Here is a 50,031-nt window from a genome sequence, read left to right as displayed (position 1 = left end):
AGGCAAAAAATTCGCTATTTAGTTGTTCTAAATGAGAATTTTTTAACGCAGATAGCGACACGTTTAACCCCGCAAAATGATTAAGTATTATTGCGGATTTGTATTAATCTTGCTTGTGTAAATGTACATCCATTTGTGGAAATGGGATTGTAATGTCTGCATCATCTAATGCAATTTTAATGTTCTCTAATAATGCCCAGTACGTTGGCCAGTAATCACCAGAGTTTACCCAAGGACGCACAATAAAGTTTACGCTTGAGTCTGCAAGTTCAGAAACTGCAACAGTGTATGCTGGATCTTTAAGTAAACGAGTCTCTGCGTCAAGTACTGACTGTAATACTTCTTTTGTTTTACGTAAGTCAGCATCGTAACCTACACCAATTACTAAATCGATACGGCGAGTAGACTCACGCGAGAAGTTAGTAATTGCACCAGACATAATTTGTGAATTTGGTACGATAATTACTTTGTTATCTGGAGTGCGAAGCTCTGTAGAGAATATTTCGATTTTTTTAACTGTGCCCATTTTACCGCCAGCTTCAACAAACTCACCAGATTTAAATGGACGAAGTAATATAATAAGTACGCCAGATGCAAAGTTAGACAGCGAACCTTGCAGCGCTAAACCAACAGCTAGGCCAGCCGCACCTAAAATAGCAATAAACGAGGTTGTTTCTATACCGATTTGCGAAAGTGCCATTAAAATAGTGGCAGCAAATACGATAGCATAAACTATACTCGATACAAATGAGCCTACAGCTTTATCAACTTTCTTTTTATCGAATGTTTTTTCTGTTAAACCTGCACAAAACTTGGCAATACGGCTACCAAGTAAAAAGATAACAAGCGCAATAACTGCTTGAATACCGTAGTGTAAAATTAGGCCTGAATTTTCGTTTAGCCAAGTAAGTATTGAATCCATAGTAACTCCAAATAGTTTTTATTAAGCAATTTCCCGCAAGTGAGTATACATTAATTTACATTTTATTCTCATTAAATAGTAAATTATCACTACAAAATAGTTTTTATTGTCAGCGCTATTACGCTACACACTCTTTATGAACCTTTACTGATAGTAGGCAATTTTATGAAATATTTATTTTTTTTGATTTTTTTTAATTTTAGGCTTCACAACATTTATAATATTATGTATTATGCGCGCCACACCAAACGAGGTGTGTAGTGGCGGTTGTAGCTCAGTTGGTAGAGCCCCGGATTGTGATTCCGGTTGTCGCGGGTTCAAGCCCCGTCAATCGCCCCATTCTTTTCTTTTTGTTCCTGTTTTATCCCCCGTTCGTTTTTAAATTTAAATTTGCTCATCTATCCTACTTTACCTAATACCTTACTTGTTCAGATATTAACATTAGTTTGCTGTTTACAATCGCACAATAATGCACCAATATACTTTACATATAAACAGAAAGTGCTAACTTATTAACGTTTAATAGCATTTAGTATTAGCAAACCACCACTTCTTCTTGGGATATTCTAACGAGCATGATCAAACACGCTATTTTTATTTTATTACTTGGTTACCTTTCTTTTGCTAGTTTGAATGCAAAAGCTCAAAATAATATTTCCTATGTAAAGCTACTTGGTGAACTGCAATATTTAATTTCGCAAAAGCAATTTGATGAAGCATACAAAAGCAGTCAAAAACACTATAAATATTTGGGCGAACCTGATTTTGACTACTTGCTTGGGGTTTCAGCACTAAATTCTGGTCTTTCTGCTCCGGCGGTATTTGCTTTTGAGCGAGTAATAGAAGCAAAACCACAGTGGTATGAGGCACGTTTATATTTAGTAAAATCTTATATTGCTGCCAATAATTTACCTGCAGCTAACGCTCAAGCGACTTTATTAATTAATACTGATACTTCACCAGAGGGTGTAAAAAAAGCGGCTCGTTCTTTATTAGCAACATCACAGCACAAGCAGCGCTTAACAGAGCGTACATATGATCAGAGCATTGAGCTTGCATATGGTGTAGATGGTAACGTTAATGCAGGCACCTCTGAGGATACAATTTTAATCCCTAATTTGGGTGAGTTTTTACTATCACCAGAAAGTAAAAGCACTGACGATAATTATATAAAGCTAAATTATAAAGGGCGGTACTTTCACCCCATTGATCAGCGAAGCTCTTTTGCTTTAGGTGTAAATACCGATTGGTATAAATTTAATGAGCTATCTGAATACGACCGTATTAATACCAATATATCAGGTCGATACCAACAAAAGTTAAATGATAACACCCTCTGGTATTTGCAAGCTGGTATTACGCCTTTACTGTTAGATGGCGAGCTATACAGAACCGAGACATCATTAACAAGTGGAGCTAGTTACCAGTTTGATAAACAGTTAAGTGTATTTGGAGCGCTATCAATTGGCCTTATGAATAATACATTTGACGAGAAACTAGATAACTCCTTTTACACTCTTAATATAGGTGCAAGTTATCTATCTCAAAAATGGTACCAAAGCGTTAGCGCAAACTTTAAAAATGAAAGCGCTAACATTGACGAAGGTGAGTTTAATGCAAGAAGCATTAGCGGAATTTATTACCAAATAAATGCATTACTTAGCCAACAATGGCAAGTCTCTGCACAAATAGGGTATCAATGGATTGAATATCAGGATGAGCACCCGCTATTTCTTCAAGAGCGAAGCGATAACCTATTGATACTTTCTAGCTCGTTACGCTACTTAGTTAATAAAAGTTTAGCGTTGCAATTAGCATTGAACTACCAAGACAAAACCAGTGATATTTCTTTGTTCGAATACGATCGCTTTGATACCAATATAAGCGCAAGTTACTCATTCTAATTAAGGTACTTATGAAACATTTAATTCCGGTATTAACCACCTTACTTTGTGTGAGTTTTTATTCTCAAGCGAGCACAACTGTTGCAGGAAAAACTATTTTAGCTCGGGGCGCTGTACTTGCTACAGATGCCGAATCCGCTCAACAACGAACACTTAAGCGACGCGACACGGTGTATGGCGTTGATAAAATAACGACTGGCGAAAAAAGCAGAGCGCAATTTTCAATGTCTGATGGCGGCTTAATAGCATTAAAAGAAAACTCTGAGCTAAATATTGCTAACTATGAGTTTAATACAACGACTCAGCAAGGCTCTGCCTCTATTGAGCTAATAAAAGGCGGGCTGCGCTCTATTTCGGGTGTTATTAAAAAAAATGGTGGCGCGTACAGTGTTAAAACACCGGTTGGATCAATTGGTATTCGCGGTACCCATTTTGAACTACAGCTTATAGATGGTGATATGTATGTAGCTGTTTGGGATGGCGCAATAGATTTAACACTAGAAGATCAAAGCGTTGTATCCCTTGGTAGTAATGAGCCTTTTTCTTTTGCGCAGGTTACTTCATTAGGGCGCGTGATTAAAACAACTCAGGCACCTGCTGTTTTTACCCAAACCATAGCGACTATTAGTGATGACACAAGTGCTGAGCAACCAACAGAGCAGCAATCAATAGTACAAAACAATACTTCAGAAAAAACGACAGAGGCCGATATATCAATAACTGATGTTTATGCTCAGCAGCAATTTCAGGCGGTAAATGATGCAACCTTAATTGACCAAATCGCGCAGCGCCAAGGTGTTTTTAATTACCAAGCAACCAGCTTTGATGTGTCGTCGAGCCTAGGAGAAGTCAGTGATTTTTCTATGTCTATGTCGGTAGATTTTGATAACGGCACAGTTCCCGATGGTGAAATTAGCTTTAATGATGCTGGCGGCAACTGGTACGCAGCTTACAGCGGCTTAATTGATTTAACCAAACTAGATTTAGCCGTTACATTTGCTTCTCATAACAACAATAAAGCAACTGGCCAAATTGATGCTGTGTTTTTAAATGACATAGATACCATCACGGGTGATTTTAGCCTTAGTGAAATTAATAACCCTGCTGTAAATGCCGGTGGCGACTTTAGATTAGAACCTTAAGTAACCTGCACTGTGGGTAATAATTTTCTTAACTAGTATTCAGGTTAAGTAACTTGAATATAAAGCTTTTTATTGGAGTATGTAGAATGACAGCAAAGAACCTTTTTTTGCTCGGTTCAATGGTTTTTTTGCTTAGTGCGTGTGGAGGCTCCGATGAGACAGCTCAACAAGACTCAGAACAGCTACCTGTAGAACAAGTTACACCCACCCCTTCTGATACACCGATAAACCTTACAGGTATAACGGGTGACTCTGTTGTTACTAAAACACAGGTGTCGGGTGCTGTGGCCTCTAGCAGAGGGGTTATAGGCACAACGGTTGCAAACTCTCAGGCTACAATAACTCTTTCGCAAACTAATGAAGTGATACAAGGCAATATCACTTTTTTACTTAGCGTGTCTGATCCCGATGGCATTAGCGCAGTAAATTTAGTACTGCCGAGTGTAAATAAAAGCCTAGCACTTTGCACACAAGCATGTGGAACAGATTTTGAGCAGTCGGTTATAGGGTTGAGCCCTTACTTTTATGGCGTTGATCCTGGTGATCTACGCTTAGAGATATGGATCACCGATAGCCTTAACAACCAGGTACTTGCAGACGCAGTGACGGCTAATTGGCAACCCTACCAAATAGAAGGCACAACAGCACAGCGAGACGGACAAACGATTAATTTAGCGTGGCAAGAAAACGAAAACTTAAACCGCTACAATATTTACTTAGCAACCGAAGCAGGCATTACCACCAGCAATATAAATACGCTAGAAAATGGCCAGCAGTTTTTAAGTGTATCTGGCTCTAGCTTTAGTGTAGACAACCTATTAGCTGATAAAAGCTATCAAGTTTTAATAACTGGTGTAGATGGCAGTGGTGAAAGTGGCTTTGCTGAGTTAATTAACGTAGCACCGCAAGGAGGAGAGCTAAACTTTGCGCCAAAAGCGGTAAACGATCAATTTTTAGTTAATGAAGATCAAGCCTTGCAAGGCAACGTTTTAACTAACGACACTGATGAGTACCAAGGGGAGCTATATATAAACACAACCCCTTTAGTTACCCCTCAGCATGGCAGTATTTCACTCAGCGAAAGCGGTGATTTTACTTATACCCCGCGAGCTAACTTTAACGGCATTGATGCATTTAGTTACCAAGTAATTAATGAGCTTGGGATGACAGATACCGGCATTGTAGAAATTACGATTAATGCTGTAAACGATGCCCCCATAGCCCTTAGTAACACATACAACATAAGTGCTGACGGAACGTTATTAGTTGGCGCCCCCGGCTTATTAAATAACGACAGCGATATAGACCAAGATCTGCTCACTCTAGATACAACGCCTGTTAGCCTACCGATTAAAGGTACTCTCACACTTGTTGCTGATGGCAGCTTTGAATATGTAGGTAGTGCAAATATGCAAGGCACTGATAGTTTTCAGTACCGTATTTTTGATACTCAAGGTGCTGAGGCTATTGCAAGTGTTACAATTAATGCACTGGATCAAAATAGCCCGCCTACTGCTGCAAACGATAGCTATAGTGTAGATGAAGATACCACACTTGTAGTTGATGCTAGCCAGGGTTTACTTGCTAACGACACAGACCCTAATAATGATACTTTCATCATTGATGATACTTATATTGTTTCACCTGCCCATGGGCAATTGCAATTAGCTACCGATGGTAGTTTTTCATATATTCCTGATGCTAACTACTACGGTATCGATGAATTTCAATACCAAGTAATCGACACTTTTGGTGCCACGGCCACTGCAACGGCAACACTCACAATAAATAGCATGCCTGATACCCCTAATGCTCAAAATGATGAATACCAATTTCAATATAATCAAACACTGGTTATTTCAGCTGAAAATGGCTTACTTAAAAACGATGTAAACATAGAGCCAGGTAATCTCACCGTTAACACCACTCCCGTAGTTAACGTACAAAGCGGTACTTTGGCACTTAACGTTGATGGGTCATTTTCCTATCAACCCGATTCAGATGCATTAGATGTTGATAGTTTTACTTATTCAGTTTCAAATGAACAAGGGCTAACATCCACAGCACAAGTTGTATTAAGTAAAACAGGGTCTAACTCCCCTGCTGAAGCTAATGACGATGAATATACGTTATTAGAAGACAGCCCTGCTACTTTGTTAAACGTATTAGAAAACGATACCGATGCCAACGGCGATACACTTACCCTTACTAATGTTACAAATACAATCGGCAGCGCACGCATTGTAAACAATAGAATTGAGTATACACCTGAGCCCAATTACTTTGGTGAAGTAACCCTAAACTATACGATTTCTGATGGCATTGCAGATGGCACGCCAGCTCAAAGTAGCGCAATAGCCACCCTCATTATTATACCGGTTAACGATGCCCCCATTGCGGTGGCTGATAGCGCCGCAATGCAAGAAGATGGATCGCCAATTTTAGTTGATGTGCTTGCCAACGATACAGATATAGACAGTGATAATTTAACTATAACAGGTGTTGGCACCGAATTTGGCTCAGCCAGTATTGTTGATAATAAAATTCAGTATAGCCCCCCCCCTCACAGTAATGGAGTTGCCATTGTCTCTTATACAGTATCAGATGGTAATGGAGCGAGTGCCAGCGCCAATTTACAAATAACTATATCTCCGACTAACAATGCACCCGTGGCAAATTCCGATAATATTACAATTGCTGAGGATGCACAGGCAACTTTAATAAATGTACTAAGTAATGATACTGATTTAGATGGCGATAACTTAACAATTAGTTCAGTAGTAAGTGATGTTGGTAATGTCTCTATTGCTAATAATCAAATTCAATATACACCTGAAGCAAACGATAATGGCACTGCCCGCGTTACCTACACTATTAGTGACGGTACGCAAAGTGCTACAGGTACGCTTACAGTAACAATTACACCTGTGAACGATGTCCCTGTAGCAAACCCTGATACTGCCACTATTTTAGAAGATGCCGCAGCAACAAATATAAATGTGCTGAGCAACGATACTGATATAGAAAACGATACTCTTTCTATTACTTCTGTAAATGCTGATGTTGGCGCTATTTCTAGCTCTGGTGCTAACGTTGTTTACACGCCAGAAGCCGACTTTAATGGCCAAGTAATCGTAAATTATATCCTAAGCGATGGTACAGACACTGCTGCGGGAACACTAACCATTAATGTAACCCCGGTAAATGATGCGCCTGTAGCGCAACCTGATACAGCAACAATCGATGAAGATGCTCCCGAAACAACCATTGACGTTATAAGCAACGACACCGATGCAGATGCAACCGATACCCTAGCTATAACAGCTGTTACAGCGGATATTGGTACAGCGAGCCTTGAAAATAATGAGATTAAATATACCCCCGCCTTAAACAACGAAAGCACAGCAACAATCACCTACACATTAAGTGATGGTACTGATGAGGTGCAAGGTAATTTAACCATTACAATTGTACCAATTAACGATGCTCCAACGGCAGTAAACCAAACCTTTGCTATTGGTGAAAATGCCACAGATGGAGAAACAATTGGTACTGTAACAGCGTCTGATATTGAAAATAACATCCTCACTTTTAGCCTAAGCGGCGGCGAAACAACGCTATTTAGTATCGATAGCATTAGCGGGCAATTAAGCGCAAATGGTACAAGCCCTTTCAATTATGAAACGGCTACGCAACATACTATAGATATTAATATTACTGATGATGGTTCTCCAAATGAAACCACGACAATAACCGTTACTGTAAACATTATTCGCGAAGACGACCCGCTAATTCCAGTGGAAGATGATACATTTGGGCGGCCAATTAGTGGGCAAATAGACCTTACGCGTGTTTTTTCTGACGGTGAATTTAACGACAGTATTGAGCTTAACACTAACCTTTATTTTGTTGGATACAATAACAACTCAGACGCAGATATTATTGTTGCTTCATATACAAATGCCGGCAATGTAAACACAGCATTTAATGGCAATGGCTTTATAACAATTGACCTAGGTGAAGATGAAAAAGGCACTGCTATCATCTCTGGTAATGGTGAGCTGTTTATAGGTTATTCAAGCTTTAATGGCTCAGAAACTGAAGCATGTTTATTAAAAATGAGTGCTACAGGCATTATAAGTACTAACTCTGGTGACGCTAACAGCGGTACTAAATGTACAACACTGGCTAGTGAATCTGTAATAAACGACCTTGAGTTCACCGATAATAAAATACAAGGCGTTGGCTACTCGGTAAGTGGCTCAGACAAAGACAGTTTATTTCTTAAATTTGATGTATCGTCCCTCGCTTATGAATCAGGCAGCCCAGGTATAGTGGATGTAAGTGGCCAGAACCTGGATGATGAATCACACGCTATTAAAAACTTTGGTAACTCTGATTTACTTGTAGTGGGCAGCGCCATAGGTGAAGAAGGTGATTTAGATGCAACTATCAGATACCTTATTCCGGATGGCAACAATCGAGGAAGTTTTAACTCTGGCGAAGCGCTTATATTAGATTTATCGGATGAAGAAGGGGACGATGAGCTATTTGCTATTGGTGGCATAGACGCGATTAATTTTACTGCTTATTTAGGAGGTTATATTACTCGTCCATCAGGTGAAAAAGAAGCCGTTTTGATTTCAGTCGACCACTTAGGCGATATTGACGATGATGATATTGAAGAAGAAATTACAATTTATAATATTGATGGAAACTCTGGTTCTGCTAATGGCGGCGCACAAATAACGGGGGTGCAATACGCCCCTATGAGTAATCAACTAATTCTCTCAGGTACTACTGGTGTGGAAGCCTCTGGTGATACCCAAAACGAGCAACTATTTTCGGCGCGAGTATCTATATCTGATGGCGCGCTTGACACTAGCTACGGCAATGCAGGCATAAACATCGTCTCTAACGTTATCAGTCATCAATCTGCTAATGCATCAACTATTGATGTAAATGACACTCTGTGGTTATCAGGCAAATTTAACGATTCATCTAATGAGCCTTTTGTAACGTCAATAACGAGTGATGTAAATTTAAACACCGACTTTGCAATAAATGGCTATACAAGTATAAATGACTTAAGTGTTAGCTCAGACGACTTATCGATGAATGTATTGCAGCTACAAAACGGCGTGCAAGCCAATAAGTTTTTAAGTGCCTCTATTGCACAACTTAATACTAATAATAAGCTAGTGCTCACTCGCTATACCAGTGCAGGCATTATTGATACCAGCTTTAGCCTTGATGGTAGTAAAGCCTTAAATATTGATGTTGCGTTTAAAACCATTACTTTAAAAGAGCTTAGCGATGGCAGCATCATTATTGCGGGTACACTCATAAACGGTTTAAACGAAGAAGGCTTTATAGCAAAAGTAGACCAAGACGGTTACCTAGATGAAAGCTTTGCCAGCGAAGGTATTTATACCACTGTAGATATATTAAATATCAATATTAACTTTGCAGATGTTGCAGTAGATAGCAGCGGCTATATTGTTGCTGTAGGATCTTCGACTAATGCTTTAAGCGTAAAAAGGTCGTTTGCAACGATGTTAAAAAGCGATGGTAATTTAGAAAATAGCTTTGGTACAAGCGGTGCTTATTACGGCAGCGCAAATGAGTTTTTTGAAACACTCTATATAGATGCAAATAAAGATATATATATTGCAGGCAAGCAAGTATCTGGCAGTGACTCGCAATTAATAATGTTGAAAATAGACGATGATGCTAACGCGCTATTTAGCTATACAGATAGCCGCTCTTCGACAGATATTAGTAATAGAGCAGCAAAAATACTCGCCGATAGCGCGGCAAATCTCTATTTAGTTGCTAATGAAGGCACTACGCCAAACCAAGCGGTGATCATCAAGTTACAACCAGATGGTAGCGAAGATACAAGCTTTGCCACTAGTGGTGTGGGGCAATATCAATTAGCACCAAGTTCTGATACTAAAGTTACCGATGCGGCGATTGATACTACAGGTAGTATAATTTTATCAGGCATGAGTGATTCTAAAGGGGTGATTGGCCGTATATTAGCTAATGGCACTATCGACACCTTATTTGGAGAAAATACGCTTGGTTATTATCAGGCTAATCAATGCGATGGCACACATCAGTTTACATCAATGCTTTTACAAACAGATACCCAAGTGGTACTTAGCAGTACATGCTTTGATAATGCCTCTAATAATGTCAGTCTATCTAAGTTTAACTTTTACCCTGATGGAGTTAAGCCCTAAATTATGAAAGTTAAATTTTATGGCGTAAGAGGCTCAATGCCATCTCCGGGTGAGCATACGCACCTATTTGGTGGTAACACCTCATGTGTGTATGTTGAGCAAACAAATGGCAAAAGCCTGATTCTCGACTCAGGAACGGGCATTGCACAGTTAGGTGACAAGCTCATAGAGCACACGACCCCCATTGCAATTTTATTAACGCATAATCATTGGGATCATATTCAAGGCTTTCCTTTTTTTAAGCCTATTTACCAAGCCGATCGTGATATAACCATTGTTGTAGGTGATGTTGAAGACGAGCAAACTAAAAATGCGATTTTAATGCAAATGTCTGGCTCTTTTTTTCCGGTTAGCTACCAACACTTACCTGCAAACATTACATTAAACACTCAGCTTGCTACTCAAAAAAACTTTACTCTAAATAGTTTTAACGTATTTACCGCGCCGTTAAATCACCCAGGCGGTGGTACAGCGTATTGTGTGCATGCTGAAGGCAAAAAAATTGCTTATATAACAGATAACGAATTGGCCCCACCCGGTGTTGTTAAAACCACAGTTACCCAGTGGGCTGATTTTATTAAAGATGCTGACTTATTAATTCATGATGCACAATTTACTACCGAAGAGCTCACGCTTAAGCACGGTTGGGGGCATAGTACATTTAAGCAAGTAGCTGAATTAGCAATGCAATCGTGTATTAAAAATTTAGCGATTATAAGCCACGACCCAACAAGAGCCGATGACGAGCTACTCGCAATAGAAACACATTTACAGGCAAATTATGGCGAGCATATTAATATTGAATGTGCCAGAGAAGGCCGAACGTTTGAGTTTACGCCAAGTAAGGATTAATAGTTATTTCTCGCGTTTATATTCCTAAAATTTATCGCCACATATTTGTAGGCTTAGCCATTACGCTGCTTATAGCTGCTGTAGAATTATTCTCTAGTGGCGCATTAGCCAAGCTGCTCAATAGGGTCGAAGGTATTATTTACGACTCTAGGCTATTGCTAACTTTACCCGATACTCCCCGTCAGCTCGACGAAACCGTTGTTATTATCGACATAGATGAAAAAACGATGCAACAGCAAGGGCGTTTCCCGTGGAGCCGGGCAAAAATGGCTGACCTGGTAAATAAACTCACAGAGGCCGGTGTTGTAGTTATTGCATTTGATATATTTTTTTCTGAACCGGAAACAAACCCTGTTAACCAAATTCAATCTAGAGCCCCTGATTTATTAAGTGCATACAAAGTAGCGTTAAATGATATTAAACATCAGGTAGATGCTGATACCACCTTTGCTAAAGCACTCAATAGTAACGATACCGTATTGGGTTTTTTATTAAACAACGATACCTACAAACAGCGTAACCCGTTGCCAGAAACAAGCGTACTATGGCCTAAGAGCGAGCAAAGTAACTCCCAAGTAACCCAGTTTTTAGGCGCTACTGTTAATATACCTATGCTGCAAAATAGTGCTACGGGCAACGGATTTATCAATGCTCACAGCGAAAACGACGGATTTATCCGTAAAGCGGCACTGGTTAATAGAGTCGGTGATAAGCTCTACCCTTCTTTAGCACTTGAGGCAGCACGTTTATATACCTTAGCGAACAGTATTGAAACACGCGCGAGTGCCCAAGGCGACCTGACTTTTTTTGAAGGGGTTAAATTTCATGAGCATTGGATTCAAACAGATGAGTACGGCCAAATTTATATCCCGTATAAAGGCCGTGCTAAAAGTTTTCAATATTACTCTGCCACAGATGTATTGACCAAAAAAGTTGCCGAGCAGCAATTAGAAGGCAGCGTAGCATTTATTGGTACATCCGCAATTGGTTTAGCTGATTTAAGAGCAACACCAGTGGGTTTACAATACCCAGGGGTAGAAGTGCATGCCAATATTTTTGAAGGGCTACTCCATCCAGAAATTTTACCTTCTCAACCCACATGGGCTTTAGGGGCAACATTATTAATAATTACCTTTGTGGGCTGTTGCTTATCGTTTTTAAGTTTTCGTAAAAGCGCCCGCTTTATTGTCACGCTTTCAGTGAGTATGGCCGGGCTGGTTATATTGCTTAATTTTTATTTATGGTCAGTACAAAAAATTAGTCTGCCGCTATTTATGCCGCTGTTACTTATTTCCCTATTAGCAGCCTACTTTGTTTTTATTGGCTCTATAGCAGAAATGAAGCACAGCCGAAAAATTAAATCGATGTTTAATCAGTATGTACCGCCTGATCATATTGAGCAGTTAATTCGCCAACGTAAACAGCTTACTCAGCAAAGTATAAAACGAAATATGACCGTATTATTTGCTGATATAAGAAGTTTTACTGCGCTGTCGGAAGGAATGAGCGCAAATCAATTAAGTGATTATTTAAATCAGTACTTATCGGCGACTACAAAAGTTATTTTTGATCACAGCGGCACAATAGACAAATACGTAGGCGATATGATTATGGCCTTTTGGAATGCCCCACTTGAAGATAGCGACCACGCAAAACACGGTGTTGAAGCAGCAATGGCCATGGTAGCAGGCCTTACAAGCCTTAATAAAGCATTTGCTGAGCAACAGCTTCCTCCCATTAGCATTGGTGTGGGTATAAGCACTGGCGAAATGAATGTTGGCGATATGGGCTCGGTGTACAGAAAAGCCTATACAGTACTTGGAGATGCAGTTAATTTAGGCTCAAGAGTAGAAAGCTTGACCAAATTTTACGGGGTAGCTATTCTGGTTACAGAAGAGACAATGCTTGCTTGTCCACATATTGCATTTCGCTTAATTGATAAAGTACAGGTAGTGGGTAAAGTAAATGCAACTGAGCTATATGAGCCTGTCAACTTTATAGCTGATATAAGCGAAAGCCAGCTATTTGAAATTAAAAAGTCGTTCACTGCTATGCAGCATTACAATAATAAAAATTGGCAACTGGCTCTATCGTTATTTGAAGAGCTAAGTGAAACTGCCTTATTGAGTGATCACGTTTACCACATTTTTATTAACCGAATTAAAAATACCGATTTGCAAACTTTAGCACAGGATTGGAATGGCGCCTTTATTCACAAAACAAAGTAGTAATAATATGTCTGAGTACATTAAAGATAGAACAAATCTTCATCACTTTATTGATATTAGTATTAGGCTAACAACAGAAAAGGATGCGAGTAAACTTCTTGAAGAAATTCTACAAGTTGTTATGTCTATTTCTAACTCTGACGCAGGGACTATTTACTCTATTACAGATGACAAGCAGCTAAAGTTTGAAACGGTTATTAATAAATCTTTAGACCTCTATTTAGGGGGAGCTTCAGGGAAGCCCGTTGACTTTCCTAATATAGATTTGTTTATAGATGGAAAAGAAAACGAAACAGCTATTGTCGCTCATGCGGTTAACTCTGGTGAGATTATTAATATTCCGGATGTCTACGCGGCCCTGCCCTTTGATATGAGCGCTGCGCGTAATATGGATGCGCGTACGGGATATCGTACTAAATCTATGTTAACGATTCCGCTAAAAGATCATACCGATGATATTATTGGTGTGATCCAACTGATCAACGTAAAAGATCAACACGACAATATCATCACTTATAGTGACGAACTTGTCACATTGATACGATCATTTGCATCGTTAGGCGCTATATCACTGACAAACTCTACCCTTATTAAGGGAATGGAAGAGCTATTTTCTAAATTTGTAGAAACCATTGCTATGGCCATCGACGAAAAGTCCCCTCATACCGGCGGACACTGTAAGCGAGTTCCTGCGCTTACTTTAATGCTTGCTGATGCTGTGCATAAAATTGACCGTGGTCCCTTGGCTAACTTTTTAATGAGTGATGCAGACCGCCATGAGCTAGATATAGCAGGCTGGCTTCATGATTGCGGCAAAATAGCGACCCCCGATCACATCATGGAAAAGTCGACCAAGTTAGAAACTATTTTTGATCGTATTGAACACATTGAAGCTAAATTTGAAGTTATTAAACGTGATTTAGAAATAAGCTATCAAAAACAAATTATCTCTGCAATGAAGCTCAATAGGCCAATTGAGGTTTTACAATTTGAGCGCTTACTCGATACCGAATTAAAACAACTTTCTTTAGATCGCGCGTTTTTGCAAAGAGTTAATGTGGGTGGCGAGTTTTTATCAGATGAAGATGTTGCGAATATTGACCGCATAGCATCTCACTATCATTTAACTATAAACGGCAAAGATACCCCGTTACTAAACGCAGATGAAGTAGAGAATTTACAAATACGCAGGGGCACACTAACGCTCGGCGAGCGCGACGTTATGAAGCGCCATATGGATGTGACTAAAAATATTTTAGACACACTGCCATTCCCTAAACATTTAAGTAATGTGTCTGAATATGCATTGGGCCACCACGAAAAACTAGATGGTACAGGCTACCCGCAAGGATTAACTAAAGAGCAAATGTCGATTCCGGCAAGGCTAATGGCCATTGCAGACATTTTTGAAGCCTTATCAGCAGTAGATAGGCCTTATAAAAAAGCAAAGCCTGTCAGTGAGTGTTTAGCTATTTTAGGAAAAATGGTAGAGAACAACCATTTAGACGCCGATATATTCGCGGTATTTGTAGAGAGTGAAGTGTATAAGCACTACATAAATGAGTACGCAATTGCAGAGCAATTAGACTTTGTTGATTTAACCACCCTACCGGGCTATTCACCTATAAAATAAGCCAGCTTAACTTACTCAAGCTATAAAAAATGCCACCTTGCGGTGGCATTTACACACGGGTTATTTCTACAAGTAGAAATTCTTTTTATTTTTGATTATTTTTAAACAAAAATTATGCCGTAAATGTAGCACTAAGGCCTATATCTAGCAATAAAAAGGTAACCTGTAGTTATAAACCTATACCAATTCGCAATAATATTTAATCATTTTTTTGGGCTAAACGTGCCGCTACCAGCGTTAAAAAATGCTCATTTACGACTGCATGGATGCACAAGGTAGAGCAGTGCAGGCGCAATTGCCGAGAACAACTAAATAGCGAATTTTTTGCCTAGCTATCAACACGTTTTTCCATCCCCAAATTGATCATTTAATTAAGCAAATTGGTATTAGTAACCTAAACCGTGCTGGGTAACCAATTTTTCATGGTTTATGGTGTCATCGTTTTTAAACTTTGATACACACGTACTTTTCTTCGAGGTATTCATCAAGCCCTTGATGGCCGCCTTCTCGGCCTAATCCAGATTGCTTAACTCCACCAAACGGTGCCACAGGGTTAGATATAACCCCTTCGTTAACACCAACCATGCCAAACTCAAGCCCTTCGCTAATACGATAGATCTGCTTGATATTTTGACTATAAAAATAAGCCGCTAAGCCATATGGAACATCGTTAGCAAGGGCTAGTACTTCGCTTTCCTCATCAAAAGGAATAACCGTTAATACTGGGCCAAATACTTCTTCGTGGTATATATCCATTTCGGTCGTTACGTTAGTAACAATAAGCGGATTTTGAAAGCTGCCACCTAAGTCGCCGCTATCCCCTATTAGGTCTGCGCCTTTATCAAGTGCATCTTGCACAAGCTGCTGCACTTTTTCTTTCGCTTTTGGGTAAATAAGGGGGCCAATGTCTACGTCCTCTTCAAACCCGTTGGCTACTTTTAATGCGGCTACTTTAGGCGTAATTTTACTCAGCACTTCATCTAAAATACTGCGCTGAATAAAAATGCGGTTTGCGGCTACACATGCTTGGCCACTGTTTCTAAACTTAGCCGCCATAAGGCCGTCGATTGCTTCGTCTATATCGGCGTTATCAAAAATAATAAAGGGGGCGTTTCCGCCAAGTTCCATGGAGGTACGTTTAATCGTACCCGCACACTGAGAAAGTAACTGCTTGCCTACGCCTGTTGAACCTGTAAAAGTAAATTTGCGCACCACTTCTGAGTCAGTAAGTATTTGTCCGACTGTTTTTGCGTCTTGCGAAATCAGTACGTTAAAAGCCCCTTTTACAAACCCCGCTTGATCGGCAAGGTATGCCAATGCCAAAGCACATAAAGGTGTATATTCAGAAGGTTTTAGCACAAAGCTACAGCCTGCAGCGTATGCTGGCGCCACTTTACGTGTCACCATAGCAACCGGAAAGTTCCAAGGAGTAATGCCAGCCACAACGCCTACAGGTTGTTTAAAGCTCGTTAATCTATGTGTATCGTCGGTTGGGGGGATCACATCGCCGTAACTGCGTTTAGCTTCTTCTGCAAACCATTTTATAAACCCAGCGCCATAGTCTATTTCACCTAACGACTCTTTAAGCGGTTTACCTTGCTCTTTTGTCATTAGCTCAGCAAGCGTTTGCTTGTGTTTTATTACCAGCTCATACCAACGCATTAGCGTATCACTTCGCTCAGTAGCATTGGTTGATTTTAACTTAACAAACGCACCTTGCGCTGCCTTTATTGCGCTATTAACGCCTTGCTCGTCTATATCACTTACTTCAACAATACTTTTTTCGGTCGCGGGGTCGTCAACGCTAAAACGTTTATTGGTTTTATAAAATTCACCATTAATAAACGAGTCACAAAAAATTAGATTACTCAAAATAGACCTCCGAAATAGTTTTATGGGTTAGGTAAAACGCGTAGCAGCGGGTTTAGCCAAAAGCGATAATTCCTTGACTGTAATTGACCTGTAAAACGTGATCACTTTAGATCTAGGCCTATTTTAAAAACGCGACATAAAGTCGCTGCTACGGTGTAAGATGTAGCAGCGGGTTTACCCCGCGATTATGATTACGTGGTCATTCATTTAAAAACACGACGTAAAGTCGCTGCTAAGGTGTAAATGTAGCAGCGGGTTTACCCGGCGATTATGATTACGTGATCATTCATTTAAAAACGCGACATAAAGTCGCTGCTACGTGCTTATACAATCTCTTAAACAAAAAAGCCGCTGTAAAAAACAGCGGCTTTTAAAAAATTCTCGTTAATTAAAAACTAGTGCTCTTCATTAACGATATTGAGATTGTACTTAGGTATTTCAACCACTAAGTCTTCATCTCTAATAACTGCTTGGCATCCTAAGCGAGATTCTGACTCTAAGCCCCATGCTTTATCTAGCATGTCGTCTTCTAGCTCATCGCTTTCATCTAGTGAGTCAAAGCCTTCGCGGATCACTAAATGGCATGTAGTACATGCACACGATTTTTCACATGCGTGTGGAATGCTAATGCCGTTTTTAAGGGCCACATCAAGGACTGTTTCGCCCGCAGGCGCTTCAAGTGCTGCACCGTCAGGACATAATTCCGGATGGGGAAGAAAAATAATTTGTGGCATTCTAACCTCTTTAAACGTTGTCTACTGACTGCCCTGTAAGGGCCTTTTTAATTGATGCATCCATTCTGCGCGAGGCAAAATCGCTGCTAGCGTTATCTACTTTTTCAATTGCGGCTTTAATTTCACCTGGTTGCTGTGCGGTTTCGCGCACTTTAGCAAGCTCGCTTATTTCAGCTTTTAAATTAGCAAGTTGAATATCGTCGAGCAAGTCACCGTCGCTAGCAAGTGACGCCTCTAGTGCTTCTATAACACGTAGCGCTTCTACTTGTTGCTCTTTAAGCATACGTGCTTGCATGTCGTCTTTAGCGTTACTCATTGACTCTTTAAGCATGTTAGCTACTTGGTCATCAGATAAGCCAAATGATGGTTTAACTTGAATTTCAGCTTGCACACCAGTTGATTTTTCCATTGCTGATACACTTAACAAGCCATCGGCATCCACTTTAAAGGTAACACGAATATGTGCAGCACCTGCTGCCATAGCCGGTATGCCTTTTAAGCTAAATTTAGCCAGCGAGCGGCAATCATCAACCAGTTCGCGCTCACCTTGTAGCACATGTAAAGACATTGCCGTTTGGCCGTCTTTAAAAGTAGTAAATTCTTGTGCACGAGCAACAGGAATAGTGGTATTACGAGGAATTATTTTTTCAACTAACCCACCCATCGTTTCAAGGCCAAGTGACAGTGGCAATACATCAAGTAATAGCATGTCAGAATCGGGCTTGTTACCTACTAATACATCAGCTTGTAATGCAGCACCTAGTGCAACAACACGATCCGGGTCGATTGAAGTTAGCGGCTCTTTTTCAAAAAAGCCTTCAACTTGGCTGCGAACCAGTGGCATGCGAGTTGAACCACCTACCATTACAACTTGCAGCACTTCTTCATTTTCGATGCCAGCATCTTTTACTGCACGACGACACGAACGAAGTGTTTTTTTAACAAGTGGCATAGCCAGCTCGTCAAAGGTTTCGCGTGTCACTTCTACTGTGTGTTTTTGCTCGTCAAATTCAAGCACTACATTTACTTTTGCATACTGGCTTAGCGCTTCTTTACAGGCTTTTGCTTTATTAATAAATAAGCGAAGCACAGAAGGCGATAATGCCGAAATACCAGTTTGCTGCTTAAAGTAATCGACTAATAACGAATCGAAATCATCGCCACCTAAGCTTGAATCACCGCCAGTTGCCATTACTTCAAACACACCTTGGTGTAAGCGAAGTATTGAAATATCAAAGGTGCCGCCGCCTAAATCGTAAACAGCAATGATACCTTCTTGGCCCGAGTCTAACCCGTAAGCGACTGCCGCAGCGGTTGGCTCGTTTAATAAACGTAATACGTTAATGCCAGCAAGTTCGGCTGCATCTTTAGTGCTTTGGCGCTGTGCGTCATCAAAGTACGCAGGCACAGTAATTACTGCACCTAAAATCTCTTGATTACCAAAGCTTTGCTCTGCACGCGCTTTTAGAGCCGCTAAAATATGGCTAGAGGCTTTAACAGGGCTGATTTTTCCGGCATCGGTTTGAATGGCAAGCGAGCCGTTATCTTCACAAAACTGGTACGGTAATTGGCCGTAGCTTTGCTCTATTTCAGCTTGGGTTTTACCTAAAAAACGCTTAACTGAAATAAGGGTATTGGCTGGGTCTTGTGTTGCAGCTTGTGCAGCATCGGCGCCTACCGTGATGCCCCCAGCTTGGTAACGCACAACCGATGGCAACATGGCTGCACCAAGGTCATCTGTTAATGTGCGGGCTTCGCCACTTTGTACCGTTGCAACCAATGAATTAGTGGTACCTAGGTCAATACCTATTGCTAATTTGTGTTCATGTGGTGCCGCGCTCTGCCCCGGCTCAGCAATTTGCAATAATGCCATAATGCTCTTTAAACTCGTGTTGCTCGCTTTACAGCAAGTAATTAATCGTCAAATAAACTGTCTTCAATGCGCTCAAGTTCGTCTTCTAATTTATATACAAACTTTAATTTGCGAATGTTGTCAGCAGCTTGTTGATATTGCGCCTCGTCGTTACTTGCAAGTTGCTCGGCAAGTTCATTACTGTATTGGATTTTTAATTGCTTTATTTGTGATTCAAAATTGGCGATAGCGGCCTCAGGATTACTTGCTGAAGCGAGCTCTTCAAGCTCCTCACGCAGTTCCATTTGCTGCATTAAGAACATTGGATCTTGCAGTGTTTGTTGCTCAGCTCGAATATCAACACCTAGTTCGCTGAGCATATATTCTGCTCGTTTTACTGGGTGTTTTAGCGTTTGTAGCGCATCGTTAATTTCAGCGGTACTTTGTACGGCCATTAACTTATCACGGCTGCTCGCATTAGCGTGGCGATCGGGATGCACTGCGCGCTGCAGCTCTAGGTAATGCTTATTTATTGTTGCCAAGTCAATGTTGTAATCAACTGGTATTGCAAATAACTCAAAGTAACGCATAGCTTCAACCAATAAAATTTAGAAATACAAATTTCACAAATAACAAAGCCCTACAATTACTGGCAGGGCTTAAAAATACTACAAAGGTAGCTGAGCTTAAACAGTAAAGCTTTCGCCACAACCACACTCGTCGGCTTGGTTAGGGTTATTAAATTTAAACCCTTCATTTAAGCCTTCTTTGGTGTAGTCAAGCTCAGTGCCGTCGATGTAAACCAAGCTTTTAGCGTCAACAATTAAGGTAACGCCTTTAGCTTTAAAGGTTTCATCGTCTTCGTTAAGCTCATCAACAAACTCGAGTACATAAGCAAGACCTGAACAGCCCGTCGTTTTAATGCCAACGCGCAGGCCTAAACCTTTACCGCGGTTTGCTAAAAATGATTGTACGCGGTTTGCTGCCGCATCTGTCAATGTCACTGCCATGAATTTCTCTTACTTCGCTTGTTTGCTTTTGTAATCAGCAATTGCTGCTTGAATTGCATCTTCAGCTAAAATTGAACAGTGAATTTTCACTGGTGGTAATTCAAGCTCTGCACTGATATCAGTGTTTTTAATAGTTGATGCTTCGTCTAGTGTTTTGCCTTTCACCCACTCTGTTACAAGTGACGATGAAGCAATTGCACTGCCGCAACCGTATGTTTTAAATTTTGCATCTTCAATAACGCCTTCAGACGATACTTTAATTTGCAATTTCATTACGTCACCACATGCTGGTGCGCCAACCATACCCGTTGCCACTGACGGATCACTTTTGTCTAAAACACCAACGTTACGTGGGTTTTCTACGTGGTCGATTACTTTATCACTATAAGCCATAATTCTATCCTCATTACCTGCTACGGTAGGTGCTCACTCGTATTAGTGGTGAGCCCATTCAACTGAATCTAAATCAACACCTTCTTGATGCATTTCCCATAAAGGAGACATCTCGCGTAGGCGACCGATAGAGTTTTTCATTAATTCAACGGTGTAATCAATTTCTTCTTCGGTAGTAAAACGGCCAATACTAAAACGAATTGAGCTGTGTGCTAGTTCGTCGTTACGGCCAAGTGCGCGTAGTACATATGAAGGCTCTAAGCTTGCTGATGTACACGCAGACCCTGATGATACCGCTATGTCTTTTACTGCCATAAGTAACGACTCACCTTCAACAAAGTTAAAGCTGATGTTTACAATACCTGGTACTGATTGGTCTTGTGCGCCGTTAAAGTATACTTCGTCCATATCAGCCATAATGCCGTCAATTAGGCGTTTACGTAATGCGCTGATGTGTGCGTGATCTTTTTCAAAATCTTGCTTAGCAATTCTAAATGCTGCACCCATACCTACTAGCTGATGAGTTGCAAGTGTACCTGAACGCATACCACGTTCATGGCCGCCACCGTGCATTTGCGCTTCTAGGCGAGCACGTGGTTTACGACGAACGTAAAGTGCGCCAACACCTTTAGGGCCATATACTTTGTGGCCTGAGAACGACATAAAATCAACTTTAAGCTGTTGTACGTCGATTAATACTTTACCTGCGCTTTGTGCTGCATCTACGTGGAACATAATTTTACGTTCGCGACACATTTCACCAATAGTATTGATATCTTGAATTACACCTAGCTCGTTATTAACGTGCATAATGCTGACAAGAATAGTGTCGTCACGCATAGTTTCTTCAAGCTTTTTAAGATCCAATAGGCCGTTTTCTTCAACGTCCATGTAGGTTACTTCAAAGCCTTGGCGCTCAAGTTCACGACACGTATCGATTACTGCTTTGTGCTCAGTTTTAGCGGTAATAACGTGCTTACCTTTCTTTTTATAAAACTGCGCTGCACCTTTAATTGCAAGGTTATTTGATTCTGTTGCGCCCGATGTGAAAACAATTTCACGCGGGTCGGCATTAATTAAATCGGCAATGTCTGTACGCGCTTGGTCAACTACTTCTTCAGCTTGCCAACCAAAACGGTGCGAACGTGACGCAGGATTACCAAAATTACCGTCCATTGTCAGGCATTGCATCATTTCTTTTGCAACACGCTCGTCAACAGGCGTGGTCGCTGCGTAATCTAAATAAATCGGTAACTTCATTTCTCTCTCCGCTGCAGGTCAACTTTTATAGTTGACAGCTTACTTGAATGTTTTCCAACTGCTTAATTGCATTATTGATGCTGTTATCTTGGCGAGATGCGATTTCTTTCACATCTGATTTTTCCACCAATTCAGCTAAGGTAATATTATTTAAAAACTCTTCGATACGTGCGCTTAAATCAGACCATAGGTTGTGAGTTAAACAACGCATACCGCTTTGACACCCGGTATCGGCACCTTGGCAACGTGTTGCATCTACCGATTCGTCTACGGCGCTAATTACATCGCCAACAGAGATAACCGCGGCTTCTCGGCCTAGCAAATAACCGCCACCAGGACCACGAACCGAGCTCACTAAGCCATTTTTACGTAAACGGGCAAATAATTGCTCAAGGTAAGACAAAGAAATTTCTTGTCTTTGTGAAATATCAGCAAGGGCAACAGGACCTACACTCGCATGTAGTGCAACATCCAGCATAGCTGTTACGGCATATCTGCCTTTTGATGTTAACTTCATAACGCCCCCCGCACAAAAGAGTGCAAATTTTAATTACCAGAGTAAAATAGTCAAGTATTATCACTTGATAAAAATTTGATTAAAGAACACTGTTCTATTAACAAATTTTTAATACCTGACCTTTTTGGTCAAGTATTAGGTGTATTGTAATTACTTGAGTGTTTTAGTCAAGTATTAGCTCGTTATTTACCCGCAGGTTTTTATAACCAATCGCTATACCTTACTTAGGAATAGATTTATTAATTGAGGTAAGAATACCGCGCAGTATGTTCAGCTCTGCCTCTTCTGGGCGTGCACGGTTAAACAAACGGCGTAGCTTGGTCATTACTAAACCTGGATGCTGCTTAATAATAAAACCGGTGTTATCGAGCGTCTCTTCTAAATGCTCGTAAAATAACTCTGTTTGTTTTGAGCTTGGGTAAGCAGTCTCATCGTCTGCTTGCTCAGCCTTTGGCTGCTGATTTAAAAACGCCATACGCGTTTCGTAGCTTAGCGTTTGTACCGCCATAGCTAAATTAAGCGAGCTGTACTGTGGATTTGCAGGAATACATACATGGTAATTACACAGCTGTAGTTCTTCGTTAGTTAATCCGCTGTTTTCACGGCCAAATACAAGCGCTACAGGGCCGTTTACAGCCTCAGCAACTAGCTTTTCACCGCACTCACGTGGCTCAACCATAGGCCAAGACAGCGTGCGCGAACGAGCACTCGTACCAATAGTTAATGCACAATCGGCAATCGCATCAGCCACGGTATCAACAATAACCGCATTACCTAAAACATCGGTTGCACCGGCTGCTAAGGCGCTTGCATGGCTGTCTACTTCACAGGCAGGGTCCACTAAATACAGTTTTGATAAACCCATGGTTTTCATGGCGCGAGCCGCCGAACCAATGTTGCCAGAGTGTGAGGTATTAACTAAAACGATGCGAATATCATCTAAGATCATTGCTGTGCTACTTTACTATGCCAAAAAATTGTGCGAATTCTAACATAAAAGCGCGCTAAGATCCTAGATCCTTAAAGCCGATCAACACGCTAAATACCGTTAAACCATGGCCGCTTTTACATACACATCAAAACGGTTCTTTTTTGTTTTAATTTGCATGCTGGGGGTTTGGTTGTTTAAAAATGGGGCGTAATCGGGGCGTTTAACTACCACACGCTTACTGGCAAGTGGGTAGGCGAATTCAAGTAAGTCATCTGCGTCGGTATCTGCGCCTACTAATGCCTGAAATACACGCATTTCTTTTTTAACTAACGCTGATTTTTCTCGGTGTGGAAACATAGGATCTAAATACACTACATCGGGCATGCTCTCGCACTGCTCTAACAAAGTGTGGCTTGAGCCAAACACTAAACTCATATTTTGCTGCATCCAAGAACCAATCTCTGCATCTTCGTAAGCGCGTTTTAAGCCATCAAACAATAAAGCCGCTACCACAGGGTGGCGCTCATGCAGTATAACCTTACAGCCAAGTGACGCTAGCACAAAGCCATCTCGGCCAAGCCCGGCAGTAGCATCAAGTACAACAGGGGTTGCGCCTTTATTTAACCCTACCGCTTTTGCGATTGATTGGCCTTTGCCGCCGCCAAACTTACGCCTGTGAGCAACAGCACCTGTTACAAAGTCTACGTTTATTGCGCCAAGTTTAGGCTCGTCGCTTTTTAAAAGGCTAAGGCCCTTATCGTCGTAATGCAGAGTAAAACCGCTACAACTTTGCGCCCATTGGGCTAAGTTAAAACGCGTTTCTAGCTCATTTAAATATGGGCGACACTCTTTAAAAGCACACTGAATAACCACTACACACTCCGACGAAAAATTTCAGCTGCAGTATAACAAGCGTTAGAGCACTAAAATAGCTCTATATCGCTTTGATGCGCAAGACTATGTGAGCTGGCCTCCTCTACTTTAGAGCGTAAGTTGCACAATAATTCGTTGCGGCTCTCGGTCACTTGTTTAAGCTGGTACTTTATAAACGCTAAATCACTATTTGCGGTTACTAGCAGCTGCATAGTTTCGTCTAATTGCGACATGTATAAAGTTAAATCGGCAGGATTGGCGTGTGCTTGTGTTTGTTTAATTGCACAGTTAAGTTCATGAAGCTGCTCTATAAACTGCCTTGTGTAGTCGTTTTGTACAACATTTTGGCTAGTAAGCTGCTTTACTATATCTTGCAAAGCAGTGCTAATTTGGGTGGCTTGTTCAAAGCTATTTTCGTTTCTTTCCATAGCAACGACCTTTTCGTTTGTCACTTCGAGTATGTGCGGGAATAAGTCTTTATAACGGCCGTATAAAGCACGATTATCAGCCGGCATATTTTTAATTAATAAAGATATTTTGGGGTAGTTAATAATGGTGCTGCTACCAATATCAACAAACCGCTTGGCATTACGGTGCTGCTCTAAAAGCTCCTGCTCGAGCGGGCATACGCCACTTTCTAAACTATAAAAATAGCTCCCCCCTTGATACCAAAATACAATAACAACGTCTAAATTAAACGGGCTAAAAAAGGCAAGTAAGTGCTCGCTTAACGACTGAAAGTTATGACAGTGATAGCTTTGCCCCACAAACCTAACAATACGCCCCATATCCCCCGACTCCGCCAAGGCCATTGCGGCGGTATCTTGCGCTTTAGCTACATCAAATTTTAGCTTTTCACATTGCTGCCGGTACTCATAAAGCACTTTAATGCGTGCCATTAGCTCTTCGGTGTTGAAGGGTTTTATTATGTAGTCAGACGCGCCTACGCTGTAACCTTTTACTCTATCGTTAAGCTCCACCTTAGAGGATAAAAACATAACGGGTATATCGTGTGTTGACTCATCTTCTTTTAGTGCTTGGCATACTTGGTAGCCGGATTTACCGGGCATTTCTATATCAAGTAAAATTATGTCGGGCGTGTGCTTTTTGGCTAGCTTAAGTCCTTGTTCGCCATCTTTAGCGTGAATAAGCTTACAAAAGCCCGCTAAAGCCTCTTCAATAATTCGATGAACATACAAATCGTCATCAATCGTTAGTACCAACTTTGCCATGCCCTAGTCCATTTTGCTGCGTATACACAAAGCATAGTACGGGAGGTTAAAATTACTAAAAACAATTGGCCAATATATTAAAAAACATAAAAAAAGCGCCATGTAGGCGCTTTATAAGGTTAAGTAGTTGTTTATGCAGCTATACCACTGTGACGCAGTAGCGCATCAACATTTGGCTCGCGACCTCGGAACTTTTTAAATAACTCCATAGGTTCTTCACTGCCGCCTTTTTCTAAAATATTTTCTAAGAAGGCTTTACCTGTTTCGGCGTTAAAAATACCGTCTTCTTCAAATTTAGAAAATGCATCGGCAGAGAGTACCTCAGCCCATTTGTACGAGTAGTAACCGGCGCTGTAGCCACCTGCAAAAATATGACTAAAGCCATGTTGAAAACGATTAAACTCAGGCGGGTTAACCACCGACGTGCGGCTACGTACATCGTTTAAAATCGCTTGAATTTGGCACTCTTGGTTTGCCTGGTAGTCGTGGTGGATTCTAAAATCGAACAACGAAAACTCAATCTGACGCAGCATTTGCATGCCAGAATTATAGTTTTTAGCAGCCAGTAGCTTATCAAGTAGCTCTTTTGGTAATGGCTCACCACTTTCAAAGTGGCCTGAAATAAAGCTCAGCGCTTCTTCATCGTAACACCAGTTTTCTAAAAATTGGCTTGGTAGCTCTACGGCATCCCATGCAACGCCGTTAATACCAGCAACAGGAGCAGCATCAACTTGGGTAAGCATGTGGTGTATACCATGGCCAAATTCGTGGAAAAGCGTGGTTACTTCGTCATGTGTAAATAGCGCCGGTTTGTCGCCTACCGCTTTATTAAAGTTACACACTAAGTATGCCACGGGTGTTTGCAATTCGCCGCTGGCGCGCACTTTACGCCCCATACAGTCATCCATCCACGCGCCGCCACGTTTGCGCTCGCGTGCATATAAATCAAGATAAAAACGACCGCGCAATGTATTACTGCTATCAAAAATTTCAAAAAAGCGAACATCGCTGTGGTAGCTATCAAAGTCGCTTACTTCTTTTACCTTAATACCAAAAAGGCGGCTAACGGTTTCAAATAAACCGCTAAGTACTTTATCTGCAGGGAAATAAGGGCGCAGTACTTCATCTGAAATTGCGTATTTTTCTTGCTTGAGCTTTTCGCTGTAGTAACCAAAATCCCATGCTTGAAGCTCAGTAATACCATGGTGTTGCTCAGCATAGGCTTTTAGCTCTGCCACTTCTTGCTCTGCTTGAGGTTTAGACTTAGCGGCTAAGTCTTCTAAAAATGAGAAAACTTGCGCTGGCGACTCAGCCATTTTAGTTGCTAATGATTTTTCAGCGTAGTTATTAAACCCTAACAGCTGCGATAGCTCATGGCGTAGTGCAAGCTCTTCTTTCATAATGGCTGAGTTATCAAACTCACCCGCATTAGGGCCTTGATCTGAAGCGCGCGTACAAAATGCCGTGTAGGTTTCTTTGCGCAGCTCGCGGTCATCTGCATAGGTCATTACCGGTAAGTAAGACGGAAAATCAAGCGTAAATACCCAGCCGTCTAAACCTTTGCTTTTAGCTGTTTCGCTAGCAAGCGCTAATGCCGACTCTGGCAAGCCTGCCAATTGGCTTTCATCGGTAATGTGTTTATGCCATGCAAGCGTTGCATCCATTACGTTGTTACCAAATTTAGAGGCTAGTTCAGATAAACGCGTGCTAATTTCGCCGTAGCGCTTTTGATCTTCTGCTGATAATGCAATGCCTGAAAGTTTAAAATCACGTAGAGCGTTGGTGATGGTTTTTTGCTGCGCAGTGCTGAGTGTTTTAAATTCATCGCTGTTATAAAGTGCATTATACGCTTCGTACAAGCCTTGATGCTGCCCGACAAATGTTGAGTACTCAGATATAAGTGGTAAACATTGCTCGTAGGCTTCACGCAGCTCGTCGTTATTCATGACTGAATTAAGGTGCGATACCGGTGAAAACATACGCGAGAGTTTATCGTCGGCTTCTTCAAGGGGTAATACTAAATCGTTCCATGTAAACGAGCCTTTCGCTAACACGTCATCTATGGCTTTACGACATTGCTCTATACCGTGCTTTAGTGCCGGTACTACGTACTCTGGCTTTATTTTTGAAAACGGGGGTAAGCCTTCTAGGCCAATGAGTGGATTTGTTTGTGCTTCGCTCATGAATTTTCTCAATTTAATTGACTATGAATTTGAAGTTGGGGCAAAACGGTGAAATACAAGCCTCCATTAATGGGTCTAATATAGCTTAGGATGAAACTGATCGGCATAATAAACAATTTCGTTTGTTGTATTTATCAGCTTTTTAGCGCGCCGCGCTGGGTGACTTGCACTTAGCATATGCTATCATCGGCACATTATAGTTAAATATATTTTTTGAGGATAAAACATGGCTCAGCATTTTGATTACATTGCGATTGGTGGTGGTAGTGGCGGTATAGCCTCTGCTAACCGTGCGGCAATGCGTGGCGCTAAAGTAGCGCTTATCGAAGCAAAACACATGGGCGGCACCTGTGTTAATGTAGGCTGTGTGCCTAAAAAAGTAATGTGGCATGGCGCACAAGTTGCTGAAGCAATTAACTTATATGCACCTGATTACGGCTTTAACGTAGAAGTAAAAGACTTTAACTGGAGCAAACTCGTTGAGAGCCGCGAAGCGTACATTGGTCGCATTCACAAAGGATACGACAACGGTTTAGCTAACAATGGCGTAACCGTAATTAATGGTTTTGCTAAATTTGTTGATAGCAAAACCGTAGAAGTAAACGGCGAGCATTACACGGCTGATCATATTTTGATTGCAGTAGGTGGACGTCCGCATACTCCTAATATTCCAGGTGCTGAGTACGGTATAGACTCAAATGGCTTTTTTGAATTAACAGAGCAGCCAAAGCGAGTAGCGGTAATTGGCGCAGGCTACATTGCTGTAGAACTTGCTGGTGTACTGCATGGTTTAGGCACAGAAACTCATTTATTTGTACGTAGACACGCGCCGCTTCGTAATTTTGATACGCTACTGGTTGAAACCCTGGTAGAGATCATGAAAAAAGAAGGCCCAACACTGCATACCGAATGCTCGCCTAAAGAAATTGTTAAAGAAAGCGATGGTAGCTTAACCATTCATTTTGAAAATGGTTACAGCCAAAATGTTGACCAAGTAATTTGGGCTATTGGCCGCGAGCCAAGCACCGATGTAATTAACATTGCAGCAGCAGGGGTTGAACTAAATAGCTCTGGTTATGTAAAAGTAGATGAATATCAAAATACAAACGTACCTGGTATTTATGCTGTAGGCGATATTATTGAGCACGGTATAGAACTTACGCCTGTCGCTGTTAAAGCCGGCCGTACCCTATCAGAGCGTTTATTTAATAAAGACCTACCTGATGATTTAAAAATGGATTACAGCCTTGTACCTACCGTGGTATTTAGCCACCCACCTATTGGTACTATTGGTGAAACCGAGCAAGAAGCTATTGCTCGCCACGGCGAAGAAAATGTAAAAGTGTACAAGTCGGGCTTTGCCGCTATGTACACAGCCGTTACACAACACCGCCAACCGTGTGCAATGAAGCTTGTATGCGTAGGCCCTGAAGAAAAAGTAGTTGGCTTACACGGCATTGGTTTTGCGGTTGACGAAATGATTCAAGGCTTTGCGGTTGCTATGAAAATGGGCGCAACTAAAGCTGATTTTGATGCTGTTGTTGCACTGCACCCTACAGGCTCAGAAGAGTTTGTGACGATGCGCTAAGCAAATTCTGCTTATAACGTTAAAAGCCCTTACTATGTTTTAGTAAGGGCTTTTTTATGCTTAACGCATTTAACCCTATGCAGCACAACTAATTAACTCAACTTATTACAAAAAACACATCATAAATACATAAAATAAAAACATAACCCATTAATTTAACAGTAAAAAAATTAGACCGATAAATTTATAAAAAGTTTCTATAATGTTTTGGCTTTTAGCTATTTTTATAATTAAACTGCCGCGCATTGTTTTCTATTTGAGCTTTTATATGTTTTTACTGCGATCTTTTATTTACTTATTATGCTTAGCAGGTGTGGCTTTTTTAATTCAGCTTGAAGGTTTTGATTTACAGCAAAATGCACTTTACAGTGAAGAAACACTAACCGAACACATGCAAGATATTTTAACCTTTTTAAGTTGTATGCTGTTTTTTTACGCCTCACGTATTCACTCTGATCTTAAAATAGCCGCGCTGTTACTGGCTGCTTTGACAGCTGCTATGTTTGTTAGAGAATTTGACACCTACCTAGATATGTATGTGTTTGATGGCGCATGGCAAGCAATTGTATATACGCTGTTAGGGAGCGTACTACTTTACTTAAAAGCCCAACGAGGCTTTATTTACAGCTCGTTAAAAGCCTATGCGCAAACACCGAGTTATGGTATTTGTCTATCTGGCTTAGTGACCTTACTCGCTTTTTCGAGAATGATGGGCAAGGGCGAGTTTTGGCACTCAGTTATGGGAGAACAATACGTTCGGGTCGTTAAAAATATTATTGAGGAAGGCATAGAAACCTTGGGTTACACGCTTATTTTTATCGCTGCTATTGAGCTTGTATTGTTTTGCCAAAAACACGCTAAACACACGCAAGCCTCTATTACAGAGCAAACAGCCTAGCTGCTAAGTAATACCGGTTTAATTAAGTATTAGCCATTCTAGCGTACAAGATAAAGCGCTAACAGGGTTATAACGCTATTCAGCTATTCCTATAAATGGCTCATAACTTAATACAATTGGTATAAGTGATTTTATGTAGCTTAAATTTGCTAATTGGTTTGATTACTCAATATACTTAGTGTGCCTATTGCTACTCGTATTTGGAAGTTATGATTAAAGACATACTCATGCACCCTTTTTTAGTTTCTGTGCTCGTGCTTGCCATTGCATTTGTGCTTAAAGTACTGGTTGATAAACTAGCAAGAAACCGCGCAGAAAAAAAAGAAAAAGACATTCGTTACATCACTCATAACATTAAGCACTTTATTAATTTTGTTATGGTGCTGTCGCTGCTATTTGTGTGGTCGACCGAAATACAAAATTTTGCGCTGTCTATTGCTGCGTTTGCAGTGGCTATAGTGCTTGCAACTCGCGAGTTTATACAATGCGTTATTGGCTTTTTTTACCTAGTTACCACCCGCCCGTTTAGAGTAGGTGATTGGATACAAGTAGGTGACTATTTTGGCGAAGTAGCCGAAACAGACTGGGTAAAAACCACCATGCATGAAATAGACATGCACACTTATCAGTTTTCGCGCAAAACAATTTATATACCAAATAATAAGCTGATCACCAGCTCAATTAAAAACCTTAATTATGTAAAGCGCTTTGTTACTCATCATTTTACTATTGTACGCAGAGAGAGCTTTAACCCTTATGTTATTCATGACGAGTTAGTCAATCAGGCAAAGCTGTACTGCGAAGAGTTTCACGATGTAGCAACACGTTATAATTCGATGATAGAGCGTAAACTCGATGCAAAAATTTCAGGTCCGGCACCGGTTATTCACTTTGGTACTACGGAGCTTGGTGAGTTTAAAGCAAGCTTTACGCTATTTTGCCCAACCAACAAAGCACTTGAAATAGAGCATAAATTAACTGAGTGTTTTATGGCTTTGTGGTACGAACAGGCGAAGAAGAACAAAGAAGAGCAAAGCGAGGCGTAAACCTCGCATTGGTAACCTATAAAGCGCGAATTGCTTCGCGCTTTATTGTTTTATGCGGTGCCACCTACTGTAAGTTGGTCTATTTTAAGGCTTGGTTGACCTACCCCTACAGGAACGCTTTGGCCATCTTTACCGCAGACACCTACGCCTTTATCAAGGGCTAAATCGTTGCCTACCATAGAAATATGCTGCATCACCTCTGGGCCATTGCCAATCAGTGTTGCACCTTTAATTGGCTGGGTAATTTTACCGTTTTCAATTAAATACGCCTCTGATGCGCTAAATACAAACTTACCTGAAGTAATATCTACTTGGCCGCCACCAAAGTTTGGTGCAAATACCCCTTTTTTAACTGAGCTTATAATATCAGCTTGGCTATGCTCGCCCCCTAACATGTAGGTGTTGGTCATACGCGGCATAGGTAAATGCGCATACGACTCACGACGTGCATTACCCGTTGGGTTTACACCCATTAAACGCGCATTGAGCTTATCTTGCATGTAGCCTTTTAAAATACCGTTTTCGATAAGTACGTTATAAGCTGCAGGTGTGCCTTCATCGTCAACGTTAAGTGAACCACGGCGATCGGCCATGGTGCCATCATCAACTACTGTACACAGCTCAGATGCTACTTTTTGCCCCACTTTACCGCTGAATGCCGAAGCTCCTTTACGGTTAAAGTCGCCTTCAAGGCCATGGCCTACCGCTTCGTGTAAAAGCACGCCAGGCCAGCCATTGCCTAACACAACTTCCATTGTGCCAGCCGGCGCATCAATTGCCTCTAAGTTTACTTTAGCTTGGCGTACTGCTTCTTCGGCAAAGCCCATCCAACGTGGCTTGCCTTCAACTAATTCTTTAAAGTAACCATAATCTAAGCGTGCGCCGCCCCCTGCACCACCGCGTTCACGGCGGCCATTTTTTTCAAGTAAAACGGAGCAGTTTAAACGAATAAGCGGGCGTATATCGGTAGCAAACGTGCCATCGCTAGCAGCAATTAATACTTCTTCGTATACAGCCGACATTGAACTAATTACTTGCTCAGCATCAGGGGCGAGTTCGCGTATGTAGTTTTCAAGCTCACGCAATAAACTCACTTTATCGCTGTCACTCATGCTTGATATTGGCTGATGCGGGGCAAATTGCTCTTTTGCTTTCACATCGCTAAATACTTTAATGGTTTTATCTTCGCCTGCATCGGCAATGCTACGAGCTGCCGTTGCGGCTTTGTTTAACGCTTCAAGGTTAATGGCATCAGAGTAAGAAAACCCTGTTTTTTCACCACTAACGGCACGAACACCCACTCCGCGCTCAACATTGTAAGAGCCTTCTTTTACTAAGCCGTCTTCAAGCACCCATGACTCATGATGGCTTGATTGAAAGTATAAATCGGCGTAATCCACTTTATGCTGATGAATATACCCAAGCGTTTTTTCGAGTTCTTCTCGATTTAGCTGGCTGTCGTGTAATAAATGCTGTTCAACCGAATTCATAATAAATGCTCTCTAAATCGTTGATGAGATTGCACGGGCATATCTCTTCTAATTTTATTTAACTGGTTTAGGTCGGCGTAACCGCTTATAAACCCTACCCCACTTTCAAGCGTTGCTATTTGCTCGCCCCACGGTGAAATAATAATACTGTGGCCGTATGTTTGGCGGCCATTTTGATGCGTTCCATACTGCGCCGCTGCAATAACGTAACATTGCGTTTCTATTGCGCGTGCTTTTAATAAGGGCTGCCAATGTGCCTGCCCTGTAGGGACTGTAAAAGCACTGGGCACTAAAATTATTTCAGCCCCTTGGCGCGTAAGTGCGCTAAATAATCCACTAAAGCGCAAATCATAACATACTGTTAAGCCAATTTTACCAAACGGTGTAGCAACAACCACCACATCATCGCCTGCTTGAGTAAAGTCTGACTCTCGATAGCTGGCGGTTTTATCGGCCACATCAACATCAAATAAATGCATTTTATTGTACGTTGCTACGCATTCACCTTGGCTATTAAATAAGTGCGAGGCCGCAAAGTATTTATTATTTTTGTGTGGCTCAGGGATAGTGCCCGCATTTAGCCAAATATTATGCTTTTTACACAATGCACTTAATTGCTGCTTATAGTGTGTAATACGTTTAGCAACCGCTAGCGTATCATGGCCACTTTTACTAAATACTAAAAACGCCTCGGGTAAACACACAAGCATTGGCCTGGCTGTGGGGAGTTTATTTAACGCCTCGCCAAGGGTTGCCATGTTGTCGTCGGGGTTGATGCCTGAGCACATTTGCAAAGCAATTATATTGGTATTTAGCATACTCATTGTGTTGCTGTTACCGCGGCATCTTTAAGTGTGAGTGTGCTGGCCGCTTGCGGCTGATTTTGCGCAGCTTGCGGTAAGGTAACTTCCTTACTTTTACGCTCAAGCTCTTGTACCACAGGGTCATTCATTTTGCCGGTTACTTTAAAGTTAATTTCGGAGATCACCCTTGCTGAGTGAATAACCTTATCAAGCGCTAAAGCGGCAAGCCCTGTGACGGGATTAACCATCCAAGCCACAATAACCGGAATACTAGATGTTACTTGTGGTGCCACTGCTAAATCGTAATCTATTTCAAGGGTGTTTAAATTAGCATAGCCGTTAATCGTTAAATCGGCTGGCACGCCATCCATTTTGGTATCTTTTGTGTAGGCTATACCTTTATCTAGCTGCATAGAGCCTTTTAAGCTGTTGTAAAAAAAGCCTTTTGAAAATACATCTCTAAAATCGAGTTTTAATTTACGCACTAGCGAGTCAAGGCTAAGTAACGAAAACACACGTGCCCCACCATCACTTATTTCAGCAATGTGGCCTTCGCCTAAATCCCACTTAACTTCACCGCCCAAACTAGGTATATCAAAGTTATACGGAGCGCCTTGCCAAGCAAGGTTGTAGTTAATATCGGCTTTTGAGTCTTTTATAGCGGTGGTGATATCAAACTCATCAAATAGCGCGCCTATATCGTCACTTTTAAGTTCACCATTAAATTGCGTAAAGCCACCTTGCCATTGCCCTTTGGTACGTAAAATATGGTCGCCCTTATCAACCACAAGCTCAGAAATACTGAGCTTGTCGCCTTTACCGACCAGCGAAGCGCTCACTTTATCAAGCTGATAACTTGCCACTTTACAATCTGCACATTCAAATTCAATGGCAGGTACTGTGTTAAGCCACTCTAGGTTTTGCTCTGGCAGTACATCGGTGATCTCAAGTTCTTCATCTACTTTAGGTGCAAAGTTGAGTCTTAAGTAATCGCTATTTATACGTATCGGCTGGCTTGGCTGAGAGCTAGGAATAAACACCTCAGCACGCAGCTCTTTGGCATTAAGCTTTAAATATAAGTCGTTTTGCTGGGGCGCTAAGCGCATTTCAAAATCGTTAAAAATAATGTCGCTAGCATTAACTTTGTCAATATGCGCAACCACTTCATTTAATGGCGGCATAATACCCTCAGACTGCTGGTTTGGCTTAGCTTGAGCGGCTTTAATTATTTGGTCTATTAATTCAAACCATGCTTCTAGTTGCGTTTGTTCAAGGTTAATATTAACGCTTAAATCTTTTTGATTTAGCCCTAAATCTTGCTCACCAAGTACAATATGCATATTACTAAATTGCGGCTGACCGTTTTCTAAAATCGCATTAAAATATAACTGCTGATTAGCATTAGCCGTAATAAGATTTGAAATATCATCGCCTTGCACTATGCCAGTTAACGGCCAAACCTGTTCACTTGTTTTGCCATAGGGCGCTGGTAGCGTGCTCGTTAACCCTCGTAGCTCTGAGCTTACCTGAGCGCGGTAATTAAAGCCTTGCTCAGTAAAATTAAGTGCAAGGCCTAAATCAACTTCACTTTGCCCACTCAGGTACCCTTTCAGTACACCTTGCGCCTGGGTTGTTAGTCTATCTGCATTTAGTAACGCCGTTATATCAATATTAGCGGTGTACTGCTGTGCTTCGCTTGCACTATTATAGTTAATGCTAAGCGGCATACCCAACCATGTAGCGCTGGCGTTTTGCATGCTAATTGTATCGTTTTCAAAGCTGAGCTCGCCGCTTAGTTTTTCAAGCGCAATGCCAGGGGCTGCAATATAAACAGGCAAATCGTTTAGTTTTACTTTGCCGCTGACACTGGCTCCACCTTTAAATTTAGAGCCAATCAAAAGAGTTACGCTTGCATCGGCTTGACCTTTACCCTGCACCACTTCAAAAATATTGGCCAGTGGGTTTGCAATCGGGGTGGCTGCAAAAAAGTCATGCAGTTTTTCCATTTGTGCGCGTTTATCTATTTGTACAATGAGTTGATCAGCGTGCATTAAATCGGCAATACTCACTTGCACGCTATCGCCTACTTCTAAATTAACTAACTGGCCTTGCTGGCTATAAATATCCATTCGCTCGTTGGCAAAATGCAGCTGCACATTAGCGTTAGTTACTGCCGGCCAATTGGGGTCAAACGCGTACGTTGCGTTATCTATTTGCGCGAGTACATCAAATTGGCCGCTGCCATCGGTGAAAGGAAAACCTGAGAGCGGACCTGCAAATAATACTTGCGCCTTAGCTACTTCGCCCCCTTTTATTGCACCGTTTAAGTAGCTTACAAGTTGAGGGCTCATTGCCTTTAACGGAAAGTAGTGCCCAGCTACTGTGGCATCCTCTGCATAGGCTTCTGCGTATAGATCTAAGCGAGGATCGTCGCTAAGGCTTACATTTAGCTCAGCCGCTAAGGTAACTTCGTTATTATCAAACCAAATATTATTACTGCTTACATTCCAGTAATTATCTGTTTTTGCTAAATCCAGATCGATATTAATTTGGTTGTAATCAATATTTTTACTGAAGCTGTTGCCGGTTATTAAAGTCCCGTTTTCGCCAAATAGCTGCACTCGCCCGCGCTGCTGATTTATAAGCCCCGAGACTCTCAGCGCCTGCGCTGCAGGAATACCAGACACTTCTTGCCAGCCAATATTATTAGCTGAAAACCATAACTGCCATTGCTCATCTGGATTAAGTTCTAGGTAGGCTTGATCGATAAAACCGCTTGGTTTGCGGTTTAAAAGTGGCTGTAATGCTTCAAAATTAGTTAACGACGCCAAGTTACTCAGTAAAGAAAGATCAACCTGCTGCAGCCACACTTTATTTTGCTTACCTAAGTTTGCCTCAAATTCTAGACTTGGCCAGGTTGTGTCGTTATTACTAAATGTTAGGCCCGTGCTTTTTAAGTGCCAAGCGTTTGCCTCAGGAAATAAATGAAATCCCCCTTCGCTTAAGCTTACTTGTTTAGCTTGTTGGTTGTTTTGCCAGTGCACAAAGCTAGGTAACCACTGCATTTTTACATCGCTGATAAAACCATTTTCGAGCTTAAGCCAAGACTTTAAGTTTATGTCTGTGTAAAGCTGTTGTTTTTCAGTATTAATATATTGCGCCAACCAATTAGACACATCTACGCTATTTGCTTGTACGTAAATATCACCCGCAATTTGCTCTATAGTTTTGCCACTAAGTGCGATACGAGCGTCAAAGCTACCCACACTAATGCCGGGCAAGGCGAGGCTGCCGCTTCCTAAATGCTGTTCATCTTGGTTTTGCCATACTATGTTTTCGAGTAATAGTTTGCGCTCTCTACCATCTTCTAAAATGAAATTAATACTCGAATTTTCAATAGCAAAATGCCCTGTATCTCCCAAAAACAGCTCTTCAATTAGCTCTTTTTGTTCAAACGAGACATCATCGTTATTGGTGTTATTAAATAAATTTTGAATATTTACACTGGTATGAAAGCCATTAATAACAAAGTAATTAGACTTTAACTGAAAGGCTTTAATGCTCTCCCATAGGTTAAGTTCTAGGCTTGTTTTGGCAATAGTAAGCGATATAGGCGCAGTTTCGTTATCCTTAAAGGAGAGATCTTCTAATACCAAGGCAGGGCCGGCGCCATGCCAACTGGCAGAGATTGCGCCTATAGAAAGACTAATGGCAAATTTATCGTGCAGGTAGGTTTCTATATCGCCTTTGTAGTCGTTTGCATAAGGTAAGGTGTACTTTAAAATAGAAACAATCACGGCCAGTAATACTAAAATTATGGCGCAGGTTTGCCATAACTTTCTAAAACAAAAAAAACAGACCGCTTTCGTTTTCATTACATCATTACCACATCAAACTGCTCTTGGCTGTATAGGCTCTCTGTTTGAATATTGACCTGCTTACCAATAAATAGTTCAAGTTCGGCAAGGTTATGATACTCATCATTGAGTAAGGCTTCACTTACAGCCGGCGCCGCATATACCATGAATTTATCGGCATCGTAGGCACGATTAACGCGCACTATTTCACGCAGTATTTCATAGCATACGGTTTCGACTGTTTTTTGTGAGCCACGCCCAGAGCAAGCCGGACACACATCACACAAAATATGCTCAAGGCTTTCGCGGGTGCGCTTACGGGTCATTTCTACTAAGCCTAATGCGCTTAAGCCATTTATGTTGGCTTTTGCACGGTCTTTAGATAGTGCTGACTCTAGAGAATGTAATACTCTGCGTTTATGATCTTCGCTGATCATATCGATAAAATCGATAATAATAATACCGCCTAAGTTACGCAGGCGTAGCTGCCTAGCAATGGCTGATGTGGCTTCTACATTGGTATTAAAAATGGTTTCTTCTAAATTACGATGCCCTACAAACGCACCTGTATTCACATCAACGGTTGTCATCGCTTCGGTTTGGTCGATAATTAAATAACCGCCCGACTTAAGCGTGACTTTACGATGCAATGCTTTTTGAATTTCGGTTTCAACGTCAAATAAGTCAAAAATTGGGCGCTCACCTGGGTAGTACTCAAGTGCCTGCGAAAGCAAAGGCACAAACTCTTCAGTAAACAGCTTTAGCTCTTGATAGGTTAGCTTAGAGTCAACCCTAATACGCTCCATATCTTCACCTACGTAGTCGCGCAGGGTTCTAAATGCAAGCGTTAAGTCTTCGTGTAATATACTGGCTTTATTGGTTTTTTTACGACGTGATACAATTTTTTGCCACAGTTTTCGTAAAAATTCAGCATCGTGTCTTAGCTCCGCTTCACTGGCGCCCTCTGCCGCTGTACGAACAATAAAACTGCCATTATCGTCGCCGTATTCTGCCACTATTTTTTTTAGTCGCGCACGCTCTTCTTCGGTTTCAATACGCTGACTAACACCTACATGCGTAGCGTCTGGCATAAACACTAAATAGCGCGAAGGTATAGTGATATCGGTAGTAAGCCTTGCTCCTTTAGTGCCTAGTGGGTCTTTAACCACTTGCACCATAATGTATTGCCCTTGGCGTACTAGCTCACGTATGTCTTGTACTTTTTTTATTGGCTCGTCGTCTACGCCCTCAACTATTGAGGCGCTATTGACTATGTCTGATGCATGCAAAAAAGCGGCTTTTTCTAGGCCTATATCAACAAAAGCAGCTTGCATGCCTGGCAGTACGCGGCTTATTTTTCCTAAATAAATATTGCCTACAATACCTAGGTTGCCTATACGCTCTAGTTGAATTTCTTGTAATACACCGTTTTCGATTAGGGCAACACGGCTTTCACTTGGCGTGACATTTATTAGTAATTCTGTACTCATGTTACCTTCTTAAGAATGCTTGTAATAATTGTTCGGTCTCGTATAAAGGTAAGCCTACAACAGCAAAATAGCTACCCGCAATGTGTGTAACAAAGCGACCACCTAAGCCTTGAATGCCATAACCACCGGCTTTATCTTGTGGCTCGTTTGACTCCCAATAGCTATTTATTTCTTCATCGCTGAGGGTTTTAAAGGTCACATCGGTACTCACTACACAACTTAGTACATCTGTTTGTGTAGCAAAAGCAACGGCAGTAAGTACTTGATGTGTATTACCAGATAAACGTTTAAGTGTTGTTATAAAATCGTTTTTATCGCGTGGTTTACCCAACGATTCGTTATCAATAACAACCACAGTATCACTACCAAGCACTGGGCGGTCTGTGTAACCAAGCGCTACGCCTGTTTGCGCTTTTAAGCGAGCTAAGCGCTCAACCAATGCATGAGGCTGCTCGTTTGCAAGTGGGGTTTCATCTGCATCTACACTGAACTGTTCAAACTCAATGCCTAACTGACTCAACAACTCTTTACGTCGCGGGGAGGCTGATGCCAAATATACTGCGGTTGTCATTACCTGATCCTAAAATGTCTACGGTATTTGCGAAGAAGTAAAAAGACCCAAAACCAGCTGACCATACCGGTCGCCACTGGCCACAGGTATTGTGGATTAAAATAAACACCTAATAAAAAGTGATTTAACCAAAATTGCATTAAGTGATACAAGGTTAAAAATAAGCCCACTAATAAGCTTTGCTGCCAAAGCGAAAAGTTACGTATTTTTTGAAAGTTACTTGCGGTCACAAATATACAAATAGAATACGTGAGTGAGTTAACCCCTAATGGCGAGCCTAAGGCTAAGTCCATGAGTAGGCCAACAACCCACGCGGTACCAATATTTAATCTATGCGGCACTGCCAGCGACCAGTACATTAATACCAGTAATACCCAATCAGGTCTGAAAGGCTCAAACGAAAAAGGCAGTGGCATTAATGCCATAATTAAAGCAAAAAAGATGCTTAGGGCAATTAACAATGAATAACGATTAATCATCGCTGATTTGCTCCTGTTGATTGCGCCATAAAATAACCAACAAACGAATACGGTCTAGCTGTGCAATAGGCTCTGCAAATACTTGAGCAAATGGGCGCCCTTCATCGCGGTTTATTTCGGTGACAACAGCCACCGGGTAACCTTCAGGAAACGTACCGCCAAGCCCCGAGGTCACGAGTACATCACCAATGCGAACATCAAGGCTATGAGGTACATGCGAAAGCTTAACAACGTTAATTTTACCTATGCCTTCGACTACCGTGCGTACGTCGTTTCGTAGTATACGTACCGGCGTAGCATGAGTTGTGTCGGTCATTAGTAGCACGCGCGATGTGGTAGAGCCTACTTTTGTTAATTGGCCAACAACCCCCATTTCATCAATTACCGCTTGGCCTTCGCTTAGGCCGTCGGTGGTACCGCGGTTAATAACCACTTGATGACTATAAGGGTTTGAATGTACAGAAAGTACTTGGGCTATTTTTTTACGATTAGATTGCTTAGCCGATGAGCCAAGTAAAGCGCGTAGCTTTTGGTTTTCGCGGGCTAAAAATTGGTATTGCTGCAATTGCTCGCTTTGTAGCATTTGCTTTTTTTTCAGCGCTTCGTTTTCACTCAGTAACTGATCGCGGGTATGCAGGCTTTTAGCACCTAAGCTAAATATTTCGTAAGGTAGGTTGGCAACGTAAATTAATGGGCTGACAAGTGTATTAAGGCTTGTACGTATAACCGTGCCGCCTTGTGTAAACTTATCGCCCGCAATGAGCACTATGCTCAAAAGCACTGCGACAAAAAGTCGCAGTTGCAAAGAGATGGTTTGTCCAAACAGTAATTTCATTAATCGTAACTAAAAACGTCACCACCATGAACATCAATCATTTCAAGTGCTTTACCGCCGCCACGTGCTACACACGTAAGTGGATCATCGGCAACAACCACAGGAATGCCTGTTTCTTCCATTAATAAACGATCTAAATCTTTTAATAGTGCACCACCGCCAGTCAGTACCATACCGTGAGCTGAAATATCCGATGCAAGCTCAGGTGGCGACTGCTCAAGTGCAACCATTACCGCACTTACAATGCCCATTAGCGGCTCTTGGAGTGCTTCTAAAATTTCGTGCGAGTTAAGTGTAAATGAGCGAGGAACACCTTCGGCTAAGTTACGACCGCGTACTTCAATTTCAATTGGTTCGTCAGTTTTAAAAGCAGAGCCAATTTGATGTTTAATATTTTCAGCCGTTGCTTCACCAATTAGGCTACCAAAGTTACGGCGCACATAATTAATAATGGCTTCATCAAATTTATCGCCACCAATACGCACAGACGATGAGTAAACAACACCGTTTAGTGAAATAATAGCAACTTCGGTAGTACCACCACCAATATCAACAACCATAGAACCGGTTGCTTCTGATACTGGTAGCCCAGCACCAATTGCTGCGGCCATTGGCTCTTCAATTAGGTACACTTCGCGCGCGCCGGCACCCATTGCTGATTCGCGGATTGCACGCTTTTCTACTTGGGTTGCACCACACGGTACACAAATAAGTACACGCGGGCTTGGGCGCATAAAGTTATTGTTGTGCACTTGTTTTATAAAGTGTTGTAACATTTTTTCGGTTACATAAAAGTCGGCTATTACGCCATCTTTCATTGGGCGAATCGCTTTAATATTACCCGGTGTACGCCCTAGCATTTGTTTTGCTTCTGTACCCACAGAAGCGACACTTTTAGGTCCACCAGCGCGTTCTTGACGAATAGCTACAACTGAAGGTTCGTTAAGTACAATACCTTCTTCTTTTACATAGATAAGGGTATTGGCTGTACCCAAGTCGATCGATAGATCGTTTGAAAAAATACCACGGAGTTTTTTAAACATGAGGCTGGATGACCTTTGAAATACGTTCTTATGTTAGCTGCACTCACTTTAACATGCCTAATTAGATGAGCAATATAAAGCGCAACTACCTTTGTTAATTTGTGAAAAAAGGAAGCTAGGCTTCCTTGGTTAAATGCTATCGTTCGCGGACTAAGCGAAAGCCAATGTAGTTAGATCTAAAATCTGGCGCTAAAATTAATCGTGTTGAAGCACGTGCAAGGCTTGGTGCAAAGTTCCACGCCCCGCCTCTTACTGCAACATCAGATTCGCCCGACTCTTTAGCTGTCCATTCCCACACATTGCCTACGGTGTCGTATAATCCAAATGCGTTAGGAGAAAAAGAACCCACCGGTGCTGCACGTTTGTTTGACCATTCGCTACCACACCAACCACAGTTAGCTAAATTTTTACCTATTTCGTTACCCCAAGGGTATTCTGTTTCTGTACCTGCGCGAGCGGCGTATTCCCATTCAACTTCATTAGGTAAACGGTACTGCTGGCCGGTTTCGCCAGAGAGCCATTCGGCGTACGCTTTCGCGTCGTTAAATGTTAAACACACAGCAGGAAAATCGCTGCTTTGCTCAAAACCTGGGTTACGCCAGTTTAAATTAGCTTCCCATACGGGTTCGCCATTTAAATAATAAGCACACCCTTTGCTTTGCTCTGCTTGTGTTTTATACCCAGTACTTGCTACAAACGCTTCATAGGCACCTACGGTAACCTCTTTGGTTTGCATAGCAAATGAGCTGGCTATCACTTTTTCAATAACCGGGCGTTCATTTGCTAAACCATTGCCGTTAATATCGCCCATCTTAAATTTACCGGCGGGCACAACTACAACATTATTTTGTACATCAGCAGAGCGATTAGTGCTTGCTGTACGACTTACAGGTTTTGGTTGCTCGCGAGTGTAAGCCGGTGCAGCAATCGACTCAGACTTTTTTACTAAGTTAGCATGAATAGTCTGTGCTTTAGTTAAATCAACTCTCACTTTGTAAGGCTTATAACCTAATTTACGTATTTCTACGTTATGCACACCACGCGGTAAACGCGTAACTAAACGCGTAGAGCCAAAGCTCACCCCATCAATAAACACTTCATCATCGTAAACATTTGAACGTAAAGTCAGCTCAACTTGCTGATTTTTCTCTTTATTTATAATTGATGGATAGTTTTTTTTTGTAGGTGCAGCTTTCACTGAATAATCGCGCACTGGCTGATTGTTCATTCGCGATACAGACACAGTGTCGGTATTATCCGCGGCGTTGCTGAATGTTAACTGACTATCAGAGTAGGTTGTACCGTAACCAGGCTGATACGCTGTCGCGAGTGGCGAGCCATATTCAGAACAATAACGGTTATCTACGTTTAATAAGTTACATAGGCGGCTGCTGTTTACTTCGCCGCGCATGGTTACGCTTAAGTTAACGTTGTAATTGCCTTGTCCACTAAATGCACTGTTAACTACATGGCTACTTAAAATTTGTACTTGTGCGCCTGCCATGTTGCGTTTTGGTTCAACAATTCGCTCTTCTGTTAAATTAGCAAATATTTGATCAACAAAGCGCTTAGTGGCTTTTTGTAAACCCATTTGCTGGCCGCGTTGCTCACAAGCTGCGAGCGTTTCGGTACGCTTACAGTTAATTGTGTGGTTTACTTCAAGTGTACCTTCGCGGGTAAACTCATTACGTAAACGCTCTACTCGGGCTGTAGTTAATTGCTCTTTTAAGCTTTCTAAGGTGTTTAAAAGCGTATGTTTTGCAACACGAATTTGCTCTATATCTTTACGATGAGATGCAATTGCCGCCAACTGCATTGAGATGTCGTCTTTATTTTGCTTATGATCAACCACGGCTTTTTGATAGCGCGATTGGGCAGCACTAATATCAAGCGTAGGATCGTCAATTAAGCGGCGATACATTTCGTTCATCGCATCAAGTGCTTGGTTTTTCTCTTTATCAAGCTCTGTAGAGCGAGAACGAAGTAGTTCAAGTTGGTTTTGTAACTGACTTTCTTCTTTTAAGTGTTTTTCAAGTATTTGTGTCGAGTTATCGTATTCTGTTTGTTTAATACTAATCTCTGATTCAATTCCGGTTACTGTTGCTGTGTCTTGTGCAAATGCACTACTAGCTAACAAACTAGCGGAAATTAACAGAGATAAAGGAGCAATTCGCATATATTCCAGTCCCAAAAAGCGGCAATTATTTGGTCGTTATTATTGTTTATTAGAGTGTACTCACTTTTGAAAGCTGAACATTTTTCAACCATCAAAAATCAATACACCCAATGCCTTATGCTATGTACTTGAAGCACAAAACACAAGCTTTGTTCAATTATTATCTTAGTTTACAACTATTCTCTTGTTTCACGCCAGTAAATAACCCGATCATTTCCTCTAAAGCGACCAAATTGCAAAATAGCATGGGGATCTTGCTGTGAATTATCACCAAGCCAATCCCACTTTAACCAATTTTCTGTTTCGTATTCTAATGTAAATGTACCACTGCCATTTGGTATTGCATAAATAGCATTGTTTGTAGGGTAGCTGCCTGCCTCTAATGAACCCGCTGCACCTGCACCATACTCATAGCTTAATATTGGCGTTGAAGGCGATATTTGGGATAACTGCGGATGCTCAAATACACTGCAGTTATCTTCGGTATTTAATACAAAGCCTGTTCCATTAAAGTACTGAGCCTGCATAGGCACACGTAATGAGTCTAAATCTGAGCCGGCATTGCTGCCTAGCACTAAGCGTCCAAAACGAAAGTCTATTGGCACATCGTTTAAACGCACACTATTGCAATCAGTGCTGCAGCTTGCTTGCGTACTCGGCTCATCGTTGGCATCAATTAACGTAGCGCCTTCTGTATTAGTGACGGTGGCCATAAGATTAACCATAGTAAATGGGCCGTCGGGGTTATTTATAGCCAAGCGCGTTAACATGGCAGTGCTGTCGCTCATTTGCCACTGTCCATCGGCTAGGGTGTTCCAACTATTGCTGCTTATATTGGCTAACCTGCTGGTTAGCGTTGTTGCTGGTACATAATTACCAGCTTGATTGTTTTCGGCATTTATTTGTACTTGGGCTTTTTCAAAGCCTTGTTTGTAATTAGCCATTAGCTGGTTGTTATGATTAAGCGCTTGTACCGTAAAACCAAGCTCAAAGGGCTGATCTAAATAGGTTAAATTACTGCCTAACTGTGTACATTGCGCAGCAGCTTGAACACCTAATACTTGATAGTGCGATGGAGCAAACCGCCCTACGTTGTTTAGCTGCCCTTTTACATCGCCCACACCAAAATAATCGCCATCTTGTAAACCCGCAAATACGTTTATAATACCCACTTGGTCATAAGCGTACTGCGATATGGATTCACTCAAGTTTCCCGTATCAGTAAAGGCAAGGGTACTTAGCGCTTCAATTTGCCCCTCATTACCAGAGCTGGGTAATACTAAGCTATGTGTTACTAAAGGAGACTCGCTAATGAAGTGTTTGGCAACGGGGTTGCTATGAATAGCGCTATAGTTATCAGGTATCCCATCGTTGTTATTGTCTTGCCCTGCACGCCACTGTACTGCATTCATTTTTAAATCAAATGACTCACCCGTTAATCTAAATAAACTATCGTTTGCTGTTTGGGCATAGCCGTCACTTGCAACTTGCATCGCTAACCCAAAGGGCTTAACTACATATTCGTTAGAACTGCCGGTTAAGCTTACTGATAAATTAGTTACTGGGTCTAATACAATTGTTGCCCGTGCATTTAAACTTAATTTAGCGGCATCAGGGTAGTTAATAGCAATAGGGGCTTTTGAGTCTTGATCAAAGGTGAGCGAAAAAGTTTGATATGCTTGCTGCACGCTATACGTATTCGCATTATTACTAAGTTGTATTGGATCTGAACACGTAGCGCCGGCACTGCAGCTATAAGCTAAATCTAAATCAACTTGACCACCTGCAGGGAATGCGGCTTCGCATACGCCTGTTGTAGTATTTGTTTTAACCGCTTGAATGGATAGCTCGGCGGCATTAAAACCCTCGCTAGAGGGTTTACCAGATAATTGAGTGGGGATACTCGCTGTATTGGCTGTGTCGTTATTAAAAATAAACCCTGCATCAGAAAAAACCACTTTGCACCCGCCCAGCCCTACGTTATTACCATTAATATAACAACGCAGCGGTGCAGATGGGTCGGCGGTATTATAGCCAAGTGTAACGGTGCCTGTGGTACGCTTTGCAAGCGCTACTGTGGCAGAGCCTGTAAAGGTAATATTTTCACCGCTTACCCAGCTTTGTTGGCCACTGTTATCTGGAGACAGGTCAAGTGCGGAGGGCTCATCGTACAGTAAATCACATGCATCGTTTGCACAGGCGGTTAATGTCATTTCTTTTGCTTGACAGGTTAAGCCTTGGTTATCACTTAATGATATGCGGTAGTGATCAAGCAAAACCGGCGTAAAAATACCGCAAAATCCAGGAATACTCTCTGGCACTGTTAACGCATCAAACGTAGAGCTGCCCTCGGTTATTACTTGTGTTGCAGCGGTTATAGAGCCCTGGTATGTGACATTTTGGGCAATTCTTACTTCCCCCGTTGCGACAATGTATGCAGCAATATTTGCATCGGCCGCAATGGCAACATCGCCATCGACATATATAGCTAAATACGCCCCTTCCTCAACCACAATATTCGTTTTGCCTATGTTCAAAAATGCGCTAGAAATTAGCGACGATGTATCTTTTAAAAAGATACGGGTGGGCGCTGTTACCTTATACTCATCTTCCAATAAGTTAAGTGCTAGTTCGTCATAAAAATAATCGCCAGCTAACGATACAGGCACTTCACCGGTAGAGCTTCCATCGTTTGTGACCGTGGGTACTTGCGCAGCTTGATTTGGCTCAAGGGAGTTATACCCAGTTGCCACACAGCCTTGGCCATTACACAAAGGCGGGTTGGTGAGTGCCGTTGATATTAAATTAGTAGTGGTGATAAATTGTGCATTGCTATCGGTTATTTCCACACCTTGAACAAGCTGCACTTGTCCATCATTGTAGGTAGAAATAGCGCCAGGAAATAAAGTATCGCAATCTAAAATATCACCATTAAATACAAACGTACTGGTCATGGCCAATATAGAGGCTTCTTCTTTTACGTGGTTACGCTCTCTGTCGCCATCACGGTCTTCATCAACCACCAGCCCTAACCGATCCGCTCTTAAATTACAGCTGCGCAGCCACCCACCGTCTTCTTCAAGTCGGGAATTTTTACTTGCCACCACCAGCGGTGCTTCACTAAAGTTATTGTTAAAATTAAAGTAGTTACATCCATCATTCCAACCATCAACTTCGAACCCTGTAAAAAAGGTCTCCCAGGACACTTCTACCCCATTGTCATCGGTAAAGGTGCGATTACTGCCAGGCTCTACAGCCATGTAGGCCACCGTTTCAGTTTGAATAACACCTAATGCGGTTTCTGAGGCCTCTAACGCTATATTTACCCCGCTTGTAGATAAGGAACCACTTTGCACTGCAATGGTTAAAAAAGGCACAAGCGCTTGAGACGGCGGGTTACTATCTAAACTATTTAGTGTTTGTAACGAATGAAAAAAGTTAGGCCTTACCGCAAACGGTTTATTAAAAGTCAGTGATTTGTAACCTTTAGGTGTGATAGGTGCAAACCCCGACTTATCACCGTATTGTAGCTCAAGGCGTAAGTCGGTGTTCCCCACTTCCATAATGGTCCCATCAGGAAATTCATGCACTCCATATTCTACCGCTAAATAGTGCGCGCCCATGGTTATATGCTCGCCATCTTCTCCTGATGGCTCAAGTGGCAATGCTTCAAACCCTGTGGTTGTTACATTGCGTATTCTCACTATAGCGGGGTTACCGCCTTGATTAGTGGACAACATAAATACCGCAGGAGGGGTTATGTATTGCTGCTGAAAATTTATTTTTGTCCATATGGGTGAAGTGTACGTGTCTTGTAGCTCTATAAATCGCCCTTCAATTTTAGGCGGTACAGCCATAGCGCATCGGCTTAGTAGCAAACTTATTAAACATAAAATACAGAGGGTATATTTGCTCATGGTAATGTTTTAGCCTCCACACTTAGAGTACGTTGGGTTTGCCAATATTCCTTTTGACATGCTTCACCGGCAGCACAATCATTGGCGGTGCACATTGCAGAGCTTTGTAAGTAGTAAATATTAACGGTGCCAGAGCGGGTGCTGCTATCGGGTAAAGCTATGTATTCACTACAGCTCAGTTCAACTTCACAATTGGCTAGATAGAGGGTGCTAAAATTCCTACTGGTGGTTACTGCACTGCATGTTTGCGCAGTGCTATTTAGTGCAAAAATTTCGCTTAAGCCGGTTTCTAATCCGCTTTGGGCTGCCATGTAAGCGCGCGCGCCGTAATACTCAATGGTATTTTGCTGCGCCGCACCCGATAACACTTTAGAAAGCGCCAGCCCTAGTGCCAGCAAAGTGACAATGATCACCAACGTAATTATGAGCAAATTACCTTGCTGCTTTTTAGCAAAACTGATGTTTTTTATATTAGGGGACATTAGGCACATGCACCTCATGGCTAATACTTATTTGTTCGGTGTCGTTAAACCCCATTTGCGCAAACACATTAACAACTGCGCTGCGCTGTAGCGAAATCTCACTTAACGTAAAAAAGGCTCTGCTCGTTAAGTTATTGGCAATATAATTACTCATTAAATCGCGTTTAACGCCCGAGCTAACCTGTAAGCTGGCGGCGTTTAATTGGTTTGTAGTAAAGCCGTAGTTGCTATAGCGATACAGTGAATTACCTTCTACACAAAAGCTAACGGGCTGATCTAATAAATAAAGGCGCTTACTCGGTGACTCTTGAGCAAATGCTTTGCTAAATTGCCATGTATCTAGCTCACTTGTAACGGCGCTGTAGCCACTAACTTGTAGGCGCTTGTTTTGACTTTCATCGTATATATCGCTGCTATTTAATGGATAAATACTTGCCCAATCGTTTATTTGTGGCTCAGTTAAATTATTAAGCGCAAAATTCACGGCGGTAACCTCAAAAGGGGCACTAGTGGGTAAGTAATCGGTATAGTGAGTGGCAGATAAAAACGGCGTAAATTCTAAACATTGCTGCGTGCTACATGCTCCATTGCTAGCGTTATCGCAATTTAAGCGCAGTGAGTTAGGGGTTGCATGGCGAAGCTCTTTACTTAATCGGGTTAAAACAAAGCAACTTTGCGCTACCGCTTCTTGGCGTTTCACACCTTGGCTGTAAATATTAAATCCGGCGCTAATAAACGAAAATGACGCTACGGCTAAAATGCCAATAATTACCATCACAAGTAATAGCTCAACTAAGGTAAAGCCACGCTTTTGCTTTGCTCTATTCATTAGTAATTACCTTTATATGCACTAAAGCCGTACACTTGTCCCAAGGGTGAGGTTACTTCAATGGTAATTCGTTTAAAGGCAACGCCATCGTTATTGGTTGCCTCGTTTAGGTCGCTGTCGTATTGCACGTTTACAGCCAGTGAAAAGTCGCTGTATTGCGCTAATGTATTCCCTAAACTATCACTAATAGGCTGCCCTGTGAGCGCAATGTAATCATCAACATCGTTAAAACTAGTCCGTGCTTCACCGCTATCAGCACCAAGCTCAGAATGAGTACTACAAGGCTGGGCACCTAAGCTTGTTTCGGAGCAGCGCCTAAATGGTGGCGTGCGCTCGCTATGTTCATCAAATGATTTAGCTAATATTTCGTTCATTAATGCTTGCCCAAGCTCTGAGGCCCTGAGTGCGACAATAGGCTCGGCACTTTGCTTTGCTTGAGGTGCTATAAGCGCTGTAATGATACTTAGCGCAATAGCAAACATTACAATGCCAATAATCAGCTCAATCAAGGTAAAACCTGATTGTATTTTAGGGGCAGGCATAAATAAGCCCTTCACCGCTAATGCACACCGCGGCTAGACCTAGGTCAATTTTACATTGTACTGTGCAGTTTTGATCTGCTCGCCCAAATGGGTCAAAGTTAATTTGCGTAAACACATTAGCATTGCTATCTAAGGCATTAAATCGTACGTCGCTGCGCTCGGTATTGATAGCAACAACTAAATGCTCGCTATTATTGGT

36 protein-coding genes and 1 tRNA gene (1 of these 37 running past the window's edge) are annotated in these 50,031 nt (G+C 41.7%); 10 read left to right on the top strand and 27 right to left on the bottom strand.

What is annotated here, in order from left to right; translation table 11 throughout:
- Window positions 1-103: 103 nt before the first annotated feature.
- Window positions 104-922: a mechanosensitive ion channel family protein gene (locus PAT01_RS02775; RefSeq protein WP_024032471.1), complete on the bottom strand. Its 819-nt coding sequence runs from the start codon at window positions 920-922 to the stop codon at window positions 104-106.
- Between the two features lie 263 nt (window positions 923-1,185).
- Here PAT01_RS02775 and PAT01_RS02770 point away from each other — a divergent pair.
- The 7 genes from PAT01_RS02770 (at window position 1,186) to PAT01_RS02740 (ending at window position 14,929) form a co-directional block, all read left to right on the top strand.
- Window positions 1,186-1,261 (top strand) — tRNA-His (locus tag PAT01_RS02770).
- Between the two features lie 236 nt (window positions 1,262-1,497).
- Window positions 1,498-2,826, top strand: coding sequence for a porin family protein (locus PAT01_RS02765; protein WP_154944686.1), 1,329 nt, complete (start codon window positions 1,498-1,500; stop codon window positions 2,824-2,826).
- An 11-nt stretch (window positions 2,827-2,837) separates the two neighbouring features.
- Window positions 2,838-3,968 carry a FecR family protein gene (locus PAT01_RS02760; RefSeq protein ID WP_154944684.1) on the top strand — a complete coding sequence of 377 codons (1,131 nt, stop codon included), beginning with the start codon at window positions 2,838-2,840 and terminating at the stop codon, window positions 3,966-3,968.
- An 86-nt stretch (window positions 3,969-4,054) separates the two neighbouring features.
- A complete protein-coding gene (locus tag PAT01_RS02755; RefSeq protein ID WP_154944682.1) occupies window positions 4,055-10,216 on the top strand; it encodes a beta strand repeat-containing protein in 6,162 nt (2,053 codons plus the stop codon).
- A gap of 3 nt (window positions 10,217-10,219) precedes the next feature.
- On the top strand, window positions 10,220-11,068 hold the full coding sequence (locus tag PAT01_RS02750) for an MBL fold metallo-hydrolase (RefSeq protein WP_154944680.1): 849 nt from the start codon (window positions 10,220-10,222) through the stop codon (window positions 11,066-11,068).
- Between the two features lie 5 nt (window positions 11,069-11,073).
- A complete protein-coding gene (locus PAT01_RS02745; RefSeq protein ID WP_404820998.1) occupies window positions 11,074-13,296 on the top strand; it encodes a CHASE2 domain-containing protein in 2,223 nt (740 codons plus the stop codon).
- A complete protein-coding gene (locus tag PAT01_RS02740; protein WP_096739011.1) occupies window positions 13,268-14,929 on the top strand; it encodes an HD family phosphohydrolase in 1,662 nt (553 codons plus the stop codon). The genes PAT01_RS02745 and PAT01_RS02740 overlap by 29 nt, the downstream gene beginning before the upstream one ends.
- A 444-nt stretch (window positions 14,930-15,373) precedes the next feature.
- On the opposite strand, the gene PAT01_RS02735 is transcribed toward PAT01_RS02740, so the two are convergent.
- From PAT01_RS02735 to prlC, 12 genes are all read right to left on the bottom strand, one after another.
- Window positions 15,374-16,801, bottom strand: coding sequence for an NAD-dependent succinate-semialdehyde dehydrogenase (locus tag PAT01_RS02735; protein WP_154944676.1), 1,428 nt, complete (start codon window positions 16,799-16,801; stop codon window positions 15,374-15,376).
- 395 nt (window positions 16,802-17,196) lie between these two features.
- On the bottom strand, window positions 17,197-17,535 hold the full coding sequence (gene fdx, locus PAT01_RS02730; protein WP_004585776.1) for an ISC system 2Fe-2S type ferredoxin: 339 nt from the start codon (window positions 17,533-17,535) through the stop codon (window positions 17,197-17,199).
- A gap of 10 nt (window positions 17,536-17,545) precedes the next feature.
- The gene (gene hscA, locus PAT01_RS02725) at window positions 17,546-19,408 is read right to left on the bottom strand and encodes a Fe-S protein assembly chaperone HscA (protein WP_154944674.1); all 1,863 of its coding nucleotides are present in this window, start codon (window positions 19,406-19,408) and stop codon (window positions 17,546-17,548) included.
- Window positions 19,409-19,449: 41 nt separating this feature from the next.
- A complete protein-coding gene (hscB, locus tag PAT01_RS02720; RefSeq protein WP_004585774.1) occupies window positions 19,450-19,977 on the bottom strand; it encodes a co-chaperone HscB in 528 nt (175 codons plus the stop codon).
- A gap of 96 nt (window positions 19,978-20,073) precedes the next feature.
- The gene (gene iscA / locus PAT01_RS02715) at window positions 20,074-20,397 is read right to left on the bottom strand and encodes an iron-sulfur cluster assembly protein IscA (protein ID WP_004585773.1); all 324 of its coding nucleotides are present in this window, start codon (window positions 20,395-20,397) and stop codon (window positions 20,074-20,076) included.
- A 9-nt stretch (window positions 20,398-20,406) separates the two neighbouring features.
- Entirely contained in the window at window positions 20,407-20,790 is a 384-nt protein-coding gene (iscU, locus tag PAT01_RS02710) for a Fe-S cluster assembly scaffold IscU (RefSeq protein WP_154944672.1), read from the bottom strand.
- A gap of 42 nt (window positions 20,791-20,832) precedes the next feature.
- Window positions 20,833-22,050, bottom strand: a complete 1,218-nt coding sequence (locus tag PAT01_RS02705; RefSeq protein ID WP_004585771.1) for an IscS subfamily cysteine desulfurase — start codon at window positions 22,048-22,050, stop codon at window positions 20,833-20,835.
- A gap of 25 nt (window positions 22,051-22,075) precedes the next feature.
- Window positions 22,076-22,567, bottom strand: coding sequence for a Fe-S cluster assembly transcriptional regulator IscR (gene iscR / locus PAT01_RS02700; protein WP_004585770.1), 492 nt, complete (start codon window positions 22,565-22,567; stop codon window positions 22,076-22,078).
- A 220-nt stretch (window positions 22,568-22,787) separates the two neighbouring features.
- On the bottom strand, window positions 22,788-23,516 hold the full coding sequence (gene trmJ / locus PAT01_RS02695) for a tRNA (cytosine(32)/uridine(32)-2'-O)-methyltransferase TrmJ (protein WP_054982876.1): 729 nt from the start codon (window positions 23,514-23,516) through the stop codon (window positions 22,788-22,790).
- Window positions 23,517-23,615: 99 nt separating this feature from the next.
- A complete protein-coding gene (locus PAT01_RS02690) occupies window positions 23,616-24,371 on the bottom strand; it encodes a class I SAM-dependent methyltransferase (RefSeq protein WP_004585768.1) in 756 nt (251 codons plus the stop codon).
- 50 nt (window positions 24,372-24,421) lie between these two features.
- Complete coding sequence (locus PAT01_RS02685) at window positions 24,422-25,603, bottom strand: response regulator (RefSeq protein ID WP_154944670.1); 1,182 nt, start codon at window positions 25,601-25,603, stop codon at window positions 24,422-24,424.
- Between the two features lie 131 nt (window positions 25,604-25,734).
- Window positions 25,735-27,786 (bottom strand): oligopeptidase A, encoded by a 2,052-nt coding sequence (gene prlC / locus PAT01_RS02680; protein WP_138577027.1) that lies wholly within the window; start codon window positions 27,784-27,786, stop codon window positions 25,735-25,737.
- A gap of 226 nt (window positions 27,787-28,012) precedes the next feature.
- Here prlC and gorA point away from each other — a divergent pair, with 226 nt between their 5' ends.
- The 3 genes from gorA to PAT01_RS02665 all read left to right on the top strand — a co-directional run bounded on the left by gorA (window position 28,013) and on the right by PAT01_RS02665 (window position 31,318).
- Entirely contained in the window at window positions 28,013-29,374 is a 1,362-nt protein-coding gene (gorA, locus tag PAT01_RS02675) for a glutathione-disulfide reductase (protein WP_055254577.1), read from the top strand.
- Window positions 29,375-29,687: 313 nt separating this feature from the next.
- On the top strand, window positions 29,688-30,272 hold the full coding sequence (locus PAT01_RS02670) for a hypothetical protein (protein WP_318299730.1): 585 nt from the start codon (window positions 29,688-29,690) through the stop codon (window positions 30,270-30,272).
- Between the two features lie 209 nt (window positions 30,273-30,481).
- Window positions 30,482-31,318 carry a mechanosensitive ion channel family protein gene (locus PAT01_RS02665; protein ID WP_055254579.1) on the top strand — a complete coding sequence of 279 codons (837 nt, stop codon included), beginning with the start codon at window positions 30,482-30,484 and terminating at the stop codon, window positions 31,316-31,318.
- Window positions 31,319-31,368: 50 nt separating this feature from the next.
- Here PAT01_RS02665 and tldD read toward each other — a convergent pair whose 3' ends face one another.
- The 14 genes from tldD to PAT01_RS02595 form a co-directional block, all read right to left on the bottom strand.
- Window positions 31,369-32,808 carry a metalloprotease TldD gene (tldD, locus tag PAT01_RS02660; RefSeq protein ID WP_024032486.1) on the bottom strand — a complete coding sequence of 480 codons (1,440 nt, stop codon included), beginning with the start codon at window positions 32,806-32,808 and terminating at the stop codon, window positions 31,369-31,371.
- The gene (locus tag PAT01_RS02655; protein WP_154944665.1) at window positions 32,805-33,632 is read right to left on the bottom strand and encodes a carbon-nitrogen hydrolase family protein; all 828 of its coding nucleotides are present in this window, start codon (window positions 33,630-33,632) and stop codon (window positions 32,805-32,807) included. The genes tldD and PAT01_RS02655 overlap by 4 nt, the downstream gene beginning before the upstream one ends.
- Window positions 33,629-37,486, bottom strand: a complete 3,858-nt coding sequence (locus tag PAT01_RS02650) for a YhdP family protein (RefSeq protein WP_138577021.1) — start codon at window positions 37,484-37,486, stop codon at window positions 33,629-33,631. The genes PAT01_RS02655 and PAT01_RS02650 overlap by 4 nt, the downstream gene beginning before the upstream one ends.
- On the bottom strand, window positions 37,486-38,958 hold the full coding sequence (gene rng, locus PAT01_RS02645; protein WP_004585759.1) for a ribonuclease G: 1,473 nt from the start codon (window positions 38,956-38,958) through the stop codon (window positions 37,486-37,488). The genes PAT01_RS02650 and rng overlap by 1 nt, the downstream gene beginning before the upstream one ends.
- Window position 38,959: 1 nt before the next feature.
- Window positions 38,960-39,529: a Maf family protein gene (locus PAT01_RS02640; RefSeq protein ID WP_024032489.1), complete on the bottom strand. Its 570-nt coding sequence runs from the start codon at window positions 39,527-39,529 to the stop codon at window positions 38,960-38,962.
- Window positions 39,529-40,008, bottom strand: coding sequence for a rod shape-determining protein MreD (gene mreD / locus PAT01_RS02635; protein ID WP_004585757.1), 480 nt, complete (start codon window positions 40,006-40,008; stop codon window positions 39,529-39,531). Before mreD ends, PAT01_RS02640 begins: the two co-directional genes overlap by 1 nt.
- Entirely contained in the window at window positions 40,001-40,843 is an 843-nt protein-coding gene (gene mreC / locus PAT01_RS02630; RefSeq protein ID WP_138577019.1) for a rod shape-determining protein MreC, read from the bottom strand. The genes mreD and mreC overlap by 8 nt, the downstream gene beginning before the upstream one ends.
- Window positions 40,843-41,886 (bottom strand): rod shape-determining protein, encoded by a 1,044-nt coding sequence (locus PAT01_RS02625; protein ID WP_002958401.1) that lies wholly within the window; start codon window positions 41,884-41,886, stop codon window positions 40,843-40,845. Before PAT01_RS02625 ends, mreC begins: the two co-directional genes overlap by 1 nt.
- A 136-nt stretch (window positions 41,887-42,022) precedes the next feature.
- Window positions 42,023-44,062, bottom strand: a complete 2,040-nt coding sequence (locus tag PAT01_RS02620; protein WP_004585755.1) for an SUMF1/EgtB/PvdO family nonheme iron enzyme — start codon at window positions 44,060-44,062, stop codon at window positions 42,023-42,025.
- A gap of 176 nt (window positions 44,063-44,238) precedes the next feature.
- A complete protein-coding gene (locus PAT01_RS02615; RefSeq protein WP_318299729.1) occupies window positions 44,239-47,919 on the bottom strand; it encodes an H-type lectin domain-containing protein in 3,681 nt (1,226 codons plus the stop codon).
- Window positions 47,920-47,975: 56 nt separating this feature from the next.
- Window positions 47,976-48,461: an agglutinin biogenesis protein MshP gene (locus PAT01_RS02610; RefSeq protein WP_138577015.1), complete on the bottom strand. Its 486-nt coding sequence runs from the start codon at window positions 48,459-48,461 to the stop codon at window positions 47,976-47,978.
- Window positions 48,451-49,290 (bottom strand): PulJ/GspJ family protein, encoded by an 840-nt coding sequence (locus tag PAT01_RS02605; protein WP_154944661.1) that lies wholly within the window; start codon window positions 49,288-49,290, stop codon window positions 48,451-48,453. The genes PAT01_RS02610 and PAT01_RS02605 overlap by 11 nt, the downstream gene beginning before the upstream one ends.
- A complete protein-coding gene (locus tag PAT01_RS02600) occupies window positions 49,290-49,832 on the bottom strand; it encodes a type IV pilus modification PilV family protein (RefSeq protein ID WP_138577011.1) in 543 nt (180 codons plus the stop codon). Before PAT01_RS02600 ends, PAT01_RS02605 begins: the two co-directional genes overlap by 1 nt.
- A protein-coding gene (locus PAT01_RS02595; RefSeq protein WP_138577009.1) for a type IV pilin protein crosses the window boundary here: on the bottom strand, window positions 49,819-50,031 show its final stretch. 279 nt of this gene lie beyond the right edge of the window; only the last 213 of its 492 coding nucleotides appear in the window; its start codon lies beyond the right edge, outside the window; its stop codon occupies window positions 49,819-49,821. The genes PAT01_RS02600 and PAT01_RS02595 overlap by 14 nt, the downstream gene beginning before the upstream one ends.

Origin of the sequence: Pseudoalteromonas atlantica (assembly GCA_007988745.1) — a bacterium.
GTDB lineage: Bacteria > Pseudomonadota > Gammaproteobacteria > Enterobacterales > Alteromonadaceae > Pseudoalteromonas > Pseudoalteromonas atlantica.
This window is presented reverse-complemented; position numbering and strand designations above follow the sequence as displayed.

What these genes read in the sequence shown, in the direction of transcription:
- mreD (WP_004585757.1), bottom strand. Translation starts at nt 40,008, where the DNA reads ATGATTAATCGTTATTCATTGTTAATTGCCCTAAGCATCTTTTTTGCT.
- PAT01_RS02650 (WP_138577021.1), bottom strand. Translation starts at nt 37,486, where the DNA reads ATGAAAACGAAAGCGGTCTGTTTTTTTTGTTTTAGAAAGTTATGGCAA.
- PAT01_RS02615 (WP_318299729.1), bottom strand. Translation starts at nt 47,919, where the DNA reads ATGGCTGTACCGCCTAAAATTGAAGGGCGATTTATAGAGCTACAAGAC.
- PAT01_RS02705 (WP_004585771.1), bottom strand. Translation starts at nt 22,050, where the DNA reads ATGAAGTTACCGATTTATTTAGATTACGCAGCGACCACGCCTGTTGAC.
- gorA (WP_055254577.1), top strand. Translation starts at nt 28,013, where the DNA reads ATGGCTCAGCATTTTGATTACATTGCGATTGGTGGTGGTAGTGGCGGT.
- iscR (WP_004585770.1), bottom strand. Translation starts at nt 22,567, where the DNA reads ATGAAGTTAACATCAAAAGGCAGATATGCCGTAACAGCTATGCTGGAT.
- PAT01_RS02740 (WP_096739011.1), top strand. Translation starts at nt 13,268, where the DNA reads ATGGCGCCTTTATTCACAAAACAAAGTAGTAATAATATGTCTGAGTAC.
- PAT01_RS02665 (WP_055254579.1), top strand. Translation starts at nt 30,482, where the DNA reads ATGATTAAAGACATACTCATGCACCCTTTTTTAGTTTCTGTGCTCGTG.
- iscA (WP_004585773.1), bottom strand. Translation starts at nt 20,397, where the DNA reads ATGGCAGTGACATTGACAGATGCGGCAGCAAACCGCGTACAATCATTT.
- PAT01_RS02610 (WP_138577015.1), bottom strand. Translation starts at nt 48,461, where the DNA reads ATGTCCCCTAATATAAAAAACATCAGTTTTGCTAAAAAGCAGCAAGGT.
- trmJ (WP_054982876.1), bottom strand. Translation starts at nt 23,516, where the DNA reads ATGATCTTAGATGATATTCGCATCGTTTTAGTTAATACCTCACACTCT.
- PAT01_RS02620 (WP_004585755.1), bottom strand. Translation starts at nt 44,062, where the DNA reads ATGCGAATTGCTCCTTTATCTCTGTTAATTTCCGCTAGTTTGTTAGCT.
- mreC (WP_138577019.1), bottom strand. Translation starts at nt 40,843, where the DNA reads ATGAAATTACTGTTTGGACAAACCATCTCTTTGCAACTGCGACTTTTT.
- PAT01_RS02775 (WP_024032471.1), bottom strand. Translation starts at nt 922, where the DNA reads ATGGATTCAATACTTACTTGGCTAAACGAAAATTCAGGCCTAATTTTA.
- PAT01_RS02655 (WP_154944665.1), bottom strand. Translation starts at nt 33,632, where the DNA reads ATGAGTATGCTAAATACCAATATAATTGCTTTGCAAATGTGCTCAGGC.
- tldD (WP_024032486.1), bottom strand. Translation starts at nt 32,808, where the DNA reads ATGAATTCGGTTGAACAGCATTTATTACACGACAGCCAGCTAAATCGA.
- iscU (WP_154944672.1), bottom strand. Translation starts at nt 20,790, where the DNA reads ATGGCTTATAGTGATAAAGTAATCGACCACGTAGAAAACCCACGTAAC.
- rng (WP_004585759.1), bottom strand. Translation starts at nt 38,958, where the DNA reads ATGAGTACAGAATTACTAATAAATGTCACGCCAAGTGAAAGCCGTGTT.
- PAT01_RS02765 (WP_154944686.1), top strand. Translation starts at nt 1,498, where the DNA reads ATGATCAAACACGCTATTTTTATTTTATTACTTGGTTACCTTTCTTTT.
- PAT01_RS02755 (WP_154944682.1), top strand. Translation starts at nt 4,055, where the DNA reads ATGACAGCAAAGAACCTTTTTTTGCTCGGTTCAATGGTTTTTTTGCTT.
- PAT01_RS02600 (WP_138577011.1), bottom strand. Translation starts at nt 49,832, where the DNA reads ATGCCTGCCCCTAAAATACAATCAGGTTTTACCTTGATTGAGCTGATT.
- PAT01_RS02760 (WP_154944684.1), top strand. Translation starts at nt 2,838, where the DNA reads ATGAAACATTTAATTCCGGTATTAACCACCTTACTTTGTGTGAGTTTT.
- PAT01_RS02640 (WP_024032489.1), bottom strand. Translation starts at nt 39,529, where the DNA reads ATGACAACCGCAGTATATTTGGCATCAGCCTCCCCGCGACGTAAAGAG.
- fdx (WP_004585776.1), bottom strand. Translation starts at nt 17,535, where the DNA reads ATGCCACAAATTATTTTTCTTCCCCATCCGGAATTATGTCCTGACGGT.
- PAT01_RS02685 (WP_154944670.1), bottom strand. Translation starts at nt 25,603, where the DNA reads ATGGCAAAGTTGGTACTAACGATTGATGACGATTTGTATGTTCATCGA.
- hscA (WP_154944674.1), bottom strand. Translation starts at nt 19,408, where the DNA reads ATGGCATTATTGCAAATTGCTGAGCCGGGGCAGAGCGCGGCACCACAT.
- PAT01_RS02750 (WP_154944680.1), top strand. Translation starts at nt 10,220, where the DNA reads ATGAAAGTTAAATTTTATGGCGTAAGAGGCTCAATGCCATCTCCGGGT.
- PAT01_RS02605 (WP_154944661.1), bottom strand. Translation starts at nt 49,290, where the DNA reads ATGAATAGAGCAAAGCAAAAGCGTGGCTTTACCTTAGTTGAGCTATTA.
- hscB (WP_004585774.1), bottom strand. Translation starts at nt 19,977, where the DNA reads ATGCGTTACTTTGAGTTATTTGCAATACCAGTTGATTACAACATTGAC.
- prlC (WP_138577027.1), bottom strand. Translation starts at nt 27,786, where the DNA reads ATGAGCGAAGCACAAACAAATCCACTCATTGGCCTAGAAGGCTTACCC.
- PAT01_RS02625 (WP_002958401.1), bottom strand. Translation starts at nt 41,886, where the DNA reads ATGTTTAAAAAACTCCGTGGTATTTTTTCAAACGATCTATCGATCGAC.